This window comes from Thermodesulfatator indicus DSM 15286 (assembly GCF_000217795.1).
GTDB classification, from domain to species: domain Bacteria; phylum Desulfobacterota; class Thermodesulfobacteria; order Thermodesulfobacteriales; family Thermodesulfatatoraceae; genus Thermodesulfatator; species Thermodesulfatator indicus.
The window spans coordinates 573,949-631,619 of the sequence record NC_015681.1; the positions used below are offsets into that span (position 1 = coordinate 573,949).

Here is a 57,671-nt window from a genome sequence, read left to right on the forward strand (position 1 = left end):
AGGCTTGTCCCTGAATATTTTTTAGGTGGCAAAATGAAACTATACAAGGAAAAACTTGAGCCCTTTTTTGCCGAGATGGCCCGTAAAGCAGGATTAACCCCTATAGAACTAGCCGAAGGGATACTCGACATAGCTAATTCAAATATGGAAAGGGCTATAAGAGTCATTTCTGTTGAAAAAGGTTATAATCCATCTGATTTTATTCTTTTCTCTTTTGGTGGGGCAGGCGGAATGCATGCGTGTTTCTTAGCTAAATTATTAAGAATTCCTAAAGTATTTATTCCTAAAAACCCAGGTATTTTATCAGCTATAGGAATGATACTTTCTGATATAATTAAAGATTACTCACAAACAGTAATGTTAAAAGAAAATATTTCATATCAAGAACTTAAAGACTTGTTTGCACCATTGATTAATAAGGCTAAAGATGATCTCCTTCATGAAGGAGTTTATAAAGAAAGTATCAACCTGGAACTTTATTTAGATATGAGATATCTAGGACAATCATACGAAATTATGATACCTTTTTCTACTAATTTTAGAGAAGATTTCCATCAATATCATAAAAAACTATATGGTTATGCCAATTTTGACAAACCTATTGAAATTGTAAATATTAGACTTAGAGCCAGGGGAAAAATGGACAAACCGTCATTTGACCGACAAACTACTCCTTCGTCTAAAATAGATGAAAAAGCTTATTTAACCGAAACAAAAACCATTTTTAATGGAGAAGAATATCCAACTAAAGTTTTTAATAGAGACTTTTTAAATTACGGCAATGAAATAGAAGGGCCTGCAATAATTATTGAATATTCTTCTACAATTGTAGTTCCACCAAAAACCAAATTATTTGTTGATGAATTCCAAAATTTAATTATAAAAGTATAACTTGGGAGAACATTATGAATGCAAATCCCATCTTGTTAGAAATATTCAAAAATAGATTCACTTCTATTGCTGAAGAAATGGGGGTTACTCTAAATAGAACAGCTTTTTCACCTAATATAAAAGAAAGAAGGGATTTTTCTTGTGCTATATTTAATCAAAATGGAGACATGATAGCTCAAGCTGCTCATATTCCCGTCCATTTAGGCTCCATGCCTTTAAGCATCAAATCTATTATTACTAAGCTTCAACTAAACCCTGGTGATATGGCTATATTAAATGATCCCTTTAAAGGAGGAACACATCTTCCTGACGTTACTATTGTAGCTCCTGTTTTTTTGGAAGACAATGGCCCTATTTTTTATGTAGCTAACAGGGCACATCATGCTGATATAGGAGGGATGACTCCTGGCTCAATGCCTCTTTCTACGTCAATATTTCAAGAAGGTCTAATTATACCTCCTCTTAAAATAGTAAGAAAAGGAAAAATTGAGCAATCCTTAATGGATTTTATTCTCAACAATGTAAGAACACCTTATGAAAGAGAAGGTGATTTTGCTGCCCAAATAATGGCAAATTTAACAGGAATCAGAAGGGTTTTAGAATTAATAAATTCATACGGACTTCAAAAAGTACAACAATATGCCTCATTTTTAATAGACTATTCTGAAAAAATACTAAGATCTTACTTAAAGGAAATCAAAGATGGAATTTATGAGTTTGAAGACTATATGGATGATGATGGAGTTAACAAAGAAAATATAAAAATAAAAGTAAAAATAAAAATTTATGGAGACAATGTAACTATAGATTTTTCGGAAAGTGATCCTCAAGTAAAAGGAAGCATAAATAGTGTCTATTCTATAGCGTTATCGACAGCGTTATATGTATTTAGATCTCTTATTAATGAAGATATTCCTACCAATGCAGGTCTTTTAAGACCTATAAAACTTATAACTAAAAAGGGAACTATAGTAGATGCAAGTTTTCCAGCTGCTGTGGCTGGAGGAAACGTAGAAACATCTCAAAGGCTAGTAGATGTTCTTTTAGGGGCTTTATCAAAAGCTTTGCCGGAAAAAATTCCTGCAGCTTCACAAGGCACTATGAACAATATCACCATTGGCGGAATCGATGAAAACGAAACCGCTTTTACTTATTATGAAACCATTGGAGGAGGAATGGGGGCAAGCGCATTTTCTGATGGAGAATCCGCCATTCATTCTCATATGACTAATACTTTAAATACTCCTATAGAAGCCTTGGAGTTTTCTTATCCTTTAATGGTAGAAGAGTATTCCATAAGAAATAATTCTGGAGGAAAAGGGCTCTATAAAGGCGGAGATGGAATAATAAGAATGATCAAAATTCTCAAAGATGCCGAAGTTACAGTATTAAGCGAACGGCGTAAATTCCTTCCATATGGACTTAACGGAGGAGAACCAGGAAAAGCTGGTAAAAATATGATTTTTGTAAAAGGTGAATGGAAAAAAATGCCTGGTAAGTTTCACATAAATCTTAAAGCAGGAGATAAAGTTCGTATTGAAACACCAGGTGGCGGAGGTTATGGAAAACAAAAATAAATAAGGAGGTTAACATGATTTTCAAAAGATTTTTGCTTCTTTTTTTGGCCTTTCTCACGATTCCCGGAATAGTGCTAGGGAAGACGATTAAATTGGATCTAAACGCTATTTACGGCCCTACCAGTTTTCATACGCAAGGAGCAATGGAGTTTGCCAAACTAGTAGAAAAGTACTCTAACGGCACGGTCAAAATAGTAGTTCATCCTGGCGGGAGCTTGGGCTTTAAAGGTCCAGAACTATTGAAAGCAGTTAAAGATGCCCAGGTCCCAATGTCTGACATATTGATGGGAGTGGTAGCAGGAAGTGAACATGTTTTTGGAATAAGTTCTCTTCCGCGCTTGGTATCAAATTTTGAAGAAGCAAGGCAGCTTTATGAAGATTGTAAACCCTTATACAAAAGAGCTGCCTTAAAATGGAACCAGGTATTTTTATACGCGGCTCCTTGGCCGCCCAGTGGTTTAGTTACTAAAAAACCGATTAGAACAGTCGAAGATCTTAAAGGGCTGAAGACCAGAACTTACGATAAAAACGGAGCCAAGTTCTTAAGAGAATTAGGAGCTTCTCCTGTATCTATGCCTTGGGGAGAAGTTTACTCTGCATTACGTACTGGGGTAATTGACTCTGTTCTTACCTCTACAGAATCCGCTAAAAATGGCAAGTTCTGGGAAGTTTTAAAATATTTTACCAATATTTACTATGCTTTTCCTCTAAATATGGTCACTATCAATTTAGATTACTGGAAATCTTTGTCTAAAGAACAACAGCAGGCCATGTTGAAAGCAGCCCAAGAAATTGAAAATAGACAATGGCAGAATTCTAAAAAGAGATATTTTGAAGCTGCGGAAATACTAAAACAGCATGGAATGATAATAGAAGATGCTACTCCTGAACTCATGAAAGCTATGGATAAGGCTGCTCTAAAAATAATCAAAGATTTCATGAAAAAATGTACTCCTAAAGAAAAAGAAATATTGGAAAAGTATATTTCCAAGTAAACTATGAAGAAGTTAACAAAAATAATAGAAGCGGCATCAAATTTTGGTGCCGCTTTGTCTTCTTTATTTTTTCTTTTAATAACATTATTTATTCTTGTTGAAGTCTTTCTTAGAGCTGTTTTTAATACTTCCACTTTAGTTTGTGATGAATTTAGTGCTTACATGTTTGTCTGGCTAGTAATGTTAGGACTTTCCTATACGTTTAAAGAAAACGCTCATATCAGAATTAATATCTTACTCTTTAGATTAAACAGAAAATTTCGATGGATACTTGAAAACATATCTCTTTTTTTGGCCTTTATAGTTCTTTTATTCATTTTTTATCATTCCTTACTCATGGTTTTAGAAAGTTATCATCTTGATATGAGAGCTGATACCATTGCTGAAACTCCTCTATTTATTCCTCAAATAGCTTTACCAGTTGGCTTTTTGACTTTTGCTCTTCAAGTTTTGGCAAAACTTCTCCAAAATATTTCTAAAGGAATACCCCGATGATATCTGATCCCTTAATGTTAGCTATAGTTGTTTTTGGGATTATGTTTTTTCTACTTCTATCCGGCCTTTGGATAGGTTTTTCTTTATTTTTATCTGCTATATGCGGCATGCTTTTATATAAATTTAATCTACCTCCTACTATATCTATATGGGAAAAGATAGGAGGATTAATTGCTAATTCTGTTTGGAATAGTCTAAACTCTTGGTCATTGACTGCCTTACCTCTTTTTATATTAATGGGAGAAATCCTTTATAGAACAGCTATATCCACCAGGCTATTAAATGGTCTTTTGCCTTGGTTAACTAAAATCCCAGGAAAACTTTTACATATAAACGTAGTAGCCTGCTCTTTATTTGCAGCTGTATCAGGCTCAAGCGCTGCCACTACCGCTACAGTAGGGAAAATAACTTTATCCGAACTTTCCAAAAGAGGATATGATAAAAACTTAGCTATAGGGTCTCTGGCTGGTGCAGGCACATTAGGTTTTTTAATTCCGCCTAGCTTAATCATGATAGTTTATGGAGTTCTTTCTGATACTTCTATAGGCAAACTTTTTGTAGCAGGTATTATTCCTGGCCTCATTTTAGCTAGTATGTATTCAGGCTATATTATGTTAGTTGCTCTTATAAAACCTGACGTAACGCCAAAAACAGAAGAAGAATATACTCTTAAAGAAAAAATTATACGCTTAAAAGATATAATTCCGGTTTTATTTTTGATATTTATAATTCTTGGTGGAATTTATTTAGGCTATACTACGCCTACAGAAGCGGCGGCCATAGGTGTTGCTGGTTCTTATTTATTAGCTTTAATTTATAGAAATTTAAACTGGCAAAATTTTAAGGAGTCTCTTTTTAGTGCCGTAAAAACTACTTGTATGATTTGTTTCATCATAATGGCTGCTGCTTTTCTCTCTCAAGTGGTCGTGTTTATTGGAATAGCCCAAGCCTTAACTGAATATATAGTCTCTCTTCATCTTTCTCCTCATATACTTATTTTAGTTCTTGGCCTTATGTATCTTTTCTTAGGAATGATTTTAGATGGCATTTCTATAGTAGTAATGACCTTGCCTATTGTTCTACCAATAGTAGTAGCTTCTGGTTTTGACCCACTATGGTTTGGTATATTTTTAGTAATAATGGTAGAGTTATCTCAAATAACACCGCCAGTAGGATTTAGCCTATTCGTTATTCAGGGAATTTCAGGTGAAGATATATACACTATACTAAAAGCCACTTTTCCTTTCTTTTTAATAATGATTACCATGGTGGTTATTCTTGTTCTTTTCCCAGATATAGTCTTTTATCTACCTTCCAAAATGATTCAGAAATAATTTAATAAAAGAGAAAAATAGCAGTTTTAAACAAAGTTAACTTTTTATGAGTACGGAATTAAACGGGACCTGACAGTTAACAGGTTAAATGGAAGGCACCAGCTACTTTTTCACCCTGGGCTATTAGTTCGTTAAATCTTTTGACGGCCTCAGCCGTTTTATAGGCCTCAAGTTTTATGCCACGTTCAGAACAGGCTTGTTTAACAGACGGGTCAACCTTCATAACCCCGTAAGCCCCGGTGCCAACAATCAAAGTTTTACAACCTGACTCAAGAATATCAGCAATGTCTTCCGGATAAAGACGGTGGCCTTCTTTGCGCCACCAGTTAGGTTTTACTACGCCGTCAATTATTTTTACATCGCTGTTATAGGCCTTACCCTGAATAACGATATTGCCAAAACGATAGTCCTCTATAAAAGCCTTCATCAGGCGGCCTCTTCTACCTGCTCGTGTTCTTTTAAGGCCTCGGTCTGATAGTAAGTAATGAGGCTGTCAATAATGTCATCAAGGTCGCCGTCAAGCACCTGTTCAAGCTTATAAAGGGTTAAACCAATACGGTGATCGGTAATGCGGTTTTGCGGGAAGTTATAGGTTCTTATACGTTCACTGCGGTCACCGCTGCCTACCTGGCTACGGCGTTCAGCCCGGATTTTTTCTTCCTGTTCGCGTAGCTTTATTTCATAGAGGCGGGTACGCAAAATTTGCATGGCCTTAGCGCGGTTCTGGTGCTGAGAACGCTCGTTAGCGCAATAAACAACAATTCCCGTAGGGATATGGGTAATGCGTACGGCACTTTCGGTTTTATTAACGTGCTGGCCACCAGCACCACTAGCACGCATGGTGTCAATCTTTAAATCCTCAGGGCGGATTTCTACGTCAACTTCTTCAGCCTCAGGGAGCACCGCCACCGTAACGGCAGAGGTATGAATACGACCGCCGCTTTCAGTCTCCGGAATACGCTGCACCCGGTGGACTCCGCTTTCGTATTTCAGGCGGCTATAAGCACCCTTCCCTTTTATCATGGCGATAATTTCCTTGAAGCCACCAAGCCCAGTTGGATTCACGTCAAGAATTTCTACTTCCCAGCCTTTGCGTTCGGCATAGCGGCTATACATACGGAAAAGATCCGCAGCAAAAAGAGCCGCCTCTTCGCCACCAGTACCTGCCCTTATCTCAAGCATAATATTCTTTTCGTCGTTTGGGTCTTTGGGAACCAGAAGGAGCATGAGACGCTTCTCCAGAGCCTCCCGCTCAGCCTCAAGCTCTTTTAACTCCTCACGTGCCAGCTTGGCTATTTCTTCGTCAGCGTCTTCCAAAAGTTCTTTATTGTCAGCTATGTCTTTAAGGACTTTCTTGTAGCGACGGTAAGTTTCTACAATTTCAGAAAGGTCTGAATGTTCTCTGGCAATCTGGGTATATTTATCCCTATCGTTTACCACCGCTGGATCTCCCAGCTGAGCGGTAAGCTCTTCAAAGCGCTTTTCAACTTCGTCTAATTTCTTGAGATAATGGGCCGCAAAACTCATAGCTTACTTGTTTTCTTTTTCCATTTTTTTATAAAAATCAGCGTATTTTTTCTTAAATTTTTCTACGCGACCAGAAGTGTCAAGTATGCGCTGCTCACCCGTGTAAAACGGATGACATTTGGAACATACCTCCACTTTAATTTCTGGAACAGTAGCGCCTACGATAATTTCATTGCCACAAGCGCAGCGCACCACCGCCTTCGGATAATACTCAGGATGAATTCCCTTTTTCATTTTCTAAAACCTCCTAAGCTTTTAACTTTAATATTTAAATTTAAATAATTTATAGCGTCCTTAGCAAGCTTAACGGTTCATGGCCGCTAAGAACTCTGCATTGTTTTTGGTATCTTTCATCTTGTCAAGTAAAAATTCCATACAATCAACCGGATTAAGGGGAGAAAGTAGCTTCCTAAGAATCCATACCCGGTTAAGCACCTCTTGCGGCACGAGGAGTTCTTCCTTACGCGTACCGCTTTTATGGATATCAATGGCCGGCCAGATACGGCGATCAGCCAGTTTACGGTCCAGGTGAATCTCCATATTACCTGTACCTTTGAATTCTTCAAAAATTACCTCGTCCATACGGCTACCGGTATCTACCAGGCAAGTGGCAATGATAGTCAGGCTTCCGCCCTCTTCTATGTTTCGGGCTGCCCCGAAAAACCTCTTCGGCTTGTGAAGGGCGTTAGCATCAATACCACCGGAAAGAAGCTTACCACTTGAAGGCACCACGGTGTTATAAGCCCGGGCAAGCCTCGTCAAACTATCAAGCAAGATAACCACGTCACGGCCGTGTTCTACTAAGCGCTTGGCCTTTTCTACGACCATTTCCGCTACCTGAGTGTGACGCTGGGGTGGCTCGTCAAAGGTGGAGCTTACTACCTCAGCATTGGGCACACTTCTTTCCATATCCGTCACTTCTTCAGGGCGTTCGTCAATAAGAAGGATAATGAGATAAACTTCAGGATGGTTACGCACAATACCGTTAGCGATATTCTGGAGGAGCATGGTTTTCCCCGTACGCGGTGGCGCCACAATAAGCCCGCGCTGGCCCTTACCAATGGGAACGAAAAGGTCAATTATTCTCGTAGAAAAGTTGTCAGGGTCGGTTTCCAGGCGCAGCCATTCGTTAGGATAAATAGGTGTTAAGTTATCAAAAGGAATTTTGTAACGGGCCTTTTCAGGATCTTCAAAGTTTATTTTTTCAACCTTGAGTAACGCAAAATAGCGTTCACCTTCTTTAGGCGGCCTGATAAGACCAAAAATGGTATCTCCGGTACGCAAATTGAAACGCCTTATCTGAGAAGGAGAAACGTAAATATCATCAGGCCCGGGGAGATAGCTATAATCAGGAAAGCGCAAGAAACCAAAACCCTCTGGGAGGACCTCAAGGACACCCTCTCCGCGGACTTCACCACCAAGCTCTAGATGGGCCTGAATAATAGCGTAAATTATCTCCTGCTTGCGCATGGAAAGTGGGCCCTGAAGGCCATATTGTTGAGCCAGCTCTTGCAATTCAGCAAGAGACTTTTTACGCAACTCTGTTAGACTAAGCGGCGGAGGAACTTCCTTTTTTTCTTCAGGCATTTCTTCTGGGTTTTCTGGCTGTTCTTCTGGAGTAGCTTCCTGAGAATCCTTTTCTTCGACAATTTCTGCTTCTTTTAAAGTTTCTTGTGTTTCTGGCATTGCTAACCACCTCTATTAATTTTTGAAATTTTGATGCCTGCCCAAAAGGAAGGCTCAACTGGAGAGCAAAGAATAAACTTTTTGGCAGGCAATTAAAGTGTAAAAACCTTATTTACCAATGTCAATCCCTTTATTCTCCCAGAAGCACAAATGCATAAGAAATTATTGACCGATCAATACTTGAGCGCAGCCAATAAATTACCGAGATTGGTCTCGCCCAGCTTTTTAAGCTCTTCTTCTATTTCGGTAAGGATTTTGGCCGGATTTTGAGGGTCAAGGAGGGTGGCGGTGCCCACCTGTACGGCCGCAGCCCCGCAGAGGATATACTCCAGCACGTCTTTTCCTGAAGTTATACCCCCACAGCCAAAGATAGGTGCTTTTAATTCACGATAAAGGTCATAAACCAGCTTGAGGGTAAGGGGTTTTATAGCCGGGCCGGAAAGGCCGCCTGTTCCCCGGCCAAGGGCCAGACGGCGACTTGCAAGATCAACTGCCAGCGCCGGATAGGTATTAGCCACGGTCAGGGCATCAGCCCCGGATTCAAGAGCAACACGGGCCACATCCAGAACAGGGCCCACCGGAGGCAATTTCACCACTAAAAAGCCTGAATAGATTTTTCCTATCTCTTCTACCAGGGTTTTAACAGTGGCCGGGTCGTGGCCAAAGGCAAGCCCGCCTTTGGCCACGTTAGGACAGGAGATATTTAACTCAAGCCCGGTAATAGGTTCGTCTTTTAAGGCCTCAGCTACCCCTAGAAATTCGTCTATCGTTTCGCCGAAAATATTTACCAACAGGTGAGTTTTAAATGCCAGCAATTGAGGCAGAATATGCTTTTTAAATACCTCTACTCCGGGGTTTTCAAGGCCGATAGCGTTTATCAAACCACACGGCGTTTCCGCAAGCCTTGGCGGAGGGTTCCCTTCTCTTGGCTTAAGAGAAATTCCTTTGGAGACCAGGCCACCCAGAGTCGAAAGGTCAAGATAACTTTTGAGCTTCTCCCCAAAGCCCCAGGTACCCGAAGCCAAAAGCACCGGATTTTTAAAGGTAACCCCCGCTACTTTTACGCTTAAATCAAGCATAGTTTTAGTCGTAAGGTAGCCTCACAGCTAAATGCTTATACCGGCCTTTTGAGCATCTTCTAGGAAGCGCTCAAGACCTTTATCCGTCAAAGGATGGCGGTACATCTGTTTGATAACCTTAAACGGGATAGTGGCAATATCTACGCCCAGAGCAGCGCAGCGGCGCACATGGTCCACGTGCCTGATGCTCGCGGCGATAATCTCGGTCTCAAAACCATAGAAGTTATAAATATCAACTATTTCTTCCACCACCTGCATGCCGTCGTAAGAGATGTCATCAATGCGGCCGATAAAAAGAGATACATAAGTAGCGCCTACTTTGGCGGCGAGAAGGGCCTGAAGGGGTGAAAAAACAAGGGTTACGTTGGTTTTCACCTTGGCCCCTTCGCGGTGCATCTCCGAAATAGCCCTCAAGCCCTCTTCAATGCAGGGGATTTTTACCACTACGTTCGGACCAAGTTTCGCCAGCTCTTTGGCCTCTTTCTTAATGCCTTCGCAATCAGTGGCTATCACCTCTACGGAAACCGGCTTGTCAGGCACTTCTTTTAAAATTTCAAGGATGGCCTCTTTCCAGGGTTTACCGGTTTTAGAAACCAGCGTGGGATTCGTAGTTACCCCATCAAGTATCCCCATTTCTTTTACGGCTTTAATTTCTTCAAGCACCGCTGTATCCACAAATATTTTCATACTAACCTCCCTAAATTAGTTTTTTCTCAATCATGGCCTTGACTTTGAGGCGAAGGCCCTGAAGCTTGATAAAGCCTTCGGCGTCTTTTTGGTTGTAAAGGGTGTCAGCCTCAAAAGTGGCCAGTTCCTGTAAGTAAAGAGATTTAGGGCTTTTGCGCCCAACTACCATAACATTTCCTTTGTAAAGTTTTAAGCGCACGGTACCGGTGACGTTTTTCTGGCTCTCGTTAATGAAGGCTACAAGGGCCTGCATTTCGGGAGCGTACCAGAAGCCATAGTAAATCATCTCGGCAAAACGCGGCATGAGGCTGTCTCTTAAATGCATGACTTCACGGTCCATAGTGAGATGCTCTAGAGCCCGATGCGCCACGTGAAGCACCGTGCCCCCGGGGGTTTCATAGACACCGCGGCTTTTTATGCCTACAAAGCGGTTTTCCACCATGTCCACCCGGCCGATACCGTGAGCCCCGGCAATTTTGTTAAGTTTTTCTAAAAGAGCTGCTGGCGTTAGTTCTTCGCCGTTTATGGCCCTGGGCTCTCCTTCTTCAAAGTAAATTTCAAGATACTCTGGCTCGTCTTTGGCCTTCTCCGGGGAGACGGTCATCTGAAACATGTCATCAGGCGGCTCCTGCCAAGGATCTTCAAGGATGCCGCCCTCGTAGCTGGTGTGAAAGAGATTGGCGTCAATGGAATAAGGCTTTTCTTTGGTAACCGGCACCGGGATGCCGTGTTTTTCAGCAAAGGCTATGAGGTCTTCGCGACCATTGAATTCCCACTCGCGCCAGGGAGCTATGATTTTTAAATCCGGGGCCAGCGCCATGTAAGTGAGTTCAAAGCGCACCTGGTCATTCCCTTTGCCGGTGGCTCCGTGGGCTACAGCGTCAGCACCCACTTCCTTCGCGATCTTTACCTGCTCTTTGGCAATCAAAGGCCTGGCCAAAGATGTGCCGAGAAGATACCCTCCTTCGTAAACGGCATTGGCCTTAAGGGCCGGGAAAACGAAGTCTTTAACGAATTCTTCACGCAAATCACGAATGATGACCTCTTCAGCTCCGGTAGCCAGGCCCTTTTCTTTTACGGCTTCCCAGTCTTCCTCCTGGCCGATATTGGCACAATACGCCACCACCGGACAACCGTAAGTCTCTTTAAGCCACTTAAGGATTATAGAAGTATCAAGCCCGCCTGAATAAGCCAGGACAATTTTTTTAGGTCTCATTATTGGCCTCCTCGTGTTTCTGCCTGAAATATAGACTAACTTAAAGTTTATTTCAGCAAAAATTTCTGCTAAAGTGACCCAAAAAATGGAGGCCCTATGAGGACGAAACAGGAAATTATTGCCGCTATCGCGCCTGACCTGGAAAAAATAGAAGAGACTCTCTCGCAAAACTTCGCCTCTTACGTGCCTTTTATAAACGAAGTCAGCCGCCATATTTTGTTCGCCGGAGGCAAGAGGCTAAGGCCCCTTCTCATGGTGCTTTCAGCCCGCCTTTGCGGTGAGCCAACAAGCGCCAAGACCTACCGCCTCTCAGTGCTTTTTGAATACCTGCATGCCGCTACCCTTCTTCACGACGACGTGGTTGACGGCGCCAAATTCCGCCGCGGCCGCAAGGCCGCCCATCATCTCTGGGGTAATCAGGCGGTTATTCTGGTGGGAGACTTCTTGTATTCCAGGGCCATTCGCATCGCCGTAGAAGAAGGTAATATGGACGTGCTTGACGTCATCTCGCAGACCACCACCCTGATGAGTGAGGGTGAGGTCCTCCAGCTAATTAACCTTGATAACGTAGAGCTCACGGAAGAAAAATATTTTGACGTGATTTTCCGGAAAACAGCGGCCCTTATGGCTGCGGCCTGTGAAGTAGGGGCCATTTACGCCCGAGGGAATAGCTGGGAGCGCCCGGCCCTTAAAGCCTTTGGTACTTACCTCGGTTACGCCTTTCAGATAACCGATGACTTGCTTGACTACCTTGGTGTAAAAGACGAAACCGGAAAAGACATCGGCACGGACTTTAAAGAAGGCAAGGTCACTTTACCTTACATCATCGCCATGGAACGCGCCGAGCCTACCGACCGCGAAGAACTCATCGCCCTCATAAAAGAAAAAGAAGCGGCTACTCCTGAAAATTTCAAGCGCGCCTGTGAGTTAATGAAAAAATATGACGCCTTTTCAGCCACTCACGATAGGGCTAAAGAATACGTAGAAAAAGCCTGCCAAGAGCTCGCTAAGTTTGAACCTTCTCCGGCGAGAGATCTATTAATAGACATTGCCCAATACGTCTTAACCCGAAAACATTAGAGGAGGTAGAGATGAAAAAGCTTTTGTTGGCTATTTTAGTGTTGGCTTTGGGGTTTAGTGCACCTCTTCAGGCCGCGGAAAAAGAACCTATAAAAATTGGGGCGCTTTTTGCCCTTTCAGGCCCGGCGGCCTTTATCGGCACGCCTACCAAGCTGGTGGCGGAAATGGCAGTGGCGGAAATCAACAAACAGGGAGGCATAAACGGGCGGCCTATAAAACTCATCATGGCTGACACCGAAGGAGACCCTACCAAGGCCGTCATGGCGGTAAAACGCCTTATTGAGGTAGAAAAGGTAGTGGCCCTGATTGGCCCCACGCGCACCGGCACCGGCATGGCTATAAAACCCATTGTAGAAAGGGCCCGTGTGCCCATTGTTATGACGGTGGGTGGAGACCCGGTCATTATGGAAGGCGGCCGCTTCGGTACCGCACGTTTTATTTTTAAGGCCCCCCAGCGTTCCTCTACCGCTGTTAAAAAAATCTATATCTATCTCAAAGAAAAGGGGTTAAAGCGGGTGGCCATTCTTACGGCCTCTGACGGCTTCGGGCAAGATGGCCGTCGCTGGCTAAAGAAACTGGCTCCAGAGTTTGGTTTGACTATCGTAGGGGAAGAAAGTTTTAACCCCACGGATACCGACATGAGCGGCCAGCTAAGGCGCCTAATGGCCAAAAATCCCCAGGTGATCATCTGCTGGACCATTGGCCCCGCTGGCGCCAACGTGGCCAAAGACGTGAAGCGCCTGGGAATCAAAGTGCCTCTTTTCCAGTGCCACGGCTTGCCTGACCCTAAATACATTGAGTTAGCCGGGCCAGCCGCTGAAGGCAACCTTATGCCTTCAACCAAACTTATGGCCTGGGAGCAACTTCCTGATTCCGACCCCCAAAAACCCGTTATCGCCCGCTTTGTTTATCTTTACAAGGAAGTCTATAAGCTTGATAAGAAATTCCCCATTAACACCCACTCAGGCTACGCCTGGGACGCGGTAAATCTTTTAGTTTTGGCCATGAAAAAAGCCGGCCCTGACCGTGAAGGTATCCGTGACGCCCTTGAAAAGATTAACGGTTACGTTGGAGTTTCGGGTATTTATCGCCTAAGCCCCAAGGATCACTGTGGCCTTGACGTTGACTCCATGATTATCGTGAAGATTGAGAACGGGAAATGGAAGCTAGAGGCGTATTAAAACTCCTGGTTTTTGACTGTGACGGCGTCCTTTTTGATTCGCGGGAGGCGAACCGGGCCTATTACAACGCCATCTGTGAGGCCATGGGGCGCCCTCCCCTCTCTGAAGAAGAGCTTGAAGTCGTCCATATGCAAACCGCGGAAAACTCAGTGCGCTATCTCTTCAGAAACCAGCCCGAGTTGATAGATAAGGCCCTTGAGTTTCAAAAAAGCCTGAATTACGAAAAATTTATTCATTTAATGAAACCAGAGCCCGGCCTTGAAGAACTGGTAAAAAGCATCCGCCCGCCGGTTAAAACCGCTATTTCCACGAATAGAACCACCACCATGGGGCGCCTGTTGGAAATTTTTAATTACGAGCCGTTTTTTGACCTAGTGGTAACTGCCTTGGTGTCTCCCAAGCCTAAACCACACCCTGAGGCCCTAAAAATGATACTTGATCATTTCAGGGTAACGCCCAAAGAGGTGCTTTATGTGGGAGATACCGAAGTAGATTATAAATTGACTAAAGCTTTGAATGTGCCTTTAGTGGCCTTTAAGAATCCAAACTTAGAGGCCGATTTCCATGTAAAGAGCTTTTACGAATTACAAAACTTAATAAAAGAAACATTCTTATTACGGGGAGTATAAAACAGATGACAATTTCGGAATCCCTGCGCGCGAAGCAAAGCAGTCCCTGTCGCGAAGCGACTCAGTCGCCGTGGCGATCTCTAAGACTCCGATGCCCACGTTCGGGACCGAGATTACTTCGTCGGCACTTCGTGCCTCCTCGTAATGACCCTGAGGGATCACTTCGTCGCGCATTCGCGCTCCTCGTAATGACCCGGTTGGGCCACTTCTTTGGTACTTTGTACCTCCTCGTGAGATTGCTTCGGCTGCTAACGCAGCCTCGCAATGACCTAAAAAAAATAACGCAGCAGCCTCGCAATGACACCCTTACTTGTCACTGCGAAGACCTTTTAGGGAGATCCCTTCGCTACGCTCGGGACAGGCAAAGCAGTCTCCGTAATATTACCAGTGGCCAGCAGCCATTGGCCATCCACCATGTAGTCACTGCGAGCACTTACTATATTTGTCACTGCGAGCGAAGCGAAGCAGTCTCAAACTTTAAAAATTAGGTCATTTTTATGTTTAAAAGGCTAATTATTGCTTACTTCTTTCTATTTCTTTTCATAAGCATTTACTTTGCTTATACTTCCATTACCTTTACCTCAGAAATACTTGATGATCTAGCAACTAAAAATGCCAAACGGCTTGTCTATATTGTTTTAGATCAAAATAAAGAAATAAATGACCAAGCTATATTGAGTCTCAAAAGAATCGTTGGTGGTGAAATTTTCATATACAGTAAGGCTGGAGATTTGTTATTATCTTCTATAAAAAAAGAAGCTATCCCTCAAGCATTAAAAAAACTTACTAAAGAAGAACTTGAAACCTTAAAAGCAGGACCAATAGTAAAAAAAATAACTCTCAACAATCAGAAATACCGTTTTATTCTCTTTGAAGCCAAGTTGACTAAAGACATCTCAGCTTATTTTGGCATACTTTTACCCACCACTACTGAAGAACAGATTAAAGCAAATCTCATATTTGGCTTAATTTATACTTCTTTTGCTGGACTAGTGTTTATGTTGGTGGTGAGCTGGCTACTTAGCCGCTCTATAACTCAACCTTTGGAAGAACTAGCAGAAGAGACCAGACAGATTGGCCGCGGAAAGTGGAAAAAGATTCCGGAAAAGGGGCCTGCTGAAGTAAAAAGCCTCGCCCGAGCCCTTAATCAGATGTCCCAGGAGATTAAAGAATACCAGCAGCGCCTGCTAGAGGCAGAAAGGCTTTCTACCACGGCTCAGTTGGCGGCAAGCATTGCCCACGAAATTAAAAATCCCTTAACCAGCCTGAAACTGGCCTCAGAAATTCTTTGTGAATTCGCCAAAAATAACCCTACTCTTTCTAAAAGGGCTCAGATGGTTCTTTCAGAGACGGCTAGGCTTGAAAAGATTTTACAGAACATGCTGGCCAAAACCAAGAAAATTCAGGTGGTGCGTGAGGTAGTTGATGTCAACGCCCTGGTAAAAGAAGTAACCCGGATGGCGGAAAACCAATTCAAGGCTCGAAAACAAAAATTTACAGTAGAACTAGCCGAACAACCCATAAAAATTTCGGCAGACCCAGAAAAGATAAAGCAAGTCTTATGGAACATTCTGAATAACGCCTGGGAAGCCACCCCTGAAGAGGGTGAAATAAAAGTTCGCACGGAACTAACGGAAAAAGGTGCAGAAATTATCGTGGAAGATTCTGGCCCGGGTATCCCCGAAGATAGAGTAAAAGACCTGTTTCGTCCTTTTTATTCAACCAAACCTGGAGGTACCGGCCTGGGATTAGCGGTTAGTCGCCAGATAGTACTTTTCCACGGCGGAGAACTAATCCTTGAAAACCGTGAGGAAGGCGGGGCCAGGGTGCGCGTTATCCTCCCACCTCTTTCAGAATCTCGAGACTAAGACGAGCCGCCAATAAAAATTCGTCAAAAGGTAGACATTCCTCGGTGGTGTGGACCTTTTTCATCCCGGTGCCCAGGATGACACAGGGAAAACCTTTGTCGTTAAAAATGTTGGCGTCAGAGCCACCCCCGGTGGTAGAAATACGAAGCTTTTGCCCTAAATTGTTAGCCGCTTTAAGGGCTGTTTTTATGACCGGGTGTTTTTCGCTGACATACATAAGGGGATAATCTTTCACTTTGTCGTAATGAATTTTTGGCAAATCTTTTTCCTGTCTGGGATAGACCTTAACCGCCTCCTCAAAGCTTGAAATGATATGCTGCCACTGGGCCTTAAGTGTTTCCCGATTATGGCTCCTTACCTCACCTTCAACAACTACCTCTGCAGGGACAATATTGGTGGCCTTCCCACCCTTAATAGTGCCGATGTTGGCGGTAGTCTCTTCATCTATACGGCCAAGGGTAATGCCCGCAATGGCCTCTGAGGCAATTTTTATGGCGTTAATACCAGCCTCAGGGTTAATACCGGCGTGGGCGGCCTTACCTAGAACTTTGATGGTAAATCTTATGGCCTCCGGTGCTTTGTTAATCAGTTCTAATGGATCTACGCTATCCAGGGCATAACCAAAGGGTGCTGAAAGTAGGCTATAGTCAAGGTGTTTGGCCCCTAAAAGGCCTATTTCCTCGCAGGTGGTAAAAACAAATTCAACGGGAAAGGAAAGCTTGTTTTCTTTTATCACGTGGGCTAACTCTAGAAAAATGGCGATAGCGCTTTTATCATCAGCACCACAGATGGTGCGGCCATCGCTTTTAAAAACCCCGTTAGTAAAGATGATCTTGGGAGAATCCGTAGGTTCAACGGTGTCCATGTGCGCGGCTAAAAAGACTCTGGCCCTGGACGAAGGGCTAAGCTTAACTACGAGATTTCCTACCTCGGAGCCTGTACGAGGAGCCGAGTCATCAAAAAGGCACTGGGCTCCTAAGGCCTCAAACTTTTCTTGTAGATATCGGGCGATAGCCCCTTCGCGGCGCGAAGGGCTTTCTATGTGGGCCAGCTCCAGAAAAAATTGCTTAAGCCTTTCTTCGTTAATCATGGCTAGTACCTTATCTCAAACTTATCAAACTCGCCAGTGTAGGGTTCCTCTATAACTTCGACTTTTTCTACCCGAGACATAGGTGAACCCTTGTGGCACCACTTTATCATGGCCTCTACGGCCTCCTCATCGCCTTCAAAAACCGCCTCCACCCGGCCGTCGGGGAGATTGCGCACCCAGCCTTTAAGGCCGAGCTTTTCAGCTTCTTCTTTGGTGTAAGCCCTGAACCACACCCCCTGGACTAACCCCGAAATATAGACATGAGCACGCTTTTTGGCCATGGCCTACCTCCTTCGTAGTAGCTTAAGGAGAGTTTACTTCAAGTTCAGCCATTTAAAAAGTTTTGCCTGTCCCTTACCATAAACGCGTAAGAGGACTTCGCTCCCAATATCAAGTCCTTATTTGCGAAATTCCTAAAAGATGCCGAATAATTAAATATGAGCATCCATTCTGATTTCCCCAAAGAAGGACTACCTGTCCTAAACGGAGACTTTTTGCTCTATTTGAGCCAGGATCACCAGTGTGTCTATCTGGAGGCTGTTGTTCCCAAAAGGGACATAAGCCCTGAAGAACACCAAGAACTGGTAAAATTACTCAAAGAAAAAGGCGTAGTGTATGGCCTTCTTCACGAACCAGTGTGGGAAGGAGAAAGATTGATCCTTGCCAGAGGGAAGCTTCCCGAACACGGAGAAGATGCCTCTCTGGAATGGCTAGTAGAATTTGAAAAAGAAACTAAAGAAGACGAAGAGCAAATAGATTATCGTGAACAAAAGGGCATTTTTTGCGTAAGAAAGGGCCAGGAAATAGCCGTTAAAACACCTCCTACTTCTGGTACCCCAGGGGTTACAGTTTTCGGAAAAGAAATCCCCGCCAAAACCGGTAGAGACCTTACCATTAAAACTAACGAAAATGTAGGCTTTGACCCTAAAAGCCAGACATATTTTGCCAAAACCAGCGGAGTCATAAAGGTCTTCGGCCAACACCTAGAAATCCATCCCGAGCTATATATCCATGGCGATGTTGACTGGGATGTAGGAAATATTCGCTTCTACGGAGAAAAATTAATTATTTCAGGAGACGTAAAACGGGGCTTTAAAGTTTTAGTAGAAGGAGACTTAGAAATTCTCGGTAACGTAGAAGATGAAACCAGCATAGAAGTTTATGGAAATCTTTTAATCGAAGGGTTGGTTATAGGAGAAAAGGTTAAAGTTTTTTGCGCTGGCCAGGCCCGAATAGGCGCGGTTGAATATTCAACCCTTGAAATAAAAAAAGACCTGGTGGTAACCGATTATCTCCTTGGTAGTAAAGTAAAAGTTGGGGGGGATATTTTTGTTACCGAAGGCATTGGAAGCATTGTGGGTGGTGAGATTTGTGCACGAGGAAATATTACCGCCGCTATCCTGGGAAGCCGAGCAAATATAGAAACAATTATCCACGCTGGATACGAAGAAGAGCTTGATCAAAAAATAAAAGAAGTTCGAGAGAAGCTGGCTAAAATAGAAAGCAACAAGGCCTTTCTAAGAGAAGCCCTCAAAAAAGGTATTAACTTACTCAAACTTAAAAAACTTACTCGTGAACAAATAAAAGAATTAGAGAAAATAAAGCTCTCTTTTGAAAACCTATTATTACTTGAAGAAAGTTATCGGGAAGAGTTAAAAAAACTCTTTGAAAAAGTGTTGCTATTTGAAAAACAAGCCGAGGTAAAAGCCCTTGAACAGGTTTTTGGCGGCGTGAAAGTGATTATTGGAAAAGAAGTTTTGAAAGTTACTAAAAACCTCAAGGCCTGTAAGTTCAGGCTTAAAAGTGGGAAAATAGCTGTTTTTAAGGTCGATGGATAACTTTTATGTCAGTAACGGTGATAAGGCCTTTGTGAACAATCTTTTGAAGCTCGGGCAAAAGGGTTTCAATAACCTCTTCTTTTTCAATAACTTCAATTTTTAAAGGAAGGCCAGTACTAGCGCGCAGGATACTCACCGTGTGGACAATTTTATCATGCCCCCAGCCCAATACCCCTTTAAAAACCGTAGCGCCTTCTATTCCTTTTTCCGTCAAAAAGGCCAAAACTTCTTTATACAAGAGGCCCTTTTCACCTTTTTCGTCTTCATCAATGTAAATTGAAAGCAATTTGTAATTCATAATCTTATTAAATCAAAAAGGTTCTGGCTGCCCAAATGCCAAGCCTTACTCCAATTAAACCTAAACTTAAACTTATGGCCACATTTAAAAAAGCAAGAAAAAACTGCCCACCTTCAAGTAAAGAATTGGTTTCATAAGCAAAGGTAGAAAAAGTAGTAAAAGCACCAAGAAACCCTATAGCCAAAAACATGCGCATTTCAGGAGAGACTAAAAGAGCCTCACTGGCAAGTGTCATTAAAAAGCCCAACAAAAATGACCCAAGGGCATTTACCACTAAAGTTCCCAAAGGAAAGCGAGTGGAAAAATGTAAGGCCAGGCCGGATACCCAATACCTGGCTATAGCTCCAAAAAAACCACCTGCACCTACTAACAAATATGACTTCATCTTTTATCCAGGTAAGGACACATTTTTAAATTGTATCCTTTAAAAATAACAGATTGTCGTTTTTTGCCAAATATATTTTTTTTATATTGGCCGAGAAAAACTAATTTTTCAAAACAGGAAGCGTACCTTTTAGCCTCAGACCGTGAAGAAAGAACCAAAATAGCATCTTCACCAAGCCTTTTGTGAAGGCCATCCCACAGATCGTACTGACTTTTTACATATCCTTGCCAGAAGGTATAGGTGTGAGGCCTATCAGGTAGGTAAAACGCAAGCTCAGAGGCAAAATCCCTTCGCAAGGTAATAACCAGTTCCTGGTTTTTTCTTTCTTTCTGGACCCAGCTAGCAAAGTCACGCCAGTCAGTAAATTTATAAAGGAGCCTTTGAAGCTTTGGTGGAAATATTTCTGGGGTGCGGGCCAATTGATATGTAGCCATCATTACCAGCATTCCGAGAATTATGCCCGCGAAGAATAAGCCCCGCACCAAGCGCTTTTGGCTCTCACCCCAGGACCCACGCAAAACCAAAGCAGAAAGCATCACAAAGCCCGCGGCGTAAAAAGGATACGGCCAGTTGGCATTTACCTTTCTTAAAAGCGAAAGGGGCAAAACCAGTGCCAGAGGTAAAGCGGAGAACACAAAGAGAAATAAAAGCTTTTCATTATTTCGCAATTTTTCTTTTGATAAAAACAGGGCAAAGACAAAAAGCATAAGCCCGAAAATTATAGGGGTAATAACGCCGGCTTGTTCTCCAAGAAAGATAAGAGGCCCCAAAAAGTTGAGCCATTCTTCTTCAAAGTGGTGAGAAGTGTGTTTGAAAGTAATCCAGCCGTGTTTGGCATTCCAGAGTAGATTGGGAAGAATCATCAAAAAGACTATTAAGGCCACCAGATAGGATTTAGGGCTTTTTAAAAGGGAGCGTTTCTCACGGCTCAAAGCCAGCCAGACAAAAAAGAACACCAGAAAGGCTATCATGGTTTGTTTGGTGAGTAATCCCAGCCCTATCACTATGCCTAGGAAGAAAAAGTCTTTAAACTTTTGGCTTTCAGCTGCTTGCCAGGCCAGACAAAGGGCCAGGGCCCAGAAGGCGAAAAGAGGCGGATCGATGGTCATTACAAAACTATAGACAGCTGCAAGCGGGCTTGCCGCTGCCGCCACCATGGCCCAAAAGCCGACTTTCTCGTCAAAGAGGAGTTTGCCCAGGTAAAAAACAAAGGCAAGATAAGCCGTATGAAAAAGGGCCGCTGGCACACGGATACCGTATTCACTTACACCCAAAACATGGGTAAAAACGTGAATAATCCAGGCTATCATCGGGGGCTTGCTGTAATAACCCCAGGCAAGATGCCGTGACCAATCCCAGTAATAGGCCTCATCTGGAGAGAGATTAAGCCCTATTAGCTGGATAAAAGAAATACGCCCAGCCAGAAGCACCAGTAAAATAAGACCTGCCGGACTAAAGAGTGAATTAAAAAAAGTTTTCATTCTCGCAAAACACGTAGCACAGGTATTTTTCCTGCTGTTCCGAAGAGATAGCCTATAAGGAAACCAATGGCAACATCAAAGGGATAATGAACACCCAGATATATTCGGGAATAGGCCACTGCCAGGGCAAAAAGCCAGAAAAGCAAGGATATTCTGGGGAAAAGAGCGGCAAAAATAGTAGCGGCACAGGCCACGTTAGCCGCATGACACGATGGCAGTGAATAACTCTTTGACGCACCTCTCGGCTCTTTGGTTAAATGCCACTTTTTTTGGCCGTAGTCATAAACATAGACATTAGAATGCACTGCCAAAGGCCTCTGACGCTGAAAGTGAGGTTTTAACACCTGACCGCAGGTAAAGTCCGTGCCTAAAACCGCTAGCCAGGTGAGAAGGGCAGCCAAAAGCCCTCGCCAGCGGAATTGGCAGACAAGGATGGCCCCGAAAAACAGGAAAAAGGCGTAAATAAGCTTTTCCAGACTTATGTAAGGCATTAAAACGTCAAGGACTGGATGACGCTGGTGATTCAGCCAGAAAAATAGGTCTTTATCAAGGTTAGCTAAAAGCTTGAGTATATTCAAATGAGGAGCAGCCATAGAGGAGCATTATAATTTTTAGTACGATTTTTATAAGAGGAATTTTATTAAAAATTTTTGATTATTTGACTAGACTTTGAGAATGACGCAAAATAGAGAGGCTTTTGCAAAGTCAGCAAACATAGATTGAGATCGCCATGACGAGGCTCTCGCCCGGTGAGATTGCTTCGCTTCACTCGCAATGACTCTCTCCACTGCGAGGAGACCCGTTTAGGGAGATCCCTTCGCTGCGCTCAGGACAGGCGAGGCAGTCTCTAGGATATTACCAGCAGCCATCGGCTAACAGCCATCCACCTTTCAGTCACGGCGAGACCTTTCCCCTATCACTGCAAAGAGCCAGCCCTATCCTGTCACTGCTAGGAGCCAGCCCTATCCTGTCACTGCTAGGAGCCAACCCTATCCTGTCACTGCTAGGAGCCAACCCTATCCTGTCACTGCTAGGAGCCAGCCCTATCCTGTCACTGCTAGGAGCCAGCCCCTATGTCGTTACGGGGAGGAGGAGCCGCTCCCCCTTCTGTCACTGCGAGGAGCCGCAGGCGACGAAGCAGTCCCTTTCACCATCGGCCATCTACCATCAGCCAATTACCAATTTGTCACTGCGAGCCCGTAGGGCGAAGCAGTCTCTTAAAAACATCTTCGGCACAAAATAAAAAAGGGGAGCCGAAGCTCCCCTTTTTACCAGCTATTTAGCAGCATTTAGAACTTGAACTTGAAACCAGAACCAATGTAGTAAACATCATCAGCATTCTTAGCAAGAGCGTCACCTACTACGATGTAGGCAGCTTCCACGAAGAAAGTGGTGTTCTGGTTATAGGCGTATTTGTAGGTACCGTTAAGTTCAAGACCGAGATCTTTATCACCAGCAGCATTGTCTTTAGCGAGGTTGTGCCAGATAACAGCGCCTTTTAAAGAGCTCTTATCATCAATTTTGTAAGCGCTGTCAAGCATAAGACCGAAATAACCATACTGGCCATAGCTAGCTCCATCAATGAAAGCACCGAGGTAGCCGTTGGCAAAAAGGATACCAGGAGCCATATTCTTAGATTTCTCAGCATCCTCAAAGGTCTTATTTTTATCGACATTAGGATCATCATCACCACTGGAGTAGATAACGCTACCGGCAAGCTTGAGCTGCTCGTTTACCTGAAAACCAGCGGTGAAATCCATATACCAGGCGCTGCGGTCAACATTAGCATTCTCTTTACCACCAAGATAAATGATATCCCAGGCGAGCTCTACCGGATCAACCATGGTGTTACCGGTAAAACCAAAGTAGTACTTGGTATTGTCAGAGCCATAAGGATCTTCGTAAGCAAAGAAGCCACCAAGGGTGGTGGTGTCATCTACTTTGTAGTCAAGCTTAATAAAGGCCAAGTGATCGTCGTCATTGGAGAAACCATTGGTATTTTTGAGCTCAGTTTCATTATAGTCGCTATTATTCCAGACATAACCGAGCAACAAGCTGTAAGCATCGGTTTTGTAGTCGTAAGTGATACCAGCAGCATTGTCATCATAAACGGCACCGTTGATGGAAACCGGCTGAAGCCCCATAGCCACGGCACCAGGAGCACCAAAAGGCTCAAGGCTGAACACTCCGTAAGCCAAGCGGGTTTCAACGTTCACGCCGTCACCCTCAAAACCAAAACCTACACCTTTACCCACGGAACCAGAATCACCCCAGACAGCACCGCCGATTTCAGCGCCATAGACGAACTTGGCCATACCATCGTCACTGGTGACAGTCATAGTAGGACGAACCCTGGTGGCACCAAAAATGTCACCTTCTTTGTTGGCGTCAGAGTAATCGCCAGAGTCAATACCAGTGATGTTGTTACTGGCACCTACCAGGTTGAGCATGCTGCCGCTGAACTTGATGTCCACGGCATACGCCCCACTAGCCATTAACAAAAACGCCACCAAAACCATCAAAAACTTCTTACCCATGTCTACCTCCTCCTTTATTTTTCTAATTTTTTAATAAATCTAACGTCCTGCTTCATAGATACATTTCTTTATAGGCCAAGAGCCATCTGTTTGTCAACCATATTTTGTTTAATTTTTGAGACAAATATTACCATCGCTTGGCTTAACACTCCACGACAATTATTGACATTTCTACGCTTTAACGCAAGCCCTAATCAGATCAATTTTACTGATTTATCTGTTAAGATTGTTTAATTAATTTGAGACTTTTGCAAAATATTTATTAGAGACTGCTTCGCCCATACGGGCTCGCAGTGACAGTGTGGTCGATAGCCGATGGTAAATGGCTGATGGCACAAGGAGCGGCGCCAGCAGCCGAAGCAATCCTTGTCCCGAGGCGCCGATGGCACCGTAGTGATCTATCCATGTTATTTGAATTTTGCAAAGGTCTCAATTTGATACAGCAACAAATTGTAGTAATGGAGTCATTAAACAGGCGACAAAATACCTGGTCATTGCGAGCGGAGCGAAGCAATCTCTGTCCCGAGGAGACTTAGTCGCCGTGGTGATCTCTATTTTAGAGATCCCTTCGCTGCGCTCGGGACAGGGACGGCTTCGGCCTCTAACAAGGCCTCGCCGTGACAAAGAAGGGTTGCTTCGCCAGGGCCGATTATGCCGGCGTTGAGGCTTTGTTGTCTAAAAAACGCTCGGATTGAGATTAACCTATAAAATTGCCGCGAGGGGTACATCTCTCACAAGACCTCTAGCCGTGTAAACGCGGATTAATAGATATCCTGGAGTAAATAGGCCTGGCCGTAGCGAGTGCAAAGATGGGTTCTTGCGCCAATGACAAGGGGATAATTTTTTATACCGTGGCCCACCGGAAGCCCTGCCAATATGGGGCCATTAAAAACCTCCTTAAACAGAGGGATTATTTCCTGATAATTAACACCTTTGAACTCACCCAAAGCAAGACCAGAAATTTCTTCAAACACCCCGTAATTATAGAGCTGAGTGACAAGACGATCCAGGCGATAGAGGTCCTCGTTTACCTCTTCGAGGAAAAGAATTTTTCCCGAAAAATCAGGAGCCCAGCGGCTACCTAATAGACTTGCCACAGAGACCAGATTCCCGCCAATAAGTAGCCCCTGGGCCTCACCTTCACGCCATACTTCACCTATAAGAAACACTCTCTTTCGGCCAAAGAGAGTGTTTTTGAGGACTGCCAGAGTGCAAAGGCTTACTTCAAAGATAGAAGATATAACCGGCGCATGAAGTGTCAGCAGACCAAAACGGGAAAAGAAATAATTGAGCAGGATGCTCACATCACTAAAACCGATTATCCAGACAGGATGTCTGATTCTCTCTATAAGTTCGTCAAGTAAAGGCAAAAGGCGCAAGGAACCATATCCTCCGCGGCTGGCCCAAAGAAAGGTATAGGGCTTTTCAAGGAGAGAGACAAGATGTAAGGCCCTTTCTTCGTCTCTTCCCGCAAGGTAACGGCAATTTTTAAAACACTCAGGGTCAACGTCTATTTCAAGACCCCAGGTTTTCAAAAAGTTTACTCCATTGGCTATTTTTTTAGGGTCTGGAACGCCTGCTGGCGAAAAAACTGCGCCTCTAGCTCCGATAAACAAAACAGGTTTATTCATTTTTCTTTTTAAACCAAATGACCAGCCCCTCTAAAGTCAGATCTGGTTCTACCTCCTTTATTTGTAAAGATAATCTGGCCATGAGTTTGGCAAGGCCCCCGGTGGCTATAACGTAAGGTTTTTTTTCAAACTCCCCGGCCAGGCGGGTAATAAGCCCGTCAGTTAAGGCCGCAAAACCCCAGAGGACCCCGGTCCTCATGGCGGAGATGGTGTCTTTTCCGATTATTTCTTCAGGAACCTTGGAGAACTCTAGTCTTGGTAGTTTTGAAGTCTTTTTAAAAAGGGTCTCAGCCGCAGCCATGACTCCTGGAGCAATAGCCCCGCCAAGATATTCCCCTTTTTCAGAAATACAATCAAAAGTGGTAGCCGTGCCGTAATCAACGATTATCAAGCTCTGGCGATATTTATGCCAGCCAGCAAGGGCATTTAAGACCCTATCAACTCCCACCTCACAAGGATATCTAAGCTTTACGGGAATGCCTATTTTTTCTGGAGTGGCCACTTTTACATCTTCAATACCATAAATAGAAGCCATCTCAAGCCATGTTTTAGTAAGTGGTGGGACCACCGAGCCAATAAGAAGGTGCTTTATATCGGCAAGGCTTTTTCCTCTAAGTTCTAATAAACCGTTTAAACGTAAGGCCAGCTCATCAGCCGTTTGATTTAAGCTTGAAAAGAGGCGAAAACGAAAAAGGAGCTCATCTTCGGCAAAAAAACCGCAGGTAGTATTGGTGTTCCCTATGTCAACGGCAAGAATCACCTTAGACCTCGTTTTCTACAAACCAGATTACCCAGCCGTTTTCTTCTTCTCGGCCTTTTATTCTGGCCTTTGGCCAGAGGGCTTCTCTTAGTTCTTTCTCCATAGCAGGAGAAAACCCCGAAAAGAGATAATAGCGATTTTGCCAGAAAGAAGGAAGGCCAAAGAGGTCAAGCAAAAGGCCTTTAAAAAGATTAGCAATAACCAGATCCGCCTCAAAGGGGACAAGTTTTTTTACGTCTTCACAATACACGGTAGCCCGGTGTTCGAGGTGATTTAAGGCTAAATTTTTGCGGGTGAGCTCCACACAAAGGGGGTTGAAGTCAACGGCAAGTACCTGGGCCCCAAGGCTTGCCGAAAGGAGAGAGAGAAGGCCTGCCCCGCAGCCAAGGTCAGCTACCTTTTCAAACGGCCCATATTCTTGCCATAGTTTGTATATCCAGGAAAGGCAGAGTTTGGTGGTTGGATGGTTGCCCGAACCAAAGACCACACCGGGATCAAACTTAAGGCCAGGCCCTTCTTCCCACACCGGCCGCAGGACAATATCGCCAAACTTGAGGCATGAGATTTTACGCCCCTCACTCCATTCGTCGTAAGAGACTTCAGCCCTGTCTTCTATGGTAAGGCCAAGCTCTTTAGCTAGGCGATCCAGCAGGGCATCTTTAGGCTTATGAAAAAAGACGATAGCAAGGCCATCTTCTTCCCAGCAACCTATGAAATCTTCGTCGTCGATTTCGTGAAGCGCCGGATGCTTCCGGTCAAAAGAATAAAGATAAAGTTTATGGTATCTTTTATGGTGTCCTCTCAGCATGGCAAAATTTTTCTTTTTGTTGGCGATAATAACGCAGATTTTCGTAAAAGTCAGGGGCAAGTTCAGCTCTTCTTGCCGCAAGGGTGGCGTAAAGGCAGGCCCTTTGCGGATTACCGTTGGCAAACCAGGCCTCGGCCAGGGTATCCAGGTGGATGGCGGTAAGTTTTTGGGCCGTAGCCTTCTGCGCAAGGCTCAAGGCTTTTTTAGGGTCTTTCAAGGCCTTATCCTTGGTGGTGGCCAAAATCCAGGCCATGTTATTCAAAATTTCCGGGTCTTCTTTGAGGGTGAGGGCCTTTTCATACCAATTTAAGGCCTCTTTTTCTCGTCCGAGCTCGTAAGCCACGTGCCCGAGCAAGGCAAGGACTTCAGGATTCCCAAAAACCCGGGCTTCTTCCAGGAGTTCACCGTAGTAGAGGTTAAGTCTCGCCCTTTTTTCAAGGTGTTCAGCTGGCAAACGATTAAAAAGCCCTATCAACAACACAGCCAAGAAAAGATAGCTCACCAAACAAAGCTTCACCTTACGATGGTGCCTGCTTATAAGAGTTGGATCACTTTCAGCGGCCTCAAGAAATTCGATTCTTTGCCTAATGCTGAAGTGATGCCAGCTGGGGACGTCTTCGGTATGTCCGGAGATAGCGGCAATTTTTTTAAAGGCCCGAACAAGGCCCTGGGCGGTGCCGAGACTTTCCAGGCAATAAAGGTCTGCCTGGCGTTCAAAATTTCGCAAGAAAAAACCCAGTAAAAACCGAAAATAAAGCACTACACTTACCGCCAGCCCAATGGTAAGCAGAGCCTCAGGCAAAAGCAGGTTCTCACCACCCCATAAGACAAGCAAATCCGGACGGGGGAAATAGGCAAGAAAAACAAGATAAAGCGGAATAAAGGCAAAGTAGATGATGAGGCTAAAAAGAACGAAAAAGGTAAGCAACCAGAACATGTGATGCCGCTTAATGTGGCCAATTTCGTGGGCAACTACCGAGAGGACTTCTGCCTCTTCAAGGGTGGCAAGAAGGCCTCTTGAAATCAGAAGATAGCGGAAGCGAGGAACAACCCCAATAACACCTGCAGTCAAAAGCTTGCCTCTAAAGGTTTCCCAGAGATAAATACCTCCCAGGCGGGCCCTTTCCCGCGAGATATAGTCTTCGATAATCCTTCTAATATTGCTTACAGGAAATGGCTTACATTCCCAGGTTTTTACCGCAAGCGGTGGCATGAGAAGAATAATGGCTCCCAGGAAACAAACAAAGTAAAAGAGCTCTCCGTAAATGCCTTGATTGAAAGGTAAACGTCCTTCCAGAAGGCTAAAAAGGGCGTTTACCAGAAACCAGGGCAGCAAAAAGGGGAAAAGAAGCTTAAGGTGTGAAAGGACGTAGGCGGGAACAGAAATATTGGCTAGAGGGCTTCTTTTTTCGTAAAAAGCGGCTACAGCCCAAACAAGTATCAGATAGTGAAGAAAAAGGATAACGCCTACTAAATCCTTAAGAAAGCTTTTTTCCTGAGGAATAAAGGCGGGAATCTCCAAGATTATAACGTCCAGGGCAAAACAACCAAAGGCCAGGAACTTCAAGAAGGTTTGAGCACTAATAAAATCTCTGGCGGTACGAGCACGTTTAAACTTATAAACGGCCAGCAGAAGCAGGGAAATTTCTTTTATAAACCAGGCCAGAAAAATCTCTGGCAAAGGCAGGGTAGCCTCAGCTGGCCAGCTTGAGAAAAGCAAAATAGCCAATATCAAGTAAATAGCATCGGTATATAACACAAAATGGGATTATAACTTATTCCAAAATTAGAGACAGGGGACAGGCGAAAAAATTAAGCCTTCTCCTACTTTTTAAAAGATTTTTCCTAGTTCAGAGGCAAACTGCTTTAGCCTCTAACAAGGCCTCTCCATGCCAGCGAGGGTCACTTCGCCTTGGTGATTATGCCAGCGATGACACTTTGTTACCTAAAAAATGCTTGAATTAATATCATCAGTCTCGTTGAAAAATTATTGACACGAATTGTATTTTCTTGCTACATATAGAGCTTCAAAAATCCATAGTACGGGAGGGCGTGTTATGTATTTTTGGTCATTGTTCCTGGCTTTGATTTTGTCTATGTTTACGGCCTCTCAGGCCAAGGCCGCGGATAACGCGGTTTCTCTGGGCGAGGTGGTGGTCACCGCTACCAAAACTGAAACACCCCTTAAAGACGTGCCGGCCAGTGTCACGGTAATCACCAAAAAGGACATGGAGGATAAACACCTGGTCACCATAGATAAGGCCCTTGAAAACGAGGCCGGAGTTTATGTGAGACGCACCAAAGGCCTCATGGACACTTTGGCCTCTGTTACCTTGCGAGGTATCCCCTATCAGAAACGCACCCTGATTTTGCTCGACGGAGTTCCCATAAACGACGGCTATTACGGTGGAGTGCCCTGGAACAACTTATCCACCTATAACATAGATCGCATTGAAGTGGTGCGAGGGGCCTATTCGGCGCTTTGGGGTGGAAACGCCATGGGCGGGGTGGTGAGCCTCTTTACCGAATTGCCTACCAAACTCACTTACTGGGCCAAAGGTGGTTTTGGAGGCGGAGAAAGCGTAACTCAGGGGTATCGTCTGGGACTGGGCAATCGTATAGGAGATGTTTCTTTTCTGCTTGGTTTTGAGAAGGATATTGATCATGGGTATTCAAACTCTTTGGTGCTTAGAAGCCCCAAAAGCGGAAGCGGTACTCTTATGGGTGGCTATCCAATGCTTGACAAAACAGGAACCGAGCTCAAGTGGGTAGTAGGTGACAAAGGTGACAACTGGGGCAGACGAGAAAACTATAACGCCGCTTTAGGCTGGACCTTTAGCCCAGATGGCTTTTTGAAGCTCAGCTATCAGCACGGCTGGTCAAGTTACGGCTACGGACCGCCTCATACTTATGTTTACGATCCCGCCACCGATGAGCCTTCTTTTAGTGGAAATGTATCTTTACCTGACGGACAGTATGTTTCCGTAAAACCTTCAAACTATATTTATTATACGGGAATAGGTCGAAACCAAACAGATCTCTGGACATTAAATGCTAAAAATAAATTTGGTAAAGCTGAAACAAATGTTACTTTAGGATATATAAAAAGGGATAAATATTATACTACAACAAAAACATATACTAAAGACTACTACACGGCAGATGGTAATCTTGCTAAGACTAAGGCCGACACCTTCTACACAGATTTAAACAGCGCTTTTGACTTATTTGCTAATCACTTATTAACTGTTGGTATTACATATCGTTTGGATAAAGCAGACACCAAGGAATACGATCTTTCTTTTTATCGGGATCCTGACTCTAAAGGAGATGAAACTTATCGTTCAGGCGGTTATGTAGGCACTTTGGGCCTATTTGCCCAGGATAAATGGGCTTTAAGAGATGATCTTGATTTATTCTTGGGCCTGCGTTACGACCATTGGTGGACTTATAACGGCTATTCCAGCGTTGACGGTTCTTATCCTTCAAGAGATACAGGAACAGCTTCTCCTAAAATAGCTCTGGTCTGGAATCCTCTCCAGGATACTACCCTGCGGCTCTCTTATGGCAAAGCCTTTCGGGCCCCCAATGTATACGAACTTTATCGTACTTGGGTTTCTTCCTGGGGAACTACTTATCACGCTAATCCCAATCTAGACCCAGAAAAAGCATATACCACCGAATTATCTTTAACTCAAAAGCTCTGGGATGGGCGTCTCAATTTTGAAGCAAGTATTTATTCTACCAAGCTTGAAGACCTGATCTATCGCAAAAGTGTTGGCTCGGACAAATACTACATTAATGCTGGAGAAGGCAGAATTTACGGATTTGAAGCTGGGATCAAGGCCAAACCCACTCACTGGCTAAACTTAGGTATAAACTATACAAGAAACGATACTAAAATTACCTCAAACCCGGCAGACCCATCTTCTGAAGGCAAGCGTTTCGTCAAAACTCCACCCTGGATATGGAACTTCAACATTGGAATCGAGATGCCCAAAGTCACTTTTGCTTTTAATGGACACTACGTGGGCAAGGTCTATCATGAAGAAGACAACTCCGACGTGGCAGAAGGTGTTTACGCCACCTCAGAGGATTATTTCGTAGCAGACCTTAAGACCACGGTTTATTTGCCTACACCTTCCTGGTTAGCAGGGGATAGACTCGCCCTTTCCCTTTCAATAAACAACCTATTTGACAAAGATTACTTTGATTACTACAAAGCGCCGGGGCGAAGCTGGTTCCTCTCCCTTGAGCTTAAAAGATAGGCGCTAAAGGGCGGGGAAACCCGCCCTTTCTTTCTCACTATTCACTATCAGCCATCTACCATCAGCCAATCACCATACAGTCACTGCGAGGAGGCATTCTTCCCCCCTGTCACTGTATGGTTTTAATTTAACCCTGTCATTGCGAGGCCTCGCTAGAGGCCGAAGCAATCCCAGGGACTGCTTCGTGGCCCTACGGGCCTCCTCGCAGTGACAGAGGTGATGTCACTGCGAGCGGAGCGAAGCAATCCTTGTCGCGAGGAGACTTAAGTCGCCGTGGCAATCTCTATTTTAGAGATCCCTTCGCTGCGCTCGGGACAGGGACGGCTTCGGCCTCTAACAAGGCCTCGCCGTGACAAAGAAGGGTTGCTTTACCAGGGCCGATTATGTCGCGTTGACGCCTTGTTGTCTAAAAAACGTTCGGATTAATAAAAATGGTGTTTCTGCGATTTAAATCTTGGCTTTTTCGTGCTATTTTTGTTAACTAAATATTAACAAGTGCTGAAAATACCAGAAAATGAGACCTTTGCAAAATTCAGAAAAAACAGAGATTGAGATAGCTACGGCGAGATTGCTTCGCCACTTCGTGGCTCGCAATGACCAAAAAGGAGACAGGGCTCGCAATGACAAGATAGAGGGTCGTAGTTTGCAATGACTGCCATGTTGTCACTGCGAGGAGCCAGCCCCTATGTCGCTGAGCCAGCTCCTATGTCGTTACGGGGAGGAGCCAGTCCCTACGTCGTTACGGAGAGAAGCCAGTCCCTATGTCGTTACGGGGAGGAGCCAGCCCCTATATCGTTACGGGGAGGAGCCGCTCCCCCTTCTGTCACTGCGAGGAGCCGTAGGCGACGAAGCAGTCTCAGGCCTTAACCTTAAAATTACGGCAAGGAGGCCCTAAATGAAAAAAGTAGTTGCCGCCATGTGGAACAGTTACATTCCGCCGCTTTTAAAAGCGGCCCAGGCAGAAGGGCTTTTTAACCTCAAGATGTGGGCCACCAGAAAACTGGAAGACCAGGACGTACTTGAGGCCTTTCTCCAAGAATGCCAGGAGGCAGACCTCATCGTCCTCTACGCCACTTCTGAAGGCTTCTGGGAAGAGCTCGCCAAAGAACTGAAAAGTCTTTATCCGGAAAAGCCGGTTATCTGGTCAGGCTTTGAGGCCGCCTGGTGGGGGCATTCTTTCAAAGGGGCAGAGCTTGGCGGCACGGTTTATCGTTATCTTCTCTACGGCGGCGAAGAAAACCTCAAAAACCTGGTGCGTTACCTGGCGGCCCAGGGCCTCGGCCTTGAAGTCTCTTACGGGCCTCCTAAAGAGCTACCCTGGATGGGCATTTATCATCCCGAAGCCCCTGAGCCTTTTGAAGACCTTAAAAGTTATCTTTCTTGGTACAAACCGGCTCCTGAAAAACCCTGGGTAGGGCTTTTGTTTTCACGGCAATATTGGGTTAACGGAGACCTTGCTGTTGAAAACGAAGCAATTAAAACCCTTGAAGCCCAAGGGCTTAATGTGCTTCCAGTTTTTGCTTACAGCCTTGAAGACAAAAGCCTTGGCACAAAAGGTAGCCGCGGGGCGGTTGAGGCCTTCTTTCTTGATAAAGAAGGCCGACCGACCATTGACGCCCTGATCAAGCTCATACCCTTTTTCCTGGGCACGCGCTCCCGGGCCCTTGCCGATACCAGCGCCTCCACCTCAGGGGTTGAGCTCTTGAAAAAACTCAACGTACCGGTGTTTCAACCCCTCGGGCTTTACTACCAAACCGAAGAAGAATGGCGTAAAAACCCCCAGGGTCTTACCCAGGAAATAGGCTGGGCCCTGGCCATGCCCGAATTTGAAGGGGTTATTGAGCCGATTCCCATATTCGCGGTCAACCGTGAGGAAGACCCTGAAACCGGCACCCTTTTAGAAGAACGTCGTCCCATTAAGGAACGCATCAGGCACCTGGCCGCAAGAATCGCCGGCTGGCTGGCCCTTAAGCATACGCCACCTGAAGATCGCCGCCTGGTCTTTGTGCTTCACAATAACCCCTGCGCTTCGGTTGAGGCCACGGTGGGTGGAGCAGCTAACCTTGATGCCCTGGAAAGCGTGGTGCGCATTTTACGCGACCTTAAGGCCAGGGGCTACCGCGTTGAAAATATCCCGGAAAACGGTGAGGCCCTGGCCCAGGAGATACTTAGCCGCAAGGCCATCTCAGAATTTCGCTGGACCACGGTGGATGAAATCGTAAAAAAGGGCGGAGCCCTTGAGCTTATATCTTTAGAACAATACCTGCGCTGGTGGCGAGAGTTTCCCGAAGAAGTGCGCCAGAAGATAGAAGCTGCCTGGGGAAGGCCACCAGGAGAGCCCAAAGACGGTGTGCCCGCGTCCATGGTCTATAAAGGCCAGATCGTAGTTACCGGGCTTCGTTTCGGTAATGTCTTGGTTTGTGTGCAACCCAAACGGGGCTGTGCTGGCCCACGCTGTGACGGCCGGGTCTGCAAAATACTTCACGACCCGGATATCCCGCCGCCGCATCAGTATCTCGCTACCTACCGCTATTTTGAGGATGTTTTTGGAGCCCACGCCGTTATTCACGTGGGTACTCACGGAAACCTTGAGTTTTTGCCTGGCAAGGGAGCCGGGCTCTCTGAGGCCTGTTTTCCAGACCTGGCCATAGGCCACCTGCCGCATCTTTACATCTATAACGCGGACAATCCCCCGGAAGGGGTTATCGCTAAGAGACGTAGCTACGCCGTGCTGGTGGACCACATGCAAACGGTAATGCAAGAGGCCGGGCTTTACGGCGAGCTTGAAGCTCTTTCCAATCTCCTTGGCGAATACGAAGAGGCCAGGAAAAACCACGGCGCAAGGGCCCATGCCCTGGAGCACATGATTGTTGACTCTCTCAAAAAGGCCGGACTCTACGGCGAAGTGATGGAAGAGCTTGGCGAAGAAAAAGACGACTTTTTAGCCCTTTGCCGGGTGATACACGAGACCTTAAACCGCCTTAAAGGGACCCAGGTGCAAGACGGTCTCCACATATTTGGCGAGGTGCCAGAGGGTGAAAGGCTAGCCAAATTTCTGCGGGCCATCGTAAGGTATGACCTTAACGAAAACCCCGGCTGGCAAAGAGCCTGGGAAGACGAAGAAATCTGGCAGGCCCTGGTAGAAGGAAAATTTGATAGCCAACTGCTGGCTAAGTTCTCTGACCTCTGGGCCAGGGTGGAGGACTTAAAGGCCCGCGTTAGGGCCTCAAGGGAACGGGAGGCCCTTTTGCGTGCCCTTGACGGCGGTTATGTGCCGCCAGGGCCTTCGGGCTTAATTACCCGCGGGCGAGACGACGTACTACCCACCGGGCGCAATTTTTACACCCTTGACCCACGCCGGGTGCCTACTAAAGCCGCCTATAAGGTAGGCCAGCGCCTGGCTGAAGCGGTGATTGAAAAATACCTGGCCGAGCACGGAAAATATCCGGAAAACATCGCCCTTTACTGGATGGCCAACGACATCATGTGGGCTGACGGCGAAGGCATGGCCAAGATCCTGGCCTTAATTGGCGTGCGGCCCGTATGGCTCGGAAACGGCCGGGTTAAAGGCTTTGAGGTTATTCCTCTGGAAGAACTCGGCCGTCCGCGCATTGACGTGACCATCAGGGTTTCAGGCATCACCCGGGACAACTTCTTTGACTGTATAACCCTGGTGGATAAGGCTATTCAAGCCGTGGCTATGCTTGATGAGCCACCTGAAAAAAATTTCGTGCGCAAGCATACCCTGGCCAAACTTGAAAGCCTTAAGAAAAAGTTTTCCGCAAAAGAGGCCAAGCGCAGGGCCACTTTCAGGCTCTTTGCCTCAAAGCCCGGCACTTACAAGGCCGGGGTGAACCTTGCAGTCTATGCCTCAGCCTGGAAAGACGAACGAGATTTGGCTGATGTCTTTGTCTATTGGAACGGCTATGCTTACGGCGAAGAAGCCTTTGGCCAGGAGGCCCACCTTGAACTTGCTGAGAACCTAAAAAGCGTATCACTTACCTTTAACAAGACCGTGACCGACGAATACGACCTCTTTGGCTGTTGCAGTTATTTTGGCACCCACGGAGGCTTGACGCTAGCGGCGCGTGAGCTTTCAGGCCACAAAATTCCGGTTTATTACGGGGACACGCGCGACCCCTCCAAGGTTGAAGTGCGCACTCTGGCTGCCGAGATTCGGCGGGTGGTAAAGGCCAAGCTTTTGAACCCTAAGTGGATAGAAGGCATGAAACGCCACGGTTACCGCGGAGCCGGGGAGATAGCCAAACGCATTGGCCGTGTTTATGGCTGGCAGGCCACCACCCGCGAGGTGGACGACCAGATCTTTGACGACCTGGCCCGCACCTATGCCCTGAACAAAGAAAACCGCCGTTTCTTCAAAGAACATAATCCCTGGGCCCTTGAAGAAATAGCCCGTCGCCTCCTTGAGGCTGAAAGCCGCGGCCTCTGGCAGGCCAACCCAGAAGTGCTGCGCCGGCTTAAAGAGGCCTATCTTGAGGTGGAAGCCGTGCTAGAAGACGCCATGGCTGCTGGCGAGTTCGGCCCTCAGGGTGGTTCAGTAGATGTTATCACCAGCGAAGAGGTGGCCAGCTGGCGAGAAAAGATGCAAAAGTTGCATCAGTAATGATGAATAGCTTTATGCCCCTGAGACTGCTTCGCTTCGCTCGCAGTGACAAATTGGTAATTGGCTGATGGTAGATGGCCGATGGTGAAAGGGACTGCTTCGTCGCCTGCGGCTCCTCGCAGTGACAAATGTGATCAGGGCTCGCAGTGACAAATATGACCAGAGCTCGCAGTGACAAATGTGACCAGGGTTCGCAGTGACAAATGTGGCCAGGGTTCGTAGTAACAAGGGAGAATAAAGGTCTTGCAGAGACACCGAAAGAAGTCATTGCGAGCGAAGCGAAGCAATCTCTGAAACATACAGGCTCGCCGTGACACTTAGATTGTTATTGCGAGCCACGAAGTGGCGAAGCAATCTCTAAAACCGTCAAAAAGAAAGCAGGCTTATAGGCTCGGTTAAGTAACCTCTTACTAAGAGCGAATCCCCCAACCTTTTAAAGGAAAACTTGGAAAGCCTTGAGGCTTGAGCAAGCAAAGCAGGACCATCCCCTCCTATAGCACAGGGAGAACTTTTGCCACCAATTATCACCGGACCATAAAAAAAAGCAATTTCATCGACCAATCCCTGGTCAAAAAAACTTCCATGCACCTCAGCGCCACCTTCAACCAGAATACTCAAAATATCCTGGTTAAAAGCTCTTTTAAGTAAAGCCTTGAGGTCAACCTGACTGTTTTCAACAGGAAGACGCCATACAATAACACCAAGTTTTTTCAGCTCTTTTTCTTTATTTCTTGGGGCCTCGTTATTACAGGCTACAACGGTTTGGGCTTCTTTATTCAAAAAGACTTGGCGATCTAGAGGAAGCGAAAGCTTAGAATCAAGGATAATACGAACCGGATTTTTCCCACCTTTAAGACGACAGGTAAGAAGTGGGTCATCTTTTAACACCGTGTTTTTCCCCACTAAGATGGCGTCGCATATATGGCGTAATCGGTGGCCGAAACGCCTGGCCTTCTCTCCGGTAATCCATTTCGAATCCCCGGTGCGCGTAGCAATGCGGCCATCAAGGCTCATGGCTGCTTTGGCTATTATCCAGGGCCGTCTTTCTTTTACAGTTTTAAGAAAAAAACGGCAAAGCTCAGCACATTCTTCTGCCAAAATCCCGGTAGTAACCTCTAAGCCATTAACTCTTAGGAAATCTGCGCCGCCCTGGGCTTTTGGATTCGGATCCCTCGCCCCAATGACCACTCTTTTTATCCCGGCCTTTAAAATGGCCTGAGTGCAGGGAGGGGTTTTCCCATAGTGATTACAGGGCTCAAGGGTAACATAAATGGTTGCCCCCCTAGCCTTTTCACCCGCTTCGCGTAAGGCATGGACCTCGGCATGGGGTGTCCCGGCCAGACGATGATAACCTTTGCCCACGATTTGGCCGTCTTTAACCACCACTGCCCCTACAGGCGGATTGGGTGAAGTACGTCCGAGGCCCTTTCGGCCTTCCTTTAAGGCTATGCGCATAAAGTAAATGTCAGGGTTCATGGCTTAACTTGGAGATTAACAGAGAAAGATATTTTAGCTAGCTATTCTTCAGTGGTGACGGTTTCTTTAATGGTTCTGAAGACCTGTTTGAATACCTCGTCAAAAGAGGCAGGAGAACAACGGCCCATTTCAATAAATTTTACGACGATTTCTTTGGTGGTTTTGAGGACCACTTCGTTTTCAGGGCTTAAGCGAGAAACTTTTTGTTCGCGAGTTATATTTTTTACCAATTCTGGCCTGGCCATATTGAGAACCTTATTGGTGGAGCCGGAGGGACTCGAACCCTCGACCTCGTGAATGCCATTCACGCGCTCTCCCAACTGAGCTACGGCCCCACGTGTTAGCTTTCAAAAAAGTAACTTAACGTAGAAATCATGTCAACCTTTTTTAGCCTGGATTCCGCTTAGGCGGAAATTTAGGTGGAGTGATTGAAAAATAATGCTTTTTCTTATAAAAAATGCTATCTTTATAGAAAAGAATTATTTTAAAATTGAAATTATGGAAAATAAGTACGTTGTTCGTTTGAGTGACATTTTAGACCAAATTCAATCTTATTTGCCTGGGGCTGATACCCGGCTAGTAGAAAAGGCCTATGTGTTTGCCGCTAAGGCCCACGCCGGGCAGGTCAGGCGTTCAGGGGAGCCTTATCTGGCTCATCCTCTTTCTGTAGCCTATATCCTTGCTCGCATGAAGCTTGACCTTCCCACTATAGCCGCCGGCCTTTTACACGATACTGTTGAAGATACAGACGTCACTATTGAGGACATAAAAAAGCATTTTGGCCCAGTAGTAGCTGAGATTGTAGATGGAGTTACCAAAATTGCCCATCTTTCAGCGCGCAGCAAGGTTCATAAGCAGGCGGAGAACTTTCGTAAAATGCTTCTAGCTATGGCTGAAGACTTACGGGTAATTCTCGTAAAACTTGCTGACCGCCTGCACAACATGAAAACCCTTGAGTTTATGCCAGATCACAAGCGCAAGCGTATTGCCCAGGAAACCCTTGACATATACGCTCCGCTGGCCAGCCGTCTGGGTATAGATTGGCTTAAACAGGAGCTTGAGGATCTGTCTTTTATGTATCTTTATCCTGAAGAATACAAAACCCTTCGCGAAGAAGTAGAAAAAGTCGTAGCCGCTCGGCAAGATTTCATAGACGAAATAAAAAAGGTAATTAAAGAAAAACTGGATGAAGAAGGCATTGAGGCTAAAGTTCTTGGACGGCGCAAACACCTTTATAGTATCTTTCGTAAACTTCAGCGTAATAACCTTGCTATTGATCAACTATATCTTATCTACGATATTATCGGCCTGCGGGTAATCGTCAAAAAAGTGAAAGAATGCTACGAAGTTTTAGGAATTATCCATTCACTTTGGAAACCTATTCCCGGGCGTTTCAAGGACTATATTAACCTTCCTAAAGCCAACATGTATCAGTCCCTTCATACTACAGTAATAGGCCCTGGTGGGCGGCAAATGGAAATCCAGATTCGCACAGAAGAAATGGACCGCGTGGCCAACGAAGGTATCGCCGCGCACTTTCTTTACAAAGAACAAAAAATCATAAACGCAGGGACAGGCAAAAATAAGCAACTTGAATGGTTAGAACGCCTGGTAGAACTTCAAAAAGAGCTCAAAAACCCGCGCGACTTTATTGAATCTCTAAGAATGGACTTATTCCCTGATGAGGTTTATGTCTTTACCCCAGAGGGAGACATAAAAGTTCTACCTGTAGGTTCAACACCAATTGATTTTGCTTACGCCATTCACACCGAAGTGGGCCATCACTGTGCTATGGCCAAAGTCAACGGCCGCTTAGTACCTCTTGATTACGAACTTCAAACAGGCGATATAGTTGAAATTGTAACCACTAGCCATCAAAAACCCAGTAGAGATTGGCTTAAGTTTGTCAAAACCAGCCGGGCTAAAAGTCGAATCAAGCAATGGCTTAAACAGGAAGAAAAACAGCGCATCTTTACCGCTGGCAAAGAAATTCTTGATCGCGAATTTCGAAAGGCCAAGCTTACTCTTTCGGCTTTCATGGAAGACGAAAGAGCCCAGGAAGTAGCCCAGAAGCTTTCTTTTAAAACTGTTGAAGAGCTCATAATAGCGGTAGGCTACGGCAAAATTACTCCGCAGCAAGTAGTTAAAAGATATCTCCACGAGAAACAAAAAGAAGAGGCCCCCCGTCCCTCAGAAGAAGAGCTTATAAAAATCAAGAAAAAACAAACTATCCCTAAAATTCCAGATTCCATTTCTGTAGACGGAAGTGGAGATATGCTCTTTCATTTGAGCAAGTGTTGCAAGCCTCTTCCAGGCGACGAAGTAATCGGTTACGTGACTCGCGGCCGCGGCATAACAGTGCACCGGGCGGATTGCCCAAATCTTGAAGGGCTTGACCCAGAACGCTTAATAGACATCAAGTGGGACTCAAGTGATGGTGCTACTTACACAGCTAAACTTTGGGTAATAACCGTTGACCGCAAAGGAATGCTGGCTTCGGTTTCAAACGCTATAAGTGCTCAAGAAGCTAATATTTTAGAAGCCAGTGTACGTACTACTAAGGATCAACGGGCCCTATTTGACTTTGTAATCGAAGTCTTAAACAGGGCCCATTTAGACAAAATTATGGCCGCTGTTAAGCAGATAGAAGGCGTTATTCGCGTAGAAAGAAGATTTGCCTAGCTAACGGCCTTTTGTACTTTGCCGGCTTTGATACAACGAGTGCAGACTTTCATTCTTCTTACCTGGCCGTTGGGTAGTTTCACCCGAATACGCTGGATATTGGGATACCACCAGCGGCCAGAACGCTTAGCCGAATGGCTAATCTGGTGTCCAGTATGAGGCCTTCTTCCACAAATTTCGCAAACCTTTGACATGGCTAACCTCCAAATAGAGATAATCTAGAAGTTATGAACAAAAAGGAATTTATACTCAAAACCCTAAACTTTGACAAGCTTTTCTAAAAAACTTCGGCGGCCATAGCTGCCTGATGGTCTTCATCAAGATTGGCAAAGGTAGAGTATTGAGAAAGAAAGGCTAGACGCACCACTCCTGTGGGGCCGTTTCTCTGTTTACCAATGATTATCTCAGCAATTCCTTTGTCTAGCGTATCTTTCTTGTAAACTTCGTCACGATAGATGAAAAGAATAACATCAGCGTCTTGTTCAATAGCCCCTGATTCGCGGAGGTCTGAGAGCTGGGGCCTTTTGTCAGGCCGTTCTTCTACTCGCCTATTCAGCTGTGAAAGAGCTACTACCGGAACATTTAATTCTTTAGCCATAGCCTTGAGAGAGCTTGAGATTTCAGAAATTTCCTGCTCACGCCGTTCGCGACGCTCTTTGCCTCTCATGAGTTGAAGGTAGTCTATAATGATGAGCCCCAGCCCGTGTTCGGCCATAAGACGACGGGCCTTGGCCCTTAGCTCCAAGACACTTATAGCAGCGGTATCATCAATAAAAATAGGGGCTTTAGAGAGCCTATTAGCCGCGTAAGTTAATCTCTGCCAATCGGCATCAGTAAGTTTCCCAGTGCGCAAGGCCTGGGCATCAACCCGGGCATCGGCACAAAGCATACGCATGGCCAGCTGTTCCTTTGACATTTCGAGAGAAAAAATACCTACAGGAATTCCATGTTCTACAGCCGCATGATGAGCAATATTTAAAGCAAAAGATGTTTTACCCATGCTTGGACGACCAGCCACAATGATGAGGTCAGAGTTTTGTAAACCTGCGGTCAGGCGGTCAAACTCGTAAAAACCAGTGGGTACGCCGGTAACTTCTTCACGTCGCTGGTGGAGCTGTTCAATCTGAAGCACGGCATCTTTGATAACTTCTTTTAAGGGGAAAAAGCTTCGTTTATTCCCCTGGGCCCTGATTTCAAAAATGGCTCGCTCTGCCTCTTCAAGAAGGTCATCTACCGGATCAGCTCCTTCATAACAGCGCGTGACAATCTCTGTGCTCGCCATAATGAGGCGCCTGAGGATAGATTTTTCCCGGACAATGTTAGCGTAATAGACCACATTGGCTGCAGTGGGAACAAGCTCAGCCAGTTCTGCCAGGTAAGCGGCCCCACCCACTTGTTCAAGTAAATCCCTTTCTTTTAAGGCCGCATGTACGGTAACCAAATCAATGGGTTCATTGCGATTGAAAAGCTCAAGCATGGTGCGATATATGGCCCCATGGGCCGCCCGATAAAAATCCCCGGGATTTAAAAATTCGACGACTTTTAATAAGGCGTTGTTATCAAGAAAAATACTGCCTAAAACACATTTTTCTGCTTCTATGTCTTGCGGCGGCACTCTATCAAATAATTGTTCTCTTTTTTTGGCTCGTGGCATAAAAGGCCTTCCTCGATTTGATGATAAAAAAGTTTACCTGACCTCACTGATAAGAAAAGATCTAAATTTTTGAATTAATTGTTCGACAAGAATTACCTATTCGACAATTTTTACGAAAAATTTTTTCTTAAATTGGGTATAGGTGGGGACAGGCGAAAAATTTTCGTACGGATTTTAGGGACAGGCGAAAAATTTTTGAATTTTTGAAAAAAATAAAAAGCCCCGCTTCCGTGGGGAAACGGGGCTTCCTGGGGCTTAGCAAACGATTAAAATTCTACCAGTGAATTCTATCTCTATCCCTATCCATATCTTTGTCTAAAAGTCTATCTCTGTCTAAATCTCTATCACGAAGATGCAAGCGATCACGAGTATAGTCACAATCCTGTAATTTCTGGTGAATGCGATCTCTATCTTTGTCACAGTCTCCTCTTCCCTTACCTTTGCCAGCAAAAACTGGTGGAACTACTAACAATCCCAAGGCAAATGCACCAGCCAATCCTTTTTTAATTAAATCTTTCATAAGCCAACCTCCTCCATGTTTTATTTTACTTTCTTTAATATGCAAAGGACGTGCCAAAAACAGAAATTTGCCTGTCCCTAAAATTCGCTATAAATTTCTTCTCATGCGAGTTGGTTTTGGTTTTGACGTACATCGCTTCATTCCCGACCGCAAACTAATTCTTTGCGGGGTGGAGATACCTTACCATCTTGGATTACTTGGCCACTCTGACGCCGATGTAGCTACTCATGCTTTAATAGACGCCCTTTTGGGAGCTGCTGGCCTTGGCGATATTGGCGAGCACTTCCCTGACAGTGACGAAAAATACCGAGATGTTTCAAGTCTTATACTTCTAAAAAAAACAATTGAACTGATTCACAATAATGGTTTTAAATTTGTTAACGCTGATCTTACCATTGTGACCGAAAAACCTAAGATTAGCCCGTATCGTAGAGTTATGAAGGAAAAGCTTGCTGAGATCATCGGTTGCTCACCAAAAGTTATAAATATTAAAGGAAAGACCACAGAAAAGCTGGGCTTTACCGGCCGAGGTGAAGGTATTGCTGCCTACGCGGTAGCCCTCATCACCCATGATTGACCAGGAATTAATCAAAAAAAAGGCCCCTACGGCGCCAGGAGTTTATTTATTCAAGACTTCCAAGGGCGAAGTACTTTACGTCGGCAAGGCCAAAAATCTCAGGAAGCGTCTGCAAAGTTATCTGCGCCCTGACCAGCCTTATAAAACTCGTGTTCTCCTCGCCAAAGCCGAAAAGTTAGAAACTATTGTTACCCGCAGTGAAAAAGAAGCCCTGGTCCTTGAGGCCAATCTAATAAAAAAGCACCGGCCGCGTTATAACGTCATTTTGCGCGATGACAAGGCTTATCCTTTACTTCGCCTGTCCCTAAAAGATGAATTCCCCCGTCTTAGCGTAGTAAGGAGGCGCCGCAAAGATAAGGCTCTTTACTTTGGGCCGTATCCCTCGGCAGGAGCAGTGAGGCAGACTCTAAAATTTCTTTCACGTTTTTTCCCTTTAAGGCGTTGTTCAAACGCCGAGTTCAGACGCCGAGAGCGTCCCTGCCTTTACCATCAAATTGGCCGCTGCTCGGCTCCCTGTGTGGGGCTAATTACTCCTGAAGAGTACAAAAAAATAGTAGATGGGGCTGTTGCCTTTTTAAAGGGCAAGGCTAAAGAGCTTTTGAAAAGCCTTTATCAAGAGATGGAAGAAGCGGCGGAAAATCTTGAATTTGAAAAAGCAGCCGCCTTACGAGACCGCATTTTTGCTATTGAGCGCACGCTAGAAGCTCAAGCGGTGAATCTCCCCAGGGAGGAAGACCTTGACGTTTTTGCCCTGGCCTCTCAGGGAGATAAAGTTTCAGGCGCGGTTCTTTTTGTCCGCTCAGGAGCCTTGCTTGGCAAGAAGACCTTCAACTTGAGTCGAGTAAGTAATGAAAATGATGAACTTTATAGCTCTTTAGTTCAGCAATTTTACGATGAGGGTAAATATATCCCCCATGAAATTTTATTGCCCTGTGAGCCGAGTGATCGAGAATTGCTAGAAGAATGGCTAAGTGAAATAGCAGAACACAAGGTGGTTATCAAAGTGCCCAAACGCGGGGCCAAAAAAGAACTTCTGGATATGGCCAGGCAAAATGCCAAAGAGGCTTTGGCCGCACGTCTGGCTGGCGAGCGCCCTTACGAAGAACTTGCCGAAAAACTTGCCATTATTTTACGTTTTAAAAAGATCCCTTTGCGGGTAGAAGGAGTGGACATTTCAAATATCCAGGGGCAACTTCCCGTAGGCGTGGTGGTGTCTTTTTGGGAGGGACAAGAAGATAAAAGCCGATATCGCCGCTATCACATAAAAAGCATAGAAGGCCCTGATGACTACGCTATGATTTACGAGACGGTGTTAAGGCACTTAAATAGAAGACTTTCCGAAAATGATCTTCCTGACCTCATTTTAATAGATGGCGGGAAAGGTCAGCTACAGGCGGCCTTGGCAGCTGCCGAAGAGATGGGCTTATTAAAGGAAATAGACTTTTGTGCCTTAGCTAAGGAAAGAGACAAAGAAGGCGAAAAAATTTATCTTCCTAACCGTAAAAACCCGTTAAAACTGGCGCGCCATACAGAAGTTTTACGCTTTCTCCAAAGAGTAAGAGATGAAGCCCATCGTTTTGCTTTAAGTTCCCATCAAAAAAGGCGTAAAAAAGCAACTTTTGAGTCTCTTCTTGACCAGATACCAGGCGTTGGCCCTAAACGTAAGAAGAGACTTCTCAAGCACTTCGGAAGTATTGAAAAAATAAAGTCAGCAAATATTGAGGAAATCACCAGTCTCCCCGGTTTTAACCGCAGAGTAGCCTGGGAAATAAAGAAAATTTTAGGGACAGGCGAAAAAATTTGAGCTCCGTCCAAAGATTTCCGATAAGAGGGACAGGCGAAAAATTTTTTCAGGAGGTTTTGCTTTATGCCAAGAATCCCTCGTTTGCTAACCAACCATCCCAAAGCCGCTTATCACGTCATTTCTCGTACGGCTTTACCCGGCCACAACGTGCTCGGCCCTGAAGAAAAAGAACACCTACTCAATCTCATTAGCTGGCTCTCTCAGGTATACTTCGTAGAAGTCTATGGCTTTGCTATCATGGGTAACCACTTCCATCTCCTCTGCCGCATGCTTCCCGAAGACAAATTCTCTGACGAGGAAGTAGCTCGCCGCATAAAGCTCTATTACCGGGGCAAGCGCAAAGTCTTTATCTACAAAGAACTTCTTGCCAAATGGCGCGAGCGCTTAGCTAGCCTCTCCCGCTATGTCCAGGACATCAAGCAAAGATTCTCCCGCTGGTATAACAAACGCGTTGACCGCAAAGGCTACTTCTGGGCTGACAGGTTTAAGTCCGTAATCATTGAAACTGGAGAGGCCTTGCTTAATTGCCTGGCCTACATTGAACTGAACCCGGTGCGGGCAGGGATTGTAGAAAAGCCGGAAGACTACCGCTGGTGCTCGCTAGGATACCGAGCAAGATTAGGGACAGGCAAAAATTTTCTCTCGCTTGACCTAGGCCTTCCTTCTTATGCCGACAAATCCGAACAAGAGAAACTCAGACTCTACCGAGAGTTCGTCTATGGTAAAGGCGGCATTGGTGAGCCTGAAAAATTAACTAAAACCAAAGAATTCGTATATCGGACACGTTATTTTTCTGAAAGTCTCGTAATTGGTTCAAAGCGTTTCCTAGAGGAAACCGGCAAAGAAATAAAAAAGTTCTTTTCTAAAAAACAGCAAAAGCTTATTCCTGATAGAGGAATACTCATATTGTGAGCAAAATTTGATTTGGCAAAAACAAAAGAGCTTGTTAAGCTACTTTAAAACTCTTTAAAGCCAAACTATGAACATTTTTGAAGTCCCTTTTGAAGAAATTTTGGCTGAGTCCGTCAAAACGCATGGGCACTTATGCGCAGGCCAAGTCATAGGAGTTAGAATGGCCTTACTGGGGCTTCGCCTAATCGGCATAAAAGACCCCAAAGGCGCTGACCGCAAGAAATTTCTTGTTTTCGTTGAGATTGACCGCTGTGCCACCGACGCCATACAATCTGTTACCGGGGCAAGCCTTGGTAAGCGTTCTTTAAAATTCTTAGACTACGGCATAATGGCCGCTACTTTTCTAAACCTTGAAACCAAAGAGGCCTATCGCATCATCGCCCGCGAAGAGGCTCGCGAGCTTTCCAAAAACTATTTTCCAGAAATACCCGACAAATATCGCCGCCAGCTTGAGGCTTACAGAGTTATGCCCGAAGAAGAACTTTTTGACATTCAAAAAGTAGAAGTGGAATTGTCTGACTTTGACTTACCTGGGAGGCCACTTAAGCGGGTTCAGTGTGAAGCCTGCGGGGTATGGGTGCAAGACGGCCGCGAGGTTCTGAAAGACGGCCGGGTTTTATGCCGCCCCTGTGCTCATGGAAGCTACTTCCGCCTGGCTGGTTTCACGCCAGAGCTTGGAAAGATTGGTCAAAAGCTCAAGAAGAAATAACTCCTGGTTAAGATTCATCTGCAGGGCCAAAAAAGCCTTTTCTATTTTTTCAAGGGCGGGAATTATGAAATCCCTTGGCGGCTTTTCAGGGAAAAGAGCTGGAAATTCATCTAGACCAAGCTCATTTACCAGCGCCTGCCTGAGCCATACCAAGACAAGCTCCCAAAAAAGGGGTAAGTCCTCTCCTAGTTTGGGCAATACTTCGGCCACCGAAACTATTAGATGAGGCTTACCGGTAGCTATAGCCTTTACCAGGCGAGCGAGTTCTTCAAGATAGCCTTTTTCCGCCAAACGCAAAGCACGTGCCACGCTTCCTTCCGCCAGTATAGCGAGGCCTTCTGCTTCTTCAGAAGTTATACCTAATCTCTTAACCAACAGTTCTTTTAAAGTATCCTTGGGAATGGGTCTAAACCTTAGCACCTGACAACGGGAAACAATGGTGGGCAAAAGTCCTTCGGTGCTTTTGGCAATTAAAACAAAAAGGGTATAGGCTGGCGGTTCTTCAAGAGACTTAAGAAGGGCATTGGCGGCTTCGCGGGTCATAGCCTCTGCATCGGTAAAAAGAATGAATCGCCTTTCGGCCTCAAGGGGTCTGAAATAAAGTTTGGCTTCAAGTTCTCTTATCTGTTCAATTTTTATACTTTTACCCTGGGGCTGAATAATCTCTACGTCAGGGTGATTACCTCGCTCAAACTTTTTACAGGGGACGCATTCACCGCAGCCACTTTGCTTAACACATAAGAGGCGCCTAAAAAGAGAAAGAGCCGTAGTCTCCCGCCCCACGCCCTCTGGGCCGAGAAAAAGATAAGCGTGCGGCAGGCGGTTTTCCTCTTGAGCCTGTTTTAGAATGGCCAGAGCTTTTTCCTGGCCTTTTATTTCTGAAAAAGAAAGAATCTTTGCCTCTAAAGCTGACATGGACCTTCCCAGATCTTGGCCCCAATTTTAGAAAATTTCTCACAAAGGGCTTCGTAGCCCCTTTTTAGGTGATAGATATCACTTATCTGAGTTATACCTTCGGCTCCAAGCCCTGCTAGAACTAGCGAGGCACTGGCCCTTAAATCCGTAGCTTTAACTGGAGCGGCCTGAAGCCTTTTAACCCCGTTAACTACGGCTACGCGGCCTTCCACAGTAATGTCTGCCCCAAGCCTTCTTAATTCGTCCACATGGAGGAAACGGTCTTCAAAAATGGTCTCCACAATTACCGAAGTTCCTTTTACCGTACTCAAAGCCGCCATTATCTGGGCTTGAAGGTCAGTAGGGAAACCGGGATAAGGGGCGGTTCTTATTTTTAAAGGCTTTAATTTTTTGCTCCGCCTGGAAAGAATCTCTTTTTCTCCTACTTCTAGCTTGAGTCCCATTTCTTTTAGCACGGCTAAGACTGACTCAAGATGATCAGGCCTTACATTTTTTACTAAAACTTCTCCTCCAGAAATAGCCGGGGCTATAAGATAAGTGCCAGCTTCAATGCGATCCGGAATAATCTCTATTTCGGCGGGATTCAGCTCTTTTACGCCGTAAACGGTGATAGTTTCTGAACCATGACCTGAAATTTTGGCTCCCATGGAACAAAGCATGTCTCCCAGAAAAACGACTTCGGGCTCTTTAGCGGCGTTTCTGATTATGGTTTTACCGCGGGCAAGAGTAGCGGCCATCATAAGGTTTTCCGTGGCGGTAACCGAGGGAAAGTCAAGATTGATTTCAGCTCCGTAAAGCCCGCGTTTGGGAGCTTTGGCCACTATGTCTCCGTGTTCGCTACTTATCTTGGCGCCCATAGCTTCCAGGCCTTTTAGGTGCAGGTCAATAGGCCTCTTCCCTATAGGGCAGCCACCTGGAAGGGCTACCCTGGCCTTACCAGCTCTGGCTACTAGAGGGCCTAACACCAACACCGAAGCCCTCATGCGGTTTACAATCTCGTAGGGAGCTAAAGTATCTTCAGCCTGTGAGGTATCTACAAAAAGACTGCGGCCGTTCATTTGGTATCTGGCCCCAAGGAGAGCGAGGAGTTCAAGCATGGTATTTACATCTAGAAGGTCTGGAACATTTGAAAACTTATATTCTCCAAGGGCTAAAAGGGTAGCGGCGAGAGCCGGCAACGCAGCGTTTTTTGCGCCACTTATCTCTACTTCTCCAGAAAGACGGTACCCGCCTTCTACGAAAATACAAATTTCTGACATGACTCTCCTCAGGGAAGTTTTTGGACCACAAGCACCCTTTCGTATCCCAGTAAATCTTTTACAAAATCATAACGGTAACCTGCTTTTTTGGCGAGGGCAGCCACATCTTCTTTTTGCCGATAGCCTATTTCAAGGAGAACATATCCTCCTGGCAAAAGGTATTTGGAGGCTTCCCAAAGGGTTTTAGCAATAAAATTAAGACCCTTTGGCCCTGCTAAAAGAGCCTCCAAGGGCTCGTGTTCTCTTACGCTTTTTTCAAGAGAAGAAAATTCTTCTTCGGAAATGTACGGAGGATTACTTACTATAAGAGAAAATACTTGCTTCTCTTTTAAAGGCGCAAGCCAGTTTCCCTGGACAAAGAAAACCCTATTTTCAAGATGATAGCGCTCTCTGTTAACCAAGGCGTACTTTAAAGCCCGAGAGCTATATTCAACACCGAAGACTTTTACATCCCGTTTTTCAAGGGCAAGAGAGAGAGAAATACAACCTGAACCTACACCCAGCTCAAGGACACCCGCGCCAGGCGAGATGAATTCAAGCGCGGTTTCAACAAGAATTTCAGTTTCCGGGCGAGGTATTAAAACCCCAGGCCCTACTTTAAAAGATCGGCCGTAAAACTCCGCCTCACCAAGCAGATAGGCCGTAGGGACTCCATCTCCACGCCGCTTGATAAGTTCAAAAAATCGTGAAGCGACTGCTGGCGAAATTTCCTGAACAGTAAAAATATCAAGGGGCCGTTTTTTGAGTAAGAAAGAAAGAATAAACCTGGCCTCAAAGGCTGCTTCTTCTTGAGTAAAACCTTTGGCAACCAGCAACTTTTGCGCTTCTTCAAGAACATCTTTCACGTAAGGCATTTTGTTAAGCTTAACATTTGGGGACAGGCGAAACAATTTAAACAATTTTGCCTGTCCCTAAATCAGACTAGTTTATTTATTTTGAAAAATTATTTAAAATCATTTGCATGAATAAAAAATTTTATTTTGTTGCTCGCATGCCAGATGAGCCTGGTGCTCTACATCGAGCGGCTGAAGTTGTAAGAAGGTATCAAGGAAACATTAATCGCATACATTATGACCGCCGCATAGACCCTAACACCGTCTTTTTTGAGATCACCCTTAAAAGCGAAGAAGATTATCAGCTTGTACGTCAGGAATTACAACGTTTGGGATATCTTCAGGAATCAATAGCTCCTCTTAAGTTTTTGAAATTTAATGTGTATTTACCTCATCGCCCTGGCGCTTTATTTGAATTTTTAAACTATGTAACCGAGGCCCAAGCCAATATCGCTTTTCTTGATTTTGATGAAAAAGGTCCTCATCCTGATCGCCTTACCGTTAGCCTAACCGTAGAGGGTAGTACTTTAATTGATAAGCTTCTAAATAATCTTAAGTCTCGTTATCGCTTGGAAATATTGGAATACGACACATGGGAAGATAATCTCGATAATACCGTTTTTTACCTAAAATTTGCCCAAAAATTAAGAAATTTAATAGATCACGCTGAAGACGAGTTCTTGCTGAGGCTCCTTAACGATATCAACCACATTGTCCAGGAGCTCACCAATCTCAATCAAGACCCTAAAGAGGTGTTCGCCGCTATTTTGGCCACAGGCCAAAAAATAAAGGAAAATACTGGGACATCTTTTTATGCTGATGTCCAACAAATAGAAGTAACGCAAGATGTGCAACTGTTCTCTTTTCAGCCCCCTTGTGGAGGAAACATTTTCGTACTCAAAGCTCCACATGAAATGGTTATGATTGACACTGGTTTTGGCATATACCATGAAGACGTACTTAAAATGCTTCAACACTATGGCCTGGGAGATTTGACTCAGCTTTCAAGAATATATATTACCCACGCCGATGCCGATCACGCCGGGGCAGCAGGATTTTTTGATTCTATCACTTATTTACATGAAGGAACCTGGGAAATAATCCAAAAAGCCAACCGAGCCTATGGCTCACGGGTAGAGGGCTCGATTCTTGAAGAAGTTTATACCAAACTTATAAATCTTTTTTCCCGTTTCACCCCTCCTCTCCCTGAAAAAATAAAAATTTTTCCTAAAAAAGTTTTAGGGCTTAGAAACATATTTCCGATAATTCATCGTTTTAAAGTTGGGTCTTTAGAAATAGAAGTACTTGAAAGTTTGGGAGGCCATCTTTATGGCCAGGTCTTTTTCTATTCCCCTGTAAGCGGACTACTTTTTACTGGTGATAGCCTTCTTAACGTTGCAAGTTTTACCCCTGAAAGAAAAGAGTTTGTTCGTTTGGCCAAGATACTTATGACCTCGGTAAATGTAGATCGCGAAAAGGCCATTCGTGAAAGAGAAGCCCTGATAGCTTTGGCCAAAGAAACAGATGAGACATTGAAACCCTTGGGCAGACGTTGCCTTGTATGTGGTGGTCACGGAGCAGTCTCTGTATTTGAAGGGGAAGAGCTTAAAACTTACGGTCCTGTAGAAACTTACCATCCAGCTTGATCTATTTCTAAACCTCTAACCCTCTATCTAACCCCACCTCTAACCCTAACCCCGCCGCTTAAGCGGGAATTTTTGTAAACCTATTGCTATTTTCCTTATTTTGGACTTCGGGAGGATAAGCTTGGGGACAGGCGAAATTTTTTCGCCTGTCCCCAAAACTAAAAAAGACTTGTCTTATCCCGTTTAAAGGGCTAAAGGTTTAGGCCAAACAAGTTTTGTTTGAGAGGGAGGAAATTATGCTTGATCTTTTAGGCCAGTGGAAACGCACGCATCACTGCGGGGAGCTCCGCAGTGCACACATAGGAGAAGAAGTAACCCTTATGGGCTGGGTGCTCCGCCGGAGGGACCACGGCGGTGTCATCTTCATCGACTTGCGTGACCGTGAAGGTATAACCCAGGTAGTTTTTGAACCGGAAATCAATCCCGAAGTCCACGAACACGCCCACAAGTTGCGAGCCGAGTACTGCATCGCTATAAAAGGCAAGGTACGTCGTCGCCCCGAAGGCATGGAAAACCCCAAAATCCCTACTGGTGAAATAGAAGTAGCGGCCCATGATCTACGCATCTTGAATACCTCAAAAACGCCTCCTTTTCCCCTTGACGAAGATGTGGAAGTCTCTGAGGCCTTGCGCCTTAAGTATCGCTATCTTGACATGCGCCGTCCGGCCCTCATGGAGGCCCTGCGTTTCAGGCACAAAGTGGCCCAAGTAGCCAGAAGATTCCTTGACGAACACGGCTTTATTGAAATAGAAACACCTTTTCTTACCAAAAGCACGCCTGAAGGGGCAAGAGACTATCTTGTGCCCAGCCGGCTTTATCCAGGCAAATTTTACGCCCTTCCCCAGTCACCCCAGCTTTTTAAGCAAATTCTTATGGTGGCGGGCTTTGACCGCTATTATCAAATTGTTCGCTGTTTCCGTGACGAAGACCTGCGGGCAGACCGTCAACCTGAATTTACCCAGCTTGACCTGGAAATGTCTTTCATCACTGAAGAAGACATTATGACCATTTTAGAGGAACTGGTAGCCAGGGTCTTTAAAGAAACATTGGGCGTAGAGATTGAAAGGCCTTTTCCCGTATTCTCCTATAGCGAAGTCATGGAAAAATACGGAACCGACCGTCCAGATCTTCGTTTTGGCCTTGAACTTGTGCCCTTAACCCAGATATTTAAAGACACGCGGTTTAAAGTATTTGCTCAGGTGGTCCAGAAGGGTGGCATTATAAAAGGCCTCGTAGCCCCGGCTGACTTTTCCCGCAAAGAACTTGATGACCTCACCGCCTTTGCCAACGAGCGCGGTGCCAAAGGCCTTGCCTGGATAAAGGTGCGTGAAGGCGGAAAGCTCCAGTCTCCCATTACTAAGTTCTTCAGCGAAGAAGAAATAAAAGGCCTACTTGATGCCCTAAAACCCGCAGAAGGAAGCACCATATTTTTTGTAGCTGACCAACCCAATGTAGTGAACGAAGTTTTAGCCGATTTGCGCGTGGAGCTTGCCAATCGCTTAGGTCTTATCCCTGAAAATGTGTTTAAGCTTTGCTGGGTGGTAGATTTTCCCCTGGTGGAATGGGACGAAGAAGAAGGCCGCTTCGTAGCCATGCATCATCCCTTTACCTCTCCTAAAGAAGAAGACTTGCCCCTTCTTGAAGAGAAGCCCGAGGCTGTGCGCTCAAGGGCTTATGACCTAGTACTAAACGGCATTGAAATTGGCGGTGGAAGTATTCGTATCCACCGGCCGGATATCCAGCAAAGGGTCTTTAATCTTTTAAAGATTACCCCCGAAGAGGCCCAGGAAAAGTTCGGCTTTTTACTTGAAGCCTTAGAATACGGAGCACCGCCTCACGGTGGTTTTGCCTTTGGGTTTGATCGCCTGGTTATGCTTATGCTCGGACGCAAAAGCATAAGAGACGTCATCGCCTTTCCCAAAACCCAGAGGGCCCAGTGCTTGCTAACCGGTGCCCCAGCTCCAGTATCTATGACCCAGTTAACGGAGTTACATTTGCTGCCAGGATGGGACCTGGAGAAAGAAAAAAAGGATTAAACCCACTTTTTAGCCTGTAATTTGCCGTTTTTTGCTTAAAAGCTGACGGGCCGGCCTTGGCAAAAAGAAAAGTCCCTCGTAGTATTAACCCATGGCCGGCCGCATGATAATTGTCTCTAATCGTCTGCCTGTAACTGTTACCAAGCGTGAAGGCAAGTTTTTCTTTAATCCCAGTGCCGGAGGGCTGGCCACCGGGCTTGGTTCTTTTTATCGCGAAACCGGTGGCGTATGGCTTGGTTGGCCTGGTATCTCCCTTGAGTCCGCCCGTGGCCACGAAGAAGATATCATCACCAAACTTGGAGAACTTTCCTGTAAGCCTGTTTTTCTTTCTAAGCGCTTGATTGAAAAATATTACTACGGCTTTTCCAATAAAACTCTCTGGCCTTTGTTTCATTACTTTTTGCAATATGCGGTTTTTGACCAGAAATTCTGGGAGTCTTATCGTCGTGCCAACCGCCTGTTTTGCGAGGCAGTTCTTGAAGTAGCCGAACCTGATAGCACTATCTGGGTGCACGATTACCAGCTTCTCCTGCTTCCGCAGATGCTTAGAGAAAAACTCCCTCAGGCCACCATCGGCTTTTTTCTTCACATCCCTTTCCCTTCTTACGAAATTTTTAGGGTTCTTCCCTGGCGTGAAGAGATACTCAAAGGCCTTCTTGGGGCAGATCTTATTGGCTTTCACACTTACGACTACGTTAGGCATTTTATAAGCTCCGTGCGTCGTATCCTCGGGTTTGAACACAGCCTTGGCATTATAACCACTGAAGACAGAGTTCTGCGGGTGGATGCCTTTCCCATGGGCATTGACTACGAAAAGTTTGCCTACGCTCCAGAAAAAAAAGAAGTGCGCCAAGAGATAAAACGCATAAAACGCCGCACCGGGAACCGCAAAGTCATTCTCTCGGTAGATAGACTTGACTACACCAAAGGCATAGCTGAGCGTCTCAAGGCCTATGACCAGTTCCTTGAAAAATACCCCTCTTACAAGGAAAAAGTCGTGCTCATACTGGTGGCCGTGCCTTCGCGCACGAGGGTGGAACATTACATGTTACTAAAAAAGGAGGTTGACGAACTGATTGGCCGTATAAACGGGCGTCACGGTGCCTTTGGTTGGACGCCGGTTTGGTATCTCTATCGTTCTCTTCCCTTTCATACCTTGGCAGCCCTTTACCACATTGCCGACGTAGCTCTCGTTACCCCTTTTAGAGACGGCATGAATCTTATCGCCAAGGAATACGTAGCCACTACCTCGGCTGATCACGGTATGCTGGTGCTTTCCGAAATGGCTGGCGCGGCCTCAGAATTAGGCGAGGCCATTATTATTAACCCGTACAATTTTTCGCAGATGATAGAAGCCCTGCGTGAGGCCCTAGAAATGGCGCCAGAAGAAAAGAGCCTTCGCAATTATCTGATGAAAAATCGCCTGCGTCGCTACAACGTAAACCGCTGGGCCCACGAGTTTATGGAAAAACTCTACGAAATAAAAGAAGCACAACAGGCCTTCGTGGCCACCAACATCACCAAGGAGCTTCTCAAAGAGATTAAAGAAAATTTTGATAAGGCTGCCGAACGTATAGAATTTCTTGACTACGACGGAACACTTGTCAATTTTGCTGGAAGGCCAGAGGCCGCTCGCCCAGACGAAGATCTGCTCAATCTCTTAAGAAAACTCACGGAAATTCCGAAAAATGAAGTAGTATTAATAAGCGGACGAGACAAAGACACCCTTGAGGCCTGGTTTGGAAATATTCCTTTAAATCTCGTGGCTGAACATGGTGTCTGGATAAAAGAAGCCCGTGGCGAGTGGCAAATGATTGAGGCCATAAGCCTTGACTGGAAAGAAGCCATTAGGCCGGTTATGGAAAATTTTGCCGACATTACTCCAGGAGCCTTTATAGAAGAAAAAGACTACGCCCTTGTTTGGCACTACCGCAAGGCCGATCCAGAGCTTTCCGCCCAAAGGGCTCGCGAGCTAAAAGAAGCCCTTTTTGATATCACCCAAAACCTTGATTTGATGGTCCTTGAAGGAAACAAGGTGATAGAAGTCAAACCGGTTAACATTAACAAAGGCCGGGCGGCTAAATATTTTCTGGAAAAGAAAAACTTTGATTTTATTCTGGCCGTGGGAGATGATTGGACTGACGAAGACTTATTTGAAGTGATGCCAGAGCACGCCTACACCATAAAAGTCGGTTTTGGAGTTTCGCGGGCCAGATATCGGGCCAAAAATCCTCAAGAAGTACGCAAAATTCTTAAAACCTTGGTGACTTAACATGGCTCAAGAAGTCCTTTTTCACGTAAAAGATTGTTCGCTGGTATCTATATCGCTGGGGGTCAAGGCTTATGTTCTAGCTGAACTTTTGGACCATGTGCGTGAAGTAGAAGAAGGCTGTATTTATCACCACTTCTGGGCCAGGCAGCTTAGGCCCTCTTTTGACCATCCGGAATTTCACAATGACTTTGCCGCCTGGGTGCATCGTGAGCTTCACGATTATGTGTTGGCCGAACGTCTTAACCTGATAGCCCCGCATGAGTTTGAAAATCTGGAAGAATTACGAGAAGAGCTTATAAACGTGCTTGAAGAACGTTTTGATGAGCACGCTGACCTTCCCTGGCGCAAGGCTGACAAGCCTTTTTATTTTGTAAAAAGTCAGATAGTGGTTTTTGATACCGGGCGTCGTATTTCACATCCCAAAAAGGTGGCAGAAGTTCTACCAGGCTTTTCTCAAGGAAGTATTTTTTACCACTTCATAGATGCCCGCCGTCGTACTGAAAATGGTGTGGACGATTTTAGGGCCTGGCTTTCTGCTTTTGGAGAAGAATATGAAAAGTTGTCGGCCAAACTGGCCTCTATTGACCCTTATTTTTTCACTCTGACAGAAATTAGAGAGCAATTGCTAAACGTATTCAAAAACTTCTTTGGGGCTCAGCATGAATAACGATCTCTTAGCCAAATATGAAGCGATTGTTGGCTCTGACGTTATAGACCAGTTAAAACAAATGGCCAGCCGCTTAAAAGACGCGCGCATCCTCCATGTGAACTCCACCCGCTACGGTGGCGGAGTAGCTGAGATTTTGCGTAGCATGGTGCCTTTGATGGAAGCCCTTGGGCTTTCGGTGCGCTGGGAAGTAATTGCCGGAGATGAGCCGTTCTTTCAGGTAACCAAGTCTTTTCACAATGCCTTACAGGGCTTTCCGGTAGATTTCACGCCTGGCTCCATTGAAACTTACGAAAACAACAACCGTAAAGAGTTTGAAAAACTTGAAAAATTCCTGAAAGAAGCAGATTTTGTGGTTATTCATGATCCCCAGCCGGCTTTTCTTATAAAGCTCATGCCTGAACGTAAGAACAAGTGGGTCTGGCGTTGTCACATTGACCTGTCAAAGCCTTATCGCCCGGTGTGGCGTTACTTAAAAAACATCGTTAAAGATTACGACGCCAGCATCTTCTCCATGCCGGATTTCACCCAGCCCCTGCCCCATCCGCAGTACATCATTCCACCAAGCATTGACCCGTTAACCGAGAAAAATATGGACCTTCCCGAAGACGAAGTAAAAGCGGTTTATGACCGCTTTGGCCTTGACCCTGAAAAGCCACTTGTGCTTCAGGTCTCCCGTTACGACCGCTTTAAAGACCCGGTTGGCGTAATTCAGGCCGCTATTATGGCTATGAAGTTTATACCATTTCAGCTGGTTTACGCAGGAGGCGGAGCGGCTGACGACCCTGAAGGTGAAATTATTTACCAGGAAGTCCAGGCCTTGGCTAAAGCTCATCCAGATATTCATGTGCTTTACCTTCCGCCAGACGCCCATCGCACTATAAATGCTTTACAGCGTGCGGCTCACGTGGTGTTACAAAAGTCTATCAAAGAAGGTTTCGGTTTAACGGTTACCGAGGCCATGTGGAAATACAAACCGGTTATTGGTGGAGATACTGGCGGAATTAGACTTCAAGTGGTAAATCATCACACGGGTTTTTTGGTACACACCCCTGAAGGTACAGCCTTAAGAATTCGCTATCTTCTTTTTTATCAGGAAAAACGAAATGAAATGGGGAAGAAAGCCCACCAATTCGTAAAAGAAAACTTCCTTATAACACGGCACGTGCGCGATTATCTTTCTCTCATGCTTTCTTTTATCTCTGGAAACGGAGAAAGAATAGAACTTGAAGCTATTTAGGTTGTGAATAGTTGCAAAGTTTGACATTAGAACCCGGACGATGTAGCCTAGTTTTTTAAACACTCTTAACTGTCTTTATGGGCTCAACTACTCAAAAAGATTATAAAAAACTTTTGCTATTGACTTTTACCATCACTCCTAGTGGGGCTATAAGCCCAGGACCTCTCTCTGCATTTGCCGTGGCCATGGGAGCGTCTATAGGTATTATTGGTGGCTTTCTTATAGCCACCGGCCACTTAGTAGTAGAGCTATTATATCTCCTATTGCTTTATAAATTTTACCAAAATTTAGACAAGTTCTTGCGAAGATTCAAATTTTTATTCAATTTAATAATCACCACTTTTTTAGCCTATTTTGCCTATCTATTAGTTAAAGATGGTCTTCATATTTTCCATTATGGTTTAAACATACAAACAGCTGGCGTTGGCTCGGCAAACTATCTAAAAGCATTTTCAACAGGCATTATACTCACCGGATTAAACGTATATTTTCTTTTATGGTGGT

General features: G+C 45.2%; 49 protein-coding genes and 1 tRNA gene (2 of these 50 only partly in view). 23 read left to right on the forward strand and 27 right to left on the reverse strand.

The features are described 5' to 3' along the window. The 5 genes in view from THEIN_RS02745 to THEIN_RS02765 are tightly spaced (at most 14 nt apart) and all read left to right on the forward strand, a layout consistent with a single transcriptional unit that may run on beyond the window. Window positions 1–891: the 3' end of a hydantoinase/oxoprolinase family protein gene (locus THEIN_RS02745; RefSeq protein ID WP_013907172.1), read on the forward strand. It extends 1,077 nt beyond the left edge of the window; 891 of the gene's 1,968 nt are visible here — the last part of the coding sequence; its start codon lies off the left edge, out of view; its stop codon occupies window positions 889–891. Between the two features lie 14 nt (window positions 892–905). Then, window positions 906–2,468 carry a hydantoinase B/oxoprolinase family protein gene (locus THEIN_RS02750; RefSeq protein ID WP_013907173.1) on the forward strand — a complete coding sequence of 521 codons (1,563 nt, stop codon included), beginning with the start codon at window positions 906–908 and terminating at the stop codon, window positions 2,466–2,468. A 14-nt stretch (window positions 2,469–2,482) separates the two neighbouring features. Then, window positions 2,483–3,463 carry a TRAP transporter substrate-binding protein gene (locus THEIN_RS02755; RefSeq protein WP_013907174.1) on the forward strand — a complete coding sequence of 327 codons (981 nt, stop codon included), beginning with the start codon at window positions 2,483–2,485 and terminating at the stop codon, window positions 3,461–3,463. Between the two features lie 3 nt (window positions 3,464–3,466). Next, window positions 3,467–3,958: a TRAP transporter small permease subunit gene (locus THEIN_RS02760; protein ID WP_013907175.1), complete on the forward strand. Its 492-nt coding sequence runs from the start codon at window positions 3,467–3,469 to the stop codon at window positions 3,956–3,958. Continuing rightward, window positions 3,955–5,292: a TRAP transporter large permease gene (locus tag THEIN_RS02765; RefSeq protein WP_013907176.1), complete on the forward strand. Its 1,338-nt coding sequence runs from the start codon at window positions 3,955–3,957 to the stop codon at window positions 5,290–5,292. Before THEIN_RS02760 ends, THEIN_RS02765 begins: the two co-directional genes overlap by 4 nt. A 76-nt stretch (window positions 5,293–5,368) precedes the next feature. Here THEIN_RS02765 and THEIN_RS02770 read toward each other — a convergent pair whose 3' ends face one another. From THEIN_RS02770 to THEIN_RS02800, 7 genes are all read right to left on the reverse strand, one after another. Then, window positions 5,369–5,719, reverse strand: a complete 351-nt coding sequence (locus tag THEIN_RS02770) for an Mth938-like domain-containing protein (protein ID WP_013907177.1) — start codon at window positions 5,717–5,719, stop codon at window positions 5,369–5,371. Continuing rightward, the gene (gene prfA, locus THEIN_RS02775; RefSeq protein ID WP_013907178.1) at window positions 5,719–6,819 is read right to left on the reverse strand and encodes a peptide chain release factor 1; all 1,101 of its coding nucleotides are present in this window, start codon (window positions 6,817–6,819) and stop codon (window positions 5,719–5,721) included. Before prfA ends, THEIN_RS02770 begins: the two co-directional genes overlap by 1 nt. A gap of 3 nt (window positions 6,820–6,822) precedes the next feature. Continuing rightward, a complete protein-coding gene (gene rpmE, locus THEIN_RS02780; protein WP_013907179.1) occupies window positions 6,823–7,053 on the reverse strand; it encodes a 50S ribosomal protein L31 in 231 nt (76 codons plus the stop codon). Window positions 7,054–7,122: 69 nt separating this feature from the next. After that, window positions 7,123–8,406, reverse strand: a complete 1,284-nt coding sequence (gene rho / locus THEIN_RS02785) for a transcription termination factor Rho (protein ID WP_041434929.1) — start codon at window positions 8,404–8,406, stop codon at window positions 7,123–7,125. 272 nt (window positions 8,407–8,678) lie between these two features. Further along, complete coding sequence (locus tag THEIN_RS02790; RefSeq protein ID WP_013907181.1) at window positions 8,679–9,584, reverse strand: dihydroorotate dehydrogenase; 906 nt, start codon at window positions 9,582–9,584, stop codon at window positions 8,679–8,681. A gap of 27 nt (window positions 9,585–9,611) precedes the next feature. Then, the gene (gene fsa / locus THEIN_RS02795) at window positions 9,612–10,271 is read right to left on the reverse strand and encodes a fructose-6-phosphate aldolase (protein ID WP_013907182.1); all 660 of its coding nucleotides are present in this window, start codon (window positions 10,269–10,271) and stop codon (window positions 9,612–9,614) included. Window positions 10,272–10,281: 10 nt separating this feature from the next. Then, a complete protein-coding gene (locus THEIN_RS02800) occupies window positions 10,282–11,487 on the reverse strand; it encodes an argininosuccinate synthase (RefSeq protein WP_013907183.1) in 1,206 nt (401 codons plus the stop codon). A gap of 96 nt (window positions 11,488–11,583) precedes the next feature. Between THEIN_RS02800 and THEIN_RS02805 the strand changes: the two genes are divergently transcribed. The 4 genes from THEIN_RS02805 to THEIN_RS02825 all read left to right on the forward strand — a co-directional run bounded on the left by THEIN_RS02805 (window position 11,584) and on the right by THEIN_RS02825 (window position 16,245). Further along, complete coding sequence (locus THEIN_RS02805; RefSeq protein WP_013907184.1) at window positions 11,584–12,567, forward strand: polyprenyl synthetase family protein; 984 nt, start codon at window positions 11,584–11,586, stop codon at window positions 12,565–12,567. 11 nt (window positions 12,568–12,578) lie between these two features. Then, complete coding sequence (locus THEIN_RS02810; protein ID WP_013907185.1) at window positions 12,579–13,748, forward strand: ABC transporter substrate-binding protein; 1,170 nt, start codon at window positions 12,579–12,581, stop codon at window positions 13,746–13,748. Further along, window positions 13,727–14,377: an HAD family hydrolase gene (locus tag THEIN_RS02815; protein WP_013907186.1), complete on the forward strand. Its 651-nt coding sequence runs from the start codon at window positions 13,727–13,729 to the stop codon at window positions 14,375–14,377. The genes THEIN_RS02810 and THEIN_RS02815 overlap by 22 nt, the downstream gene beginning before the upstream one ends. A 497-nt stretch (window positions 14,378–14,874) precedes the next feature. Beyond that, window positions 14,875–16,245 carry a sensor histidine kinase gene (locus THEIN_RS02825; protein WP_013907188.1) on the forward strand — a complete coding sequence of 457 codons (1,371 nt, stop codon included), beginning with the start codon at window positions 14,875–14,877 and terminating at the stop codon, window positions 16,243–16,245. On the opposite strand, the gene THEIN_RS02830 is transcribed toward THEIN_RS02825, so the two are convergent. Further along, window positions 16,211–17,335, reverse strand: a complete 1,125-nt coding sequence (locus THEIN_RS02830; RefSeq protein WP_013907189.1) for a M20/M25/M40 family metallo-hydrolase — start codon at window positions 17,333–17,335, stop codon at window positions 16,211–16,213. The two genes, THEIN_RS02825 and THEIN_RS02830, sit on opposite strands and share 35 nt — an antisense overlap. 2 nt (window positions 17,336–17,337) lie before the next feature. After that, entirely contained in the window at window positions 17,338–17,616 is a 279-nt protein-coding gene (locus THEIN_RS02835; protein WP_013907190.1) for an acylphosphatase, read from the reverse strand. A 156-nt stretch (window positions 17,617–17,772) separates the two neighbouring features. Here THEIN_RS02835 and THEIN_RS02840 point away from each other — a divergent pair, with 156 nt between their 5' ends. Then, a complete protein-coding gene (locus THEIN_RS02840) occupies window positions 17,773–19,173 on the forward strand; it encodes a flagellar assembly protein A (protein WP_013907191.1) in 1,401 nt (466 codons plus the stop codon). Here THEIN_RS02840 and THEIN_RS02845 read toward each other — a convergent pair. The 9 genes from THEIN_RS02845 to THEIN_RS02885 form a co-directional block, all read right to left on the reverse strand. Beyond that, a complete protein-coding gene (locus THEIN_RS02845) occupies window positions 19,157–19,471 on the reverse strand; it encodes a DUF190 domain-containing protein (protein WP_013907192.1) in 315 nt (104 codons plus the stop codon). The genes THEIN_RS02840 and THEIN_RS02845 overlap by 17 nt on opposite strands. 7 nt (window positions 19,472–19,478) lie before the next feature. Continuing rightward, window positions 19,479–19,856, reverse strand: coding sequence for a fluoride efflux transporter CrcB (gene crcB, locus THEIN_RS02850; protein WP_013907193.1), 378 nt, complete (start codon window positions 19,854–19,856; stop codon window positions 19,479–19,481). Then, a complete protein-coding gene (locus THEIN_RS02855) occupies window positions 19,853–21,337 on the reverse strand; it encodes an ArnT family glycosyltransferase (protein ID WP_013907194.1) in 1,485 nt (494 codons plus the stop codon). Before THEIN_RS02855 ends, crcB begins: the two co-directional genes overlap by 4 nt. Then, window positions 21,334–21,930 carry a phosphatase PAP2 family protein gene (locus THEIN_RS11500; protein ID WP_013907195.1) on the reverse strand — a complete coding sequence of 199 codons (597 nt, stop codon included), beginning with the start codon at window positions 21,928–21,930 and terminating at the stop codon, window positions 21,334–21,336. Before THEIN_RS11500 ends, THEIN_RS02855 begins: the two co-directional genes overlap by 4 nt. A 696-nt stretch (window positions 21,931–22,626) precedes the next feature. Next, the gene (locus THEIN_RS02865; protein WP_013907196.1) at window positions 22,627–23,874 is read right to left on the reverse strand and encodes a hypothetical protein; all 1,248 of its coding nucleotides are present in this window, start codon (window positions 23,872–23,874) and stop codon (window positions 22,627–22,629) included. Between the two features lie 761 nt (window positions 23,875–24,635). Next, window positions 24,636–25,505 carry a S66 peptidase family protein gene (locus tag THEIN_RS02870; protein WP_013907197.1) on the reverse strand — a complete coding sequence of 290 codons (870 nt, stop codon included), beginning with the start codon at window positions 25,503–25,505 and terminating at the stop codon, window positions 24,636–24,638. Beyond that, window positions 25,498–26,265: a type III pantothenate kinase gene (locus THEIN_RS02875; protein ID WP_013907198.1), complete on the reverse strand. Its 768-nt coding sequence runs from the start codon at window positions 26,263–26,265 to the stop codon at window positions 25,498–25,500. The genes THEIN_RS02870 and THEIN_RS02875 overlap by 8 nt, the downstream gene beginning before the upstream one ends. Window position 26,266: 1 nt before the next feature. Continuing rightward, window positions 26,267–27,073 (reverse strand): 50S ribosomal protein L11 methyltransferase, encoded by an 807-nt coding sequence (locus tag THEIN_RS02880; RefSeq protein ID WP_013907199.1) that lies wholly within the window; start codon window positions 27,071–27,073, stop codon window positions 26,267–26,269. After that, entirely contained in the window at window positions 27,054–28,832 is a 1,779-nt protein-coding gene (locus THEIN_RS02885; protein ID WP_013907200.1) for a M48 family metallopeptidase, read from the reverse strand. The genes THEIN_RS02880 and THEIN_RS02885 overlap by 20 nt, the downstream gene beginning before the upstream one ends. Before the next feature lie 298 nt (window positions 28,833–29,130). On the opposite strand from THEIN_RS02885, the gene THEIN_RS02890 reads away from it, so the two are divergent. Both THEIN_RS02890 and THEIN_RS02900 read left to right on the forward strand, forming a co-directional pair. Beyond that, the gene (locus tag THEIN_RS02890; protein ID WP_013907201.1) at window positions 29,131–31,341 is read left to right on the forward strand and encodes a TonB-dependent receptor; all 2,211 of its coding nucleotides are present in this window, start codon (window positions 29,131–29,133) and stop codon (window positions 31,339–31,341) included. 895 nt (window positions 31,342–32,236) lie between these two features. Then, window positions 32,237–35,965 carry a cobaltochelatase subunit CobN gene (locus THEIN_RS02900; RefSeq protein WP_013907202.1) on the forward strand — a complete coding sequence of 1,243 codons (3,729 nt, stop codon included), beginning with the start codon at window positions 32,237–32,239 and terminating at the stop codon, window positions 35,963–35,965. 366 nt (window positions 35,966–36,331) lie between these two features. Here THEIN_RS02900 and ribD read toward each other — a convergent pair whose 3' ends face one another. From ribD to THEIN_RS02915, 3 genes are all read right to left on the reverse strand, one after another. Continuing rightward, window positions 36,332–37,441, reverse strand: a complete 1,110-nt coding sequence (ribD, locus tag THEIN_RS02905; RefSeq protein ID WP_013907203.1) for a bifunctional diaminohydroxyphosphoribosylaminopyrimidine deaminase/5-amino-6-(5-phosphoribosylamino)uracil reductase RibD — start codon at window positions 37,439–37,441, stop codon at window positions 36,332–36,334. 41 nt (window positions 37,442–37,482) lie between these two features. After that, a complete protein-coding gene (locus THEIN_RS02910) occupies window positions 37,483–37,686 on the reverse strand; it encodes a hypothetical protein (RefSeq protein ID WP_013907204.1) in 204 nt (67 codons plus the stop codon). A 14-nt stretch (window positions 37,687–37,700) separates the two neighbouring features. Next, window positions 37,701–37,776, reverse strand: a tRNA-Ala gene (locus tag THEIN_RS02915). A 163-nt stretch (window positions 37,777–37,939) separates the two neighbouring features. On the opposite strand from THEIN_RS02915, the gene THEIN_RS02920 reads away from it, so the two are divergent. Then, entirely contained in the window at window positions 37,940–40,123 is a 2,184-nt protein-coding gene (locus tag THEIN_RS02920) for a RelA/SpoT family protein (RefSeq protein ID WP_013907205.1), read from the forward strand. On the opposite strand, the gene rpmB is transcribed toward THEIN_RS02920, so the two are convergent. The 3 genes from rpmB to THEIN_RS02935 form a co-directional block, all read right to left on the reverse strand. Next, the gene (gene rpmB / locus THEIN_RS02925; RefSeq protein ID WP_013907206.1) at window positions 40,120–40,317 is read right to left on the reverse strand and encodes a 50S ribosomal protein L28; all 198 of its coding nucleotides are present in this window, start codon (window positions 40,315–40,317) and stop codon (window positions 40,120–40,122) included. The genes THEIN_RS02920 and rpmB overlap by 4 nt on opposite strands. Window positions 40,318–40,400: 83 nt before the next feature. Continuing rightward, complete coding sequence (gene dnaB / locus THEIN_RS02930) at window positions 40,401–41,777, reverse strand: replicative DNA helicase (protein ID WP_013907207.1); 1,377 nt, start codon at window positions 41,775–41,777, stop codon at window positions 40,401–40,403. A 274-nt stretch (window positions 41,778–42,051) separates the two neighbouring features. Continuing rightward, complete coding sequence (locus tag THEIN_RS02935; RefSeq protein WP_013907208.1) at window positions 42,052–42,297, reverse strand: hypothetical protein; 246 nt, start codon at window positions 42,295–42,297, stop codon at window positions 42,052–42,054. A 103-nt stretch (window positions 42,298–42,400) separates the two neighbouring features. On the opposite strand from THEIN_RS02935, the gene ispF reads away from it, so the two are divergent. The 4 genes from ispF (at window position 42,401) to THEIN_RS02955 (ending at window position 46,299) form a co-directional block, all read left to right on the forward strand. Next, complete coding sequence (gene ispF, locus THEIN_RS02940; RefSeq protein ID WP_013907209.1) at window positions 42,401–42,874, forward strand: 2-C-methyl-D-erythritol 2,4-cyclodiphosphate synthase; 474 nt, start codon at window positions 42,401–42,403, stop codon at window positions 42,872–42,874. Beyond that, window positions 42,867–44,678 carry an excinuclease ABC subunit UvrC gene (gene uvrC, locus THEIN_RS02945; protein WP_013907210.1) on the forward strand — a complete coding sequence of 604 codons (1,812 nt, stop codon included), beginning with the start codon at window positions 42,867–42,869 and terminating at the stop codon, window positions 44,676–44,678. Before ispF ends, uvrC begins: the two co-directional genes overlap by 8 nt. 63 nt (window positions 44,679–44,741) lie before the next feature. Next, window positions 44,742–45,590, forward strand: a complete 849-nt coding sequence (locus THEIN_RS02950; protein ID WP_013907211.1) for a transposase — start codon at window positions 44,742–44,744, stop codon at window positions 45,588–45,590. A gap of 67 nt (window positions 45,591–45,657) precedes the next feature. Beyond that, entirely contained in the window at window positions 45,658–46,299 is a 642-nt protein-coding gene (locus tag THEIN_RS02955; protein ID WP_013907212.1) for an FmdE family protein, read from the forward strand. Here the strand turns inward: THEIN_RS02955 and holB are convergent. From holB to prmC, 3 genes are read right to left on the reverse strand one after another with little or no spacing between them, the layout of a single operon-like run. Next, window positions 46,207–47,214: a DNA polymerase III subunit delta' gene (gene holB, locus THEIN_RS02960; protein WP_013907213.1), complete on the reverse strand. Its 1,008-nt coding sequence runs from the start codon at window positions 47,212–47,214 to the stop codon at window positions 46,207–46,209. The genes THEIN_RS02955 and holB overlap by 93 nt on opposite strands. Further along, the gene (murA, locus tag THEIN_RS02965) at window positions 47,202–48,473 is read right to left on the reverse strand and encodes a UDP-N-acetylglucosamine 1-carboxyvinyltransferase (RefSeq protein ID WP_013907214.1); all 1,272 of its coding nucleotides are present in this window, start codon (window positions 48,471–48,473) and stop codon (window positions 47,202–47,204) included. Before murA ends, holB begins: the two co-directional genes overlap by 13 nt. Window positions 48,474–48,481: 8 nt before the next feature. Beyond that, window positions 48,482–49,327, reverse strand: a complete 846-nt coding sequence (gene prmC, locus THEIN_RS02970) for a peptide chain release factor N(5)-glutamine methyltransferase (protein ID WP_052299028.1) — start codon at window positions 49,325–49,327, stop codon at window positions 48,482–48,484. A gap of 107 nt (window positions 49,328–49,434) precedes the next feature. Between prmC and THEIN_RS02975 the strand changes: the two genes are divergently transcribed. The 6 genes from THEIN_RS02975 to THEIN_RS03000 form a co-directional block, all read left to right on the forward strand. Beyond that, window positions 49,435–50,952, forward strand: a complete 1,518-nt coding sequence (locus THEIN_RS02975; RefSeq protein WP_013907216.1) for an MBL fold metallo-hydrolase — start codon at window positions 49,435–49,437, stop codon at window positions 50,950–50,952. 236 nt (window positions 50,953–51,188) lie between these two features. Next, window positions 51,189–52,988, forward strand: a complete 1,800-nt coding sequence (gene aspS / locus THEIN_RS02980) for an aspartate--tRNA ligase (RefSeq protein ID WP_013907217.1) — start codon at window positions 51,189–51,191, stop codon at window positions 52,986–52,988. Between the two features lie 91 nt (window positions 52,989–53,079). Beyond that, window positions 53,080–55,260 carry a bifunctional alpha,alpha-trehalose-phosphate synthase (UDP-forming)/trehalose-phosphatase gene (locus THEIN_RS02985; protein WP_013907218.1) on the forward strand — a complete coding sequence of 727 codons (2,181 nt, stop codon included), beginning with the start codon at window positions 53,080–53,082 and terminating at the stop codon, window positions 55,258–55,260. Between the two features lies 1 nt (window position 55,261). Continuing rightward, complete coding sequence (locus tag THEIN_RS02990) at window positions 55,262–55,927, forward strand: DUF5752 family protein (RefSeq protein WP_013907219.1); 666 nt, start codon at window positions 55,262–55,264, stop codon at window positions 55,925–55,927. Further along, a complete protein-coding gene (locus tag THEIN_RS02995; protein ID WP_013907220.1) occupies window positions 55,920–57,167 on the forward strand; it encodes a glycosyltransferase in 1,248 nt (415 codons plus the stop codon). The genes THEIN_RS02990 and THEIN_RS02995 overlap by 8 nt, the downstream gene beginning before the upstream one ends. Window positions 57,168–57,244: 77 nt before the next feature. Next, window positions 57,245–57,671 carry the 5' portion of a LysE family transporter gene (locus THEIN_RS03000; protein WP_013907221.1) on the forward strand. Its footprint extends 269 nt past the window's final position, so 427 of the gene's 696 nt are visible here — the first part of the coding sequence; its start codon is at window positions 57,245–57,247; its stop codon lies beyond the right edge, outside the window.

Coding starts and splice junctions, on each gene's coding strand:
- THEIN_RS02910 (WP_013907204.1), bottom strand. CDS start 37,686: ATGGCCAGGCCAGAATTGGTAAAAAATATAACTCGCGAACAAAAAGTT.
- THEIN_RS02985 (WP_013907218.1), top strand. CDS start 53,080: ATGGCCGGCCGCATGATAATTGTCTCTAATCGTCTGCCTGTAACTGTT.
- fsa (WP_013907182.1), bottom strand. CDS start 10,271: ATGAAAATATTTGTGGATACAGCGGTGCTTGAAGAAATTAAAGCCGTA.
- THEIN_RS02835 (WP_013907190.1), bottom strand. CDS start 17,616: ATGGCCAAAAAGCGTGCTCATGTCTATATTTCGGGGTTAGTCCAGGGG.
- rpmB (WP_013907206.1), bottom strand. CDS start 40,317: ATGTCAAAGGTTTGCGAAATTTGTGGAAGAAGGCCTCATACTGGACAC.
- THEIN_RS02975 (WP_013907216.1), top strand. CDS start 49,435: ATGAATAAAAAATTTTATTTTGTTGCTCGCATGCCAGATGAGCCTGGT.
- THEIN_RS02935 (WP_013907208.1), bottom strand. CDS start 42,297: ATGAAAGATTTAATTAAAAAAGGATTGGCTGGTGCATTTGCCTTGGGA.
- THEIN_RS02865 (WP_013907196.1), bottom strand. CDS start 23,874: ATGGGTAAGAAGTTTTTGATGGTTTTGGTGGCGTTTTTGTTAATGGCT.
- THEIN_RS02920 (WP_013907205.1), top strand. CDS start 37,940: ATGGAAAATAAGTACGTTGTTCGTTTGAGTGACATTTTAGACCAAATT.
- rho (WP_041434929.1), bottom strand. CDS start 8,406: ATGCCTGAAGAAAAAAAGGAAGTTCCTCCGCCGCTTAGTCTAACAGAG.
- THEIN_RS02830 (WP_013907189.1), bottom strand. CDS start 17,335: ATGATTAACGAAGAAAGGCTTAAGCAATTTTTTCTGGAGCTGGCCCAC.
- THEIN_RS02755 (WP_013907174.1), top strand. CDS start 2,483: ATGATTTTCAAAAGATTTTTGCTTCTTTTTTTGGCCTTTCTCACGATT.
- prmC (WP_052299028.1), bottom strand. CDS start 49,327: ATGCCTTACGTGAAAGATGTTCTTGAAGAAGCGCAAAAGTTGCTGGTT.
- rpmE (WP_013907179.1), bottom strand. CDS start 7,053: ATGAAAAAGGGAATTCATCCTGAGTATTATCCGAAGGCGGTGGTGCGC.
- THEIN_RS02770 (WP_013907177.1), bottom strand. CDS start 5,719: ATGAAGGCTTTTATAGAGGACTATCGTTTTGGCAATATCGTTATTCAG.
- THEIN_RS02750 (WP_013907173.1), top strand. CDS start 906: ATGAATGCAAATCCCATCTTGTTAGAAATATTCAAAAATAGATTCACT.
- crcB (WP_013907193.1), bottom strand. CDS start 19,856: ATGAAGTCATATTTGTTAGTAGGTGCAGGTGGTTTTTTTGGAGCTATA.
- THEIN_RS02845 (WP_013907192.1), bottom strand. CDS start 19,471: ATGAATTACAAATTGCTTTCAATTTACATTGATGAAGACGAAAAAGGT.
- THEIN_RS02815 (WP_013907186.1), top strand. CDS start 13,727: ATGGAAGCTAGAGGCGTATTAAAACTCCTGGTTTTTGACTGTGACGGC.
- THEIN_RS02900 (WP_013907202.1), top strand. CDS start 32,237: ATGAAAAAAGTAGTTGCCGCCATGTGGAACAGTTACATTCCGCCGCTT.
- THEIN_RS02805 (WP_013907184.1), top strand. CDS start 11,584: ATGAGGACGAAACAGGAAATTATTGCCGCTATCGCGCCTGACCTGGAA.
- ribD (WP_013907203.1), bottom strand. CDS start 37,441: ATGAACCCTGACATTTACTTTATGCGCATAGCCTTAAAGGAAGGCCGA.
- THEIN_RS02950 (WP_013907211.1), top strand. CDS start 44,742: ATGCCAAGAATCCCTCGTTTGCTAACCAACCATCCCAAAGCCGCTTAT.
- dnaB (WP_013907207.1), bottom strand. CDS start 41,777: ATGCCACGAGCCAAAAAAAGAGAACAATTATTTGATAGAGTGCCGCCG.
- THEIN_RS02955 (WP_013907212.1), top strand. CDS start 45,658: ATGAACATTTTTGAAGTCCCTTTTGAAGAAATTTTGGCTGAGTCCGTC.
- THEIN_RS02990 (WP_013907219.1), top strand. CDS start 55,262: ATGGCTCAAGAAGTCCTTTTTCACGTAAAAGATTGTTCGCTGGTATCT.
- THEIN_RS02760 (WP_013907175.1), top strand. CDS start 3,467: ATGAAGAAGTTAACAAAAATAATAGAAGCGGCATCAAATTTTGGTGCC.
- THEIN_RS02995 (WP_013907220.1), top strand. CDS start 55,920: ATGAATAACGATCTCTTAGCCAAATATGAAGCGATTGTTGGCTCTGAC.
- murA (WP_013907214.1), bottom strand. CDS start 48,473: ATGTCAGAAATTTGTATTTTCGTAGAAGGCGGGTACCGTCTTTCTGGA.
- THEIN_RS02840 (WP_013907191.1), top strand. CDS start 17,773: ATGAGCATCCATTCTGATTTCCCCAAAGAAGGACTACCTGTCCTAAAC.
- THEIN_RS02855 (WP_013907194.1), bottom strand. CDS start 21,337: ATGAAAACTTTTTTTAATTCACTCTTTAGTCCGGCAGGTCTTATTTTA.
- THEIN_RS02800 (WP_013907183.1), bottom strand. CDS start 11,487: ATGAGACCTAAAAAAATTGTCCTGGCTTATTCAGGCGGGCTTGATACT.
- THEIN_RS02880 (WP_013907199.1), bottom strand. CDS start 27,073: ATGCTGAGAGGACACCATAAAAGATACCATAAACTTTATCTTTATTCT.
- THEIN_RS02825 (WP_013907188.1), top strand. CDS start 14,875: ATGTTTAAAAGGCTAATTATTGCTTACTTCTTTCTATTTCTTTTCATA.
- aspS (WP_013907217.1), top strand. CDS start 51,189: ATGCTTGATCTTTTAGGCCAGTGGAAACGCACGCATCACTGCGGGGAG.
- THEIN_RS02790 (WP_013907181.1), bottom strand. CDS start 9,584: ATGCTTGATTTAAGCGTAAAAGTAGCGGGGGTTACCTTTAAAAATCCG.
- THEIN_RS02810 (WP_013907185.1), top strand. CDS start 12,579: ATGAAAAAGCTTTTGTTGGCTATTTTAGTGTTGGCTTTGGGGTTTAGT.
- THEIN_RS02765 (WP_013907176.1), top strand. CDS start 3,955: ATGATATCTGATCCCTTAATGTTAGCTATAGTTGTTTTTGGGATTATG.
- ispF (WP_013907209.1), top strand. CDS start 42,401: ATGCGAGTTGGTTTTGGTTTTGACGTACATCGCTTCATTCCCGACCGC.
- prfA (WP_013907178.1), bottom strand. CDS start 6,819: ATGAGTTTTGCGGCCCATTATCTCAAGAAATTAGACGAAGTTGAAAAG.
- THEIN_RS02890 (WP_013907201.1), top strand. CDS start 29,131: ATGTATTTTTGGTCATTGTTCCTGGCTTTGATTTTGTCTATGTTTACG.
- holB (WP_013907213.1), bottom strand. CDS start 47,214: ATGTCAGCTTTAGAGGCAAAGATTCTTTCTTTTTCAGAAATAAAAGGC.
- uvrC (WP_013907210.1), top strand. CDS start 42,867: ATGATTGACCAGGAATTAATCAAAAAAAAGGCCCCTACGGCGCCAGGA.
- THEIN_RS11500 (WP_013907195.1), bottom strand. CDS start 21,930: ATGGCTGCTCCTCATTTGAATATACTCAAGCTTTTAGCTAACCTTGAT.
- THEIN_RS02870 (WP_013907197.1), bottom strand. CDS start 25,505: ATGAATAAACCTGTTTTGTTTATCGGAGCTAGAGGCGCAGTTTTTTCG.